Genomic DNA, 55,466 nt, shown 5'->3' on the forward strand with positions numbered 1-55,466 from the left:
CCCCCTCGTGGGGGGGTAGTCGCCCCCCCCACCCCCCCCCCCCCCCCCCCCCCCCCCCCCACCCACCCCCCCCCCCCTCCCCCCTCCCCCCCCCCCCCCCCCCCCCCCCCCCCCCCCCCGCCGTCCGGAGAGCGGGGTGCGGGCCGAAGCCGGTCGTGGCTTCGGGCCCGGCAGCACGGCTCAGTACACGGGCTTGTCCGGTTCGATCTGGTTGACCCAGCCGATCACGCCGCCGCCCACGTGGACGGCGTCCGCGAAGCCGGCGGACTTCAGGACCGCGAGGACTTCCGCACTGCGGACACCCGTCTTGCAATGCAAGACGATCTTCTTGTCCTGCGGAAGGCTCTCCAGGGCGGTGCCCATGAGGAACTCGTTCTTCGGGATCAGGCGCGCGCCCGGGATGGAGACGATCTCGTACTCGTTCGGCTCGCGGACGTCGATGATGTCGATGCTCTCGCCGTCGTCGATCCATTCCTTGAGCTGCTTGGGAGTGATCGTGGCGTCGGCGGCCGCCGCCTGGGCCTCCTCGGACACGACGCCGCAGAAGGCCTCGTAGTCGATGAGTTCGGTGACGGTGGGGTTCTCGCCGCAGACCGCGCAGTCGGGGTCCTTGCGGACCTTGACCTGGCGGTACTGCATCTCCAGGGCGTCGTAGATCATCAGGCGGCCGACCAGCGGCTCACCGATGCCGGCGAGGAGCTTGATGGCCTCGTTGACCTGGATGGAGCCGATGGACGCGCACAGCACGCCGAGCACGCCGCCCTCGGCGCAGGAGGGCACCATGCCGGGCGGCGGGGGCTCCGGGTAGAGGCAGCGGTAGCAGGGACCGTGCTCGGACCAGAAGACGGAGGCCTGGCCGTCGAAGCGGTAGATCGAGCCCCAGACGTACGGCTTGTTCAGCAGTACGCAGGCGTCGTTGACCAGGTAGCGGGTCGCGAAGTTGTCCGTGCCGTCGACGATCAGGTCGTACTGGCTGAAGATGTCCATCACGTTGTCGGCCTCGAGCCGCTCCTCGTGAAGGATCACGTTCGTGTACGGGTTGATGCCCTTGACGGTGTCACGGGCGGACTCGGCCTTGGAACGGCCGATGTCGGACTGGCTGTGGATGATCTGGCGCTGCAGGTTCGACTCGTCGACCTCGTCGAACTCCACGATGCCGAGGGTGCCGACGCCCGCGGCGGCGAGGTACATCAACGCCGGCGAGCCCAGGCCGCCGGCGCCCACACACAGCACCTTGGCGTTCTTCAGCCGCTTCTGCCCGTCCATGCCCACGTCGGGGATGATCAGGTGGCGGGAGTACCTGCGAACCTCGTCTACGGTGAGCTCGGGGGCCGGCTCGACCAGGGGTGGCAGCGACACGGGGACTCCGTTGGTCGGTCAATCAGTACGGTTGTTCTCTCCGTAACACTGCCATGCGCTTTTCCATTCCGAGACACCTGTTCCGATACGCGAGACGATGTCGTCCCAGTAGCCGGGCATGGTCTCCCAGGGGTCGTCGTGGCCGTCGCGGTCCATGCGGTCGGTGAAGTAGATCGTCGCGGCTCCCTGCCAGCGGGCGATGCGCAGTGCCTCCTCCAGGTGCGGTCGGGGCACGCCGTGGACGAAGTGGCAGAAGCGCTCGGGCGGATACTCCGCGGTCCACTCGGCCACCTGGGACCAGCGGTAGTCGCTCCAGGGGCCGCAGAAGGTGACCAGCTGGTCGGCGGTCTCGGCGTAACCGGGGTACGGGTGGGTGCCGTGACCGAGGACGATGTGGGCGCCGTCACGGATCGCCCGCAGGGTGGTGGCGGTGCGGCGGATCTCCGGGAGCGAGGCCCGATCCGCCGGGCACCGGTCCAGCAGGAAGCCGTCGCTGCGGTACCAGTCGAGGTACCGGTGCGCGTCGGAGACCAGCTCGCCGAAGGTGCGGGCGCCGTAGGCGGCGTCGAGCCGGCCGAGGACGCGGACGCCCGCGTTGCGCAGGCGGCCGGCCGCCTCCAGGCAGTGCGGGTCGGGCTGGGCGCCGGGGCCGGCGGCGACGTCGAGGACGACCCAGTGCAGGGGGGTGCCGGGGCGGGTGAGTTCCGCCCATTCCGCCGGGGCGAGCAGCGGGTGGGCCAGGCCGGGGACGCCGAAGCCGGTGCGGACGTCGGTGCTCGCGGTGCCTGCTGCGGTGCTGGTCAGATACGGCATGCCGCCTCCATCCAGATGTCGGCGAGGGACTCTTCGAGGTTGATCCGCGGCCGCCAGCCGAGGCGGTCGCGCGCGGTGCGCACGTCGGCCTGCTGCCAGCTGCCGCAGCCGTCGGGGTACGGAAAGGCGACCGGGGGCGCGTGGTCGCCGTCCGCGCGCACGTGCCCCTCGGTCCGCACGTGCCCCTCGGTCCGCAGGTGGCCGTCGGTCCGCAGGTGGCCGTCGGGGCGCAGGTGGCCGTCGGGGCGCAGCTGGCTCTCGGCGCGGAGGCCCAGGGCCTCGGTGCGGGGGTGGCCGATGGGGGCGCGCAGGGGGTTGCCGTGCGGGCCGTCGAGTTCGTGCAGGGCGCCGCCGTAGCCGGCGACGCGGGCGAGGGTGGCGGCGGCGTCGCGGAGGCGGACGGCGCGTCCGGAGCCGATGTTGATGACGCCCTGGGCCGCGGAGAGGGAGGCGGCGTGCACGGCTCGGGCCACGTCGCGGACGTCCACGAAGTCGCGCTGGACGCCGAGGCCGCCGAGCCGGAGTTCGCCGTCGCCGGACTGCATGGCCCGGCGCATGGCCTCCGCCAGCCGGCCCAGCGGGGAGCCGGCCGGGGTGCCGGGGCCGGCGGGCGAGAACACCCGCAGGACGACGGCGTCCAGGCCGGAGCCGAGGACCAGTTCCGTCGCGGCGAGCTTGCTGACGCCGTAGGGGCCGCCGGGGCGGGGCACGGCGTCCTCCGCGGTGGAGGAGCCGGGCTGGCTGGGGCCGTACTCCGAGCCGCAGCCGATCTGCACGAGCCGGGCGCCGCAGCCGCTGCGGCGCAGGGCTTCGCAGACGGTGGCGACGGCGACGGTGTTGTGGCGGGTCAGTTCCCGGGCGCCGCCGCGGGTGGTGCCGGCGCAGTTGATCACGACGCCGGGGTGGACGGCGTCGAGGAACCGGGTGAGGGCGCCGGGGCTGCCCGTGGCGAGGTCGAAGCGGACGTCGGCGTCGTCGCCGCGGCCGAGGGCGGTGAGCTGGACGGCCGGGTCGGCGAGCAGGCGGTCGGCGACGAAGCGGCCGATGTAACCGTTGGCTCCGATCAGCAGGACTCTCATCGGACGGCTCCCGGGGCCGAGGCGTCGGGTCGGGAGGTGGTCATGTGGGGTTCTCCTTCAAGGGGTGGAACGGGCGCGCCTGCGGCGGCCGGTGAGGGTGGCGGGGCGACCTGGGCTCACGGTGGTCCCGGGCGCGCGGTCCGCCGGTTCGGCGGGGTCATCGCGGCGGCTCCGTCGGCGCGTGGGCCGAGGCGCTCGTGAGGCGGCGCACGGCGTGCAGGAGGAGGGTCAGGACTCCGACGCCGCACGCCGCGGTCGGGACGGTGCCGGGGCCCCAGGCGGTGACGAGGGCCTCGACGGGCACGGCGAGGAAGCCGCAGCCGGGCAGCCGGCCGGCGAACAGGGTGGCCAGGGCGGTGGCCTCGGCCGTCGCCGTGGCGGTGAGCAGGAGGGCCGGGGCGTGGGTGAAGCCGTGGACGGTGAGGAGCCGGGCGAGCAGGAGCAGCGTGCCCAGGGTGAGGACCTGCGGGTAGGCGGCGGGCTCGTCCAGGGCGGCGGCGGTGAGCGAGAGGAGGCCGGTGAGCGCGGCCAGGAACAGCAGCACGGTGCCGAGCAGGAGGGGGCGTACGGAGGCGGAGAAGTCCCGCAGGCCACGGCTGGTCGTCAGCCTGCGGCGGGCGCGGCCGGTGAACAGGCGGGCGCACCAGGCCGCGGGGGCGCAGGCCAGGGCGAGTGCCGCCAGCGACGCGGTGGCCACCGGCCAGGGTCCGTCCGCCGTACCCGTGGGCAGCTCGTCGGGGCCTCCGGCGACGGCCGCGCGGAGCAGCCCGTCGCCGAGGAGCGCGTAGCCGGCGAGCCAGCCGACGACCCAGGCGGGGTGCCCGTCGGGCCGGGCCCGCCCGGTGCTCAGCGGCCCCTGGCGCACGGCCGCCCGCAGGCCGAGGGCCACGGCGAGCGCCCCCACGACGGCCGCGATCAGCCGGGACTGGCCGTCGGTGAGGCGCAGGGCGGCGATCGCCGCGGCGCACAGTGCGCCGGGGAGCAGGGTGAGGACGATCCATGCGGCGTGCGACCGGGGCTCCGACGGTGCGGGGGCCGGGGCCTGGGGTGCCGCGTCACCGTCGCGCGGGACGCGGGCGAACATCTCCTCGGCGAGGGAGAAGACGTCCCGGTGCCGGAAGCGGGCCGCGGTCCGGTCGGTGACACCGTGCGCCTCCAGGCCCGCGGCGATCTCCAGCGGGTCGACGGCCCGTTCGCACAGCTCGCGGTGACGGTGCATCAGGGCCTTGACGGGATCCGCACCGACGCGCCGCCCGGCGGGCGGCCCGGCAGGGTCCGCAGCGGCGCCCCGCCCGGCGGACCGCCCGCCGAGCGGTGAACCCGCACCACTCCCGGCCGACTGCCCGCCGCGCGGCGAGGCCTCGGGGCGCCCGGCAGCCTCCGAGACCGAACCCTTCCCGGCGGACCGCCCGCCAAGCGGTGAACCCGCACCACTCCCGGCCGACTGCCCGCCGCGCGGCGAGGTCCCGGGCCGGGCGGCAGCGTCCGAAGCCGCACGCTTCCCGGCGGAAGGCCCCCCGGGTGGCAAGGCACCGCTGGGCCCGGCGGACCGTCCGCCGGGCGGCGGCGCCGTACCGCTTCCGGTCGGCTGCTCGCCGGCCCCGCGCGCGGCGTCGCTGCGACTTGCCGTGCTCGGCTCGGTGCCGAGGTCCTGCCCCCGTGCCCCCGCCCCGTCCGTCTCCAGCCATGCGCGGGAGCGTTCGTCCCAGGCGCCGGGGCTGGCGGGGGTCTCGGGACGGTCCAGTTCGCCCAGGTCGCTCATCGGGCACCCTCGGTGGCGGCGACGGGCACCGTGGCCCGGACGGGAGCGTCCGTGGCCCAGCCGGGACCGCCGCGGGCGACGGCCCTTGCCGGTGCGGGTTCGGTCCAGCGGCCCAGGACGTGGGCCTCGGCGGGCGCGGCGAACGGCAGGGGTTCGCCGGTGTCGTCGAGGACGACCCGGTGAACGGGGCTGCGGGAGAGGATCTCCAGGTAAATGCCGTGAAATGCCGCGACGTTCTGTTCGACGGTGAACAGCTCCAGGGCCCGGGCGCGCGCGGCGGCACCGAGGCGCGCACGGCGCTCGGGGTCGCGCAGCAGGGCCACGCACGCCTCGGCGAGCGCCCGCGGATTGCGCGGCGGCACGACGAGTCCGGTGCCGCCGATCACCTCCACCACGGCGCCCACGTCCGTGGACACCGTCGGGCGACCGCAGAGCATGGCTTCGACCAGGCCGACCGGGAACCCCTCGACGACGCTGGAGAGGACGACGACGGCGCCCGAGGCGTACGCGTCGGCGGCGGAGGGCAGCTCCGGGCCGCCGATCTCCTCGAAGGAGACCGGATTGCGTCCCACGGCGTGCGGACCGTCGGCCTCGTCGGGGAAAAGCTGTGCGGCCAGGCCCCGGCAGTGGGCGAGGTAGGCCGCGCCCTCGGGGCCGCAGGGCGCGCCGACGATGCGCAGGCGCGTCGCCGGTTCGTCCTTGCGGATCTCGGCGAAGGCGTGCAGCAGCGACACCAGGTCCTTGGCGGGTTCGACGCGGCCGACCCAGACCAGGGTGCCGGGGTCCGCCCCGTCCGGCGCCTCCCCCACCTCGGTGAACGGTGCGGCGTCCATCCCCGGGTAGACGGTGCGCAGCTTGGTGCGGTCGGCCCCGCACCGCTCCTGCCAGCGGCGGGTGTGGGAGTTCCCGGGCGTGATCAGAGTGGCCCGCCGATAGGTCTCGGCGGCGAGCCGCCCGTGGAAGGCGGCGAGCAGGGAGCGCACGGCCGGGGCGGACTCCGCCGCGGTTCCGGGGGCGGTCAGGTAGTGCGTACGGAGCTGGACGCCGTACTCGGTGACCAGCAGGGGTACGCCGTGGAAGTGCCGGGCGAGCAGGCCGGGCAGGGCCGCCTGGCCGCCGGCTGCCGCGTGGCAGAGGTCCACCGCGCCGAGGCCGTCGTCCTCGTACCAGTCGAGGGACAGGGGGCGCAGGGCGCGTGCCAGGTGTGCGGTGACGGCGAGCAGCTCGGGGACGCGCGCCTCGCGCGCGGGGCGCTGGGCGCCGGGCGCGCGACAGGCGCGTTCGAGGGCGCGCACGGCCGCCTCGGAGCGCAGCGCGCGCTCCAGGCCGCCCTCGTCGCGGGCGAGCTCGGCGAGGCCGTGGAGCGCACTGGCGAAACGGTCCGCCTCAGCAGCGGACGGGTCCTCGGACGCACCGGCCGGGTCTCCGGAACGGGTCGTGCAGAGCGCCGTCGCCAGGGCGCCGTAGTGCTCGGCGAAGCGCCGGCGCGCACGCCTGCCGTACACCACCCCGTCGTCCTCCGCCATCCACAGCGGCGCCGTACGCACCCGGCTGACCTGCGGCGGCAGCGGAACCCAGCCTTCGTCCTCCTGGCGCTCGCTGCGGCTGAGCGCGTAGACGTCGAACTCGTGCTGCCCGAGCCCGCGCACGAGCCGGTCGCACCAGAGCCTGGCGTCACCGCTCACATACGGATAGCCACCCTCGGTAAGCAGTCCGATGCGCACGCGTGCACCCCCGATCTCCCGTATGGAGAGCCGCCGTTGGTCCCGGCGGCTCACAGCGGGACGAACGTATGCGGACGACCCGGTGGTGCGATGGACGGTTGTCCATCGCACCACCAAAAGGGGTGAACGGTCGTAACTTTCCCGTGCGGATCGCGTTCGGTCGCGCTAAGGGATCAAGAACTCACCGAGCGTGACGCCACGGCCATCTTCCGCCGAGTGCCGTCCGTCAGCCGGGATACGGCCACGCGTTGGGCCGGCAGTCGATGCCGTCATGGTCGACGAACTTGGTCTGCTGCTGCATGACCGGCGCGAGTTCGCCGTCCTTGTCGCAGGTCACGTGGTTGAAGCCGAGGCGATGACCGATCTCGTGGTTGATCAGCATCTGGCGGTACGCGTGGATGTCGTCGCCGAACGGCTCCGCGCCCTGCGCCCACCGGTAGGCGTTGATCATCACTCGCTCGGTCGCGGCCGAGTCGCAGGACACGTTGTCCACGGTGGTGTCCAGGCCGGACTTGGCGCACCAGACGGCGGTCGTGCCGGGGCTGGCCAGGGTGATCACGAAGTCGGGCTGCCCGGAGTGGATGCGCTCGAAGGTGCGGGCGCCGTTGTGGGCCCAGCTCCGCTGATCGTTCAGCGTCTTGTGCACGGCCTGCGCGAAGAGCTCGGCGTCGAGGCCGAGTTCCCGCTCGACGTCCACCCGGTAGGTGAACTTCTGCCCTCTTCCGGGCCCCTTGGCGATGCCGGGTACGGCCTCGAACTCACCCGGCCCGTCCAGCTTCTCGTCGAGCGGAAAGGTCTTCTCCATCTTCTGCTCGTACGTCAGCGGGGCCGCGGCGCCGGGCGCGGTCGGCGTAGGCCGCTCGTCCCTGCGCGAGGCGGGGTCGCGGCTGTCGCGCGCCTGCTCCGCGGAGGACTGCGACTGTACGTTGTCGCTCTCGCGTCCGTCGGTGACCTGGCCGGCGACGACCACCGCGAGCACGGTGGTGACGGCGGCCGCCGCGATCCCGGTGAACGTACGCCCCTTGCCGCCCCTGACCGGGCCGGGGGCGCCGGTGGGCGGCGCGTCGTCACCGCGGTCGTCGGTGCCGGGCGGGGCGGCGCCGGGCGGGAGGGTGCCGGTCCCGGCGTTCCAGTCGGTGACGGAGGCGTACGGGCCCGCCGCCCGGGTCGGGGCCCCGCCGGGGGCGCGGGAGCCGTGGGGCGGCGTACGCGCCGCGAAGACGTCGTCCTCGGCTTCGATCGCGTCCAGCTCGTCGAAGGCGTCGAGGTACTCCTGCCGCGGCCCGCCGGGTCCCGGGGTCCGACCGGGTCCGCCGCCCGCCGGCCCCGTCGGCGGTGCCTGACGCTGCCGCGGGAACGGGGGCGCGTGCCCCGGCGCCGGGCCACCCCTGAACTCGCCCCAGCCGCCCCCGGCTTCCCACTGCTCGGGGTGACCACCCCGCACCTGCCGCACCCCGTGCGCGGGCGTGCCGTCGGGGAACCGGGGCACACCGTGGGCGGGCGTGCCCTCCGGGAAGCGGGGCACGCCGTGGGCGGGCGTCCCGTCCGGGAAGCGAGGAACCCCGTGTGCGGGCGTGCCGTCGGGCAGCCGCGGGAATCCGTGGGCGGGCGTGCCGTCGTGGTGGCGGGGCACACCGTGCGCCGGCGTGCCGTCGGGGAACCCGGGGTCAGCGTGCCTCGGCGCACCCGCGGACTGCCCGGGCGTGCCCGCGGTGAAGCGCCCTTCGGTGTACCCGGGCGTCCAGGGGCCGCCCGTCCCGGCCGCGGGCTCACCGTCCCGCGCGGGCGCTCCGTACGCCGGTGCCGCGCCCGTGGGCGCGCGCCGCTCGTCCACCGATGGCGCTCCGGGTGTCCGACGGCGGTCCTGCCCCGGTGCCGGGCCGTTGGCGGGCTTGGGGGCCGGTCCGCGGCGGCTGTGGCGTCCCACGTCGCGCCTCAGCCTCCTGTGGTCTCGTTCGCGGCGCTGTCTTCCACGGCCTCGATCCTGCGGTCGTCGTTGCTGCGGTCGTCGTTGCTGTAGGGCGCCAGTCGTCCGTCGCCCCTGCGGTCGCGCTCGTCGTCCCGGCGGTCGTCGTCCCCGTGCTCGGTCTCCGCGAGCAGTTCGCGGAACGCGGTGGCCACGGTCTCCGGATACTCCATCATGGCGACGTGCCCCGCGTCAGGCAGGGTCACCAGCCGCGAGTCGCGGAAGGCACGTGCCGCCCGCTGCGCCATGCGATAGCCGACGAGTTTGTCCCGGCCACCGTAGATGAGCAACGTCGGCGCGAGAACCCGTTCGGCCTGACGCCACAGACCGTGCTGGCCGCCGACGGTGTAGGCGTTGACGATCCCGCGCGCGGAGCGGGCCATCGCGTCCCAGAAGTACGGCAGCCTGAGCCGCCGCTCCATCTCCTCCACCGCGTGCTGGAATCCCTCCGGGGTGACCCGCGCGGGATCGCCGTAGCACAGCGCCATGACGCCGCGGACCCGCTGCTCGGCCGTCCAGTCCCGGGAGATGCGGGTGAACAGCCGGGCCACGCCGGGCAGCGCGAGCAGCCCCGTCGGTACGGCGGAACGCTGGACGCGGATCTCCGGCAGCGCCGGCGACACCAGGGTCAGCGTCCGCACCAGGTCGGGCCGGACCGCGGCGACACGGGTCGTGATCGCGCCGCCGAGGGAGTTGCCGATCAGGTGCACCGGGCCGCGTCCGGCGGCGTCCAGGTGGCGGATCACCGCGCGTGCGTGACCGCTGACCGAGTAGTCGCCGTCGTCCGGTGGCGGGGAGTCGCCGAAACCCGGCAGATCGACGGCCTCGCCGTCGACGACGTCCTCCAGCAGCGGCATCAGCGCCGACCAGTTCTGGGAGGAGCCGCCGAGCCCGTGCACGTACAGCGCGGGCGGAAGTCCTGTACGGGCCGGCGGTCTCGACCGCACCGTCAAGGTGACGCCGGGCAGCCGGACCGACCTGAGCCGCTCACCCTCGGCGACCCTGACGGCTGCCCTGTCCGACAGCACGTTGGCGGGCGGCACGGACGGCAGCTCGGTCGAAGACATGCGGCAATGTTACGAGACGATCACACAGGGGTTCATGTGTTCGCCCTCACAGGCCCGCCGCTCACGCGTCATCCAATACCCACCACCCACCAACCGCCACCCGCCACCCGCCACCCGCGCGGTGCATGTCCGACGTGGTGTGGGTACTGCTGTGGACGCGGACCGCATGGCGTCCGCACCGGGTGTCTCCTAGGCTCGTGCAGAGGGCACCCGCGTGTGGCCCCTGCATTCACCAGGGACGTTCGTAGAAAGGGAGCCCGACATGGCCGTCGATCCGACCGATCCCGAGACCTTCGAGGACGAGACCGCGGAAGCCAGGGAGTTCGACGTCGAGGCCCCGGACGCCGACGCCGCCGAGCAGCACGCGGACGTCGCGCCGGACCGCGACGACCCGCTGACCGGCGTGGACCCGGACCGGGGCAACGAGGCCGACCTGGCGGAACAGGCCCGGATCGTCTCCCTCGACGAGGACGACTACCGCTGACGGGCGGCGCCGGAGGCTCACGGAACACTGCCGCACGCCCCACCGCACGCCCGCCGCACACCCACCGAACAGGGAAGAGAACGATTTCTGCCCGACCTGATCCCTTTTAAAACCACTTGCGTGGCTTTCGTCACCGTCCGGTCCGTGAAATTCTGCGCTCGCACCGCGCACACCACGGTTACCGAAAAGTACGATGGCGACGCGGCGCACACCGCACAAGGACGACTTTGGGAGGCGGCGTGACAGCCATCGAGCAGACAGAGGCGGTACGCCCACGGGGCACCCGCCTGCCCCGTCGTGCCCGACGGAACCAGCTGCTGGGCGCCGCACAGGAAGTGTTCGTGGCGCAGGGCTACCACGCCGCCGCGATGGACGACATCGCCGAGCGCGCGGGCGTGAGCAAGCCGGTCCTCTACCAGCACTTCCCGGGCAAGCTCGACCTGTACCTCGCACTGCTGGACCAGCACTGCGAGGCGCTGATCCAGTCGGTACGGAACGCGCTCGCGTCGACGACCGACAACAAGCAGCGCGTCCGGGCCACCATGGACGCCTACTTCGCGTACGTCGAGGACGACGGCGGCGCCTTCCGCCTGGTCTTCGAGTCGGACCTGACCAACGAGCCCGCCGTGCGCGAGCGCGTCGACAAGGTCACGAACGAGTGCGCCGAGGCGATCTGCGACGTCATCGCCGAGGACACCGGCCTCTCCCGCGCCGAGTCGATGCTGCTGGCCTCGGGCCTGGGCGGGCTGGCCCAGGTGGTGGCCCGGTCGTGGCTGCACAGCGACCGCAGCGTGCCGCGCGACCAGGCGGTGCAGCTGCTGACCTCGCTGGCCTGGCGGGGCATCGCCGGCTTCCCGCTGCACGGCAGCGAGCAGCAGCACGACCAGCAGCACTGATCCGCCGTTCCCGGCGGCGGCGCGTCTGCTCCCGGCGGCTGTCCGTCTGTTCCCGGCGGCTGTTCGCTCCTGGCGTTCTTGCGCGGAGCGTGTACGTCCCCTCACCGGGCTAATGTGTGCAGCGTACGGCGCGGAAGGTCGCGCACTCACTGACCGTCGGAGGGACATAGCCGTGGAGGTCAAGATCGGCGTGCAGCACGCGCCCCGCGAGATCGTTCTGGAGAGCGGTCAGAGCGCCGAGGAGGTCGAGCGCGCGGTGGCCGAGGCGCTGGCCGGCAAGGCTCAGCTGCTGAGCCTGGTGGACGAGCACGGCCGCAAGGTCCTCGTCCCCGCGGACCGCCTCGCGTACGTCGAGATCGGTGAGCCGTCTCCGCGCAAGGTGGGCTTCGGCGCGCTGTAGCGAGCAGCGGACGGCGCGAGGGCCCGGCGGTCGGCGACCGCCGGGCCCTTCGCTCTGCCCGGGGCCGGCCCGCCGCCACGCCGCTGCGCACCGGTCTCACCGACGCCTGCACCTCGCCCACACCGGCGCCTGCACCTCGTCTCGGGTCCACCGATGGCACACACAAGACGCTCACAAGGGGAGGATTGCATTCCGCAGGTCGGGGGTAAGACGGCTACGACCGTTTCGGGCAGGTCGGCCATGTGGGAGGGAACCCCGACATGATCTTGGAAGCGCTCAGCGCCGCGATCCTCGGCCTGGCCCTGTCATGGGCCGCCGCCCTCCGCCTGCCGCACCGCCTCCCGGCCCGCGCCCTCGTCCTGCCGACCGGCGTCGCCGGTGCCCTGTTCGGGGCGTTCGTCACGCACACCGCGCTGGACGCGGGAGGGCTGGTCCCCGTCCTGCTGGGCGCGGTGGTCCTCTCCGCGGCCTCGCTGTCGCTGCTGCTGCGCCCCGCGGGAAGACTCCGCGGCCGCTCGGCAACCGTCTGACCGGCCGATTCCGACACCGCCCGCGCCCCCGGAGGTGACCGGCACGGTGGGACCGGCACGGCGTAGCTCGCCCGGCCGATCGCCCCGGCCCGCCCGGGCCGCGGGGTCACGGCCGCCGGGCGGGGAGCCCGGCTCGGGCCGCCAGGATCGGAACCGTCGGCTCAGGCCGCCAGGCCCAGCGCCGCCATCCGCTTGGTGTGCGCCTCCGTGATGCGGGAGAACATCTTGCCGACCTCCGCGAGGTCGAAGCCGTCGGCGACGCCGCCCACGAGCATCGTCGACAGGGCGTCCCGGTCGGCGACCACGCGCTGGGACTGCGACAGGGCCTCGCCCATCAGCCGCCGTGCCCACAGGGCCAGCCGGCCGCCCACCCTCGGGTCCGCGTCGATCGCCGCGCGCACCTTCTCCACGGCGAACCCGGCGTGCCCGGTGTCGTCCAGCACGGTGAGCACCAGGTCGCGGGTGTCGGAGTCGAGGCGGGCGGCGACCTCGCGGTAGAAGTCGCTGGCGATCGAGTCGCCGACGTAGGCCTTGACGAGGCCCTCCAGCCAGTCCGAGGGCGCCGTCTGCTTGTGGAAGCCCGCGAAGGCCGCCACGAACGGCTCCATGGCCGCCGTCGGCTCCTCACCGATCTCGGCGAGCCGGTCGCGCAGCCGCTCGAAGTGGTGGAACTCGGCGGAGGCCATCTTCGCCAGCTCCGCCTTGTCCGCCAGCGTCGGCGCCAGCTTGGCGTCCTCCGCGAGCCGCTCGAACGCCGCCAGCTCGCCGTACGCCAGCGCACCGAGCAGATCCACGACCGCGGCGCGGTACTGCGGGTCGGCGGAGGCCGTCGCCCAGTCCCGGGCGGCGACTCCGGTGGGCTCGGCGGTGTCGTTGCCAGGCTTGTCAGAGCTCGTCATGAAGCGCACAATAGCCCGCCCGCCACCGGGCGGAAGTCCCTGGTCGGCCTTCGGTCGACCCTCGGTCGGCCCTCGGTCGCCCTCACCCGGCACTCAGTCGGCCCTCACCCGGCCCTCGGGCGGTCCCCGCTCGGTCCTCGGTCGGTCCCCGCTCGATCCTCGCTCGGTCCCTCGGTCGCGACCGGGTCGTCACCGGGTCGCTGACCGGCCGCCCCGCCCGCCTCCCCCGCCGCACCGGCGTGCCGAACCCGGTGACGGACGCTGTGACGACGGCTACATGGCCAAATCGGCCATCGCATGTGCGCGAATCCGGGGTATGGTGGTAATGCGCCTGCCGAGTATGTGACGTACGGGTACGTGACATCTTCGTCGGGCCGCACGCATGAGGATGCCCGGTCGGTGGCCCGATCGGCTCCGACCCGACAGCCCTTCGTTCCGTACGGCACAGTGCGTACGGAAGGCGGAGGGACACCCTCAGCGGTACGAGCGCTAGAGCGTCGGCAGTGGTCCCGTGCCCTACGGCACCGCCCGTAAGGCAGCCGTCGTCCCCGGCACGGTCCAACACGACCCCCCGCGCTCGCCTCGCACCGCGCACACAGAAGAGGCAGCACCCTGACTACGACGTTCCGATCCCTCGGGATCCTCCCCGAGACCGCCGAGGCCCTGGAGGCCGTCGGCATCACCACCCCCTTCCCCATCCAGGAGATGACGCTCCCCGTGGCCCTCTCGGGCACGGACGTCATCGGCCAGGCCAAGACCGGCACCGGCAAGACGCTGGGCTTCGGCCTCCCGCTCCTCGAGCGCGTCACCGTCCCCGCCGACGTGGAGGCGGGCCGCGCCCGGCCCGAAGACCTGACCGACGCCCCGCAGGCGCTCGTCGTCGTCCCCACGCGCGAGCTGTGCACGCAGGTCACCAACGACCTGCTGACCGCCGGCAAGGCCCGCAACGTGCGGGTCCTGGCGATCTACGGCGGCCGGGCCTACGAGCCGCAGGTCGAGGCCCTCAAGAAGGGCGTCGACGTGGTCGTCGGCACCCCGGGCCGCCTGCTCGACCTCGCCGGCCAGAAGAAGCTCGACCTGAAGCACGTCAGGTGCCTCGTCCTGGACGAGGCCGACGAGATGCTCGACCTGGGCTTCCTGCCCGACGTCGAGAAGATCATCGACATGCTGCCGGTGAAGCGCCAGACGATGCTGTTCTCGGCGACCATGCCGGGCGCCGTGATCGGCCTGGCCCGCCGCTACATGTCGCAGCCGACCCACATCCGCGCCACCGCGCCGGACGACGAGGGTGCGACGGTGGCGAACATCAAGCAGTTCGTCTACCGCGCGCACTCCATGGACAAGCCGGAGATGGTCTCCCGCATCCTCCAGGCCGAGGGCCGCGGACTGGCGATGATCTTCTGCCGCACCAAGCGCACCGCCGCCGACATCGCCGAGCAGCTCCAGCGCCGCGGGTTCGCCTCCGGCGCGGTCCACGGCGACCTCGGACAGGGCGCCCGCGAGCAGGCGCTGCGCGCCTTCCGCAACGGCAAGGTGGACGTGCTGGTCTGCACCGACGTCGCCGCCCGCGGCATCGACGTCGAGGGCGTGACGCACGTCATCAACTACCAGACGCCCGAGGACGAGAAGACATACCTGCACCGCGTCGGCCGTACGGGCCGCGCGGGCGCCAAGGGCACCGCGATCACGCTGGTCGACTGGGACGACATCCCGCGCTGGCAGCTGATCAACAAGGCGCTGGAGCTGGGCTTCGGCGACCCGGCGGAGACGTACTCCACCTCCCAGCACCTCTACTCCGAGCTGGGCATCCCGGAGGGCACCAAGGGTGTCCTGCCGCGCGCGGCGCGCACCCGCGCCGGTCTGGCCGCGGAGGAGCTGGAGGACCTGGGCGAGCCGGGCGGCCGGGGCGGTCGCGGACGCGGTGGCCGGGACGGTCGCGGCGGCCGGGACGAGTCCCGTTCCGCCGAGCGCGAGCGTCCGGCGCGTACTCCGCGTCGCCGCCGCCGTACGCGCGGCGGGGCACCGGTGGACGCGGCACAGTCCGGCGACACCACGAACGCCACCACCTCGCCCGGCACGGCCGTGACCGGCGACGCGGAGGCGGACGGCGCACAGGCCGGTTCCCGCACCCTGCGCCGTCGGCGCCGTACCCGCGGCGGGGCGCCGGCCGAGGCCGCGCAGGCGGCGGAGGCCGCCGTGGCCACCGCCGAGGGGTCGGCCCCCGAGGCCTCCGTCGCGACGGAGGCCGTCGCCGCGGGCGCGGAGGCCGCCGAGGCCGCGGCGAAGCCGCGCCGCCGCCGTACGCGGAAGTCGGCGGAGACACCGGCCACCACGGTGGAGCCGACCGAGTCGGCCGCACCGTCCGTGCCGGACGCTCCCGAGGCCACGGTGGCCGTCGACGCACCCGCGGCCCCGGCCGTCGAGGAGGCGCCCGCTGCCAAGCCGCGCCGCCGCACCCGCAAGGCGGCGACGACGGCGGAGACGGCGGTCGACACCGCCGAGGGGACGGTCGAGCCCACGTCGGAGGCCGCGGAGAGCGCGCCCGAGGCCACGGAGCAGAAGCCGCGCCGCGCACGGAAGTCGACGGCCAAGGCGGAGAAGGCGGAGACCGCCGCCGACACCGCCGAGGGCACGGAGGCGAAGCCGAGGACGCGCCGCACCCGCAAGGCCGCGGCGCCGGCGGAGTCCGCCGACTCCTCCGAGACCGCCGTCGACACGGCGGAGGGCGCCGAGGCCAAGCCCAAAGCCCGCCGCACCCGCAAGGCCACCGCCGCCACCGAAACGGCCCCGGCCGCGGAGGCGTCGGAGCCGTCGGCGGAGAAGCCGCGCCGCACGCGGAAGACCGCCGCCACGGCCAAGGCCGCCACCGAGACGGCGGAGGGCGCCGAGGCCAAGCCCAAGGCCCGCCGCACCCGCAAGGCCACCGCCGCCACCGAGACGGCCCCGGCGGACATCCCCGCCCAGGCCGCCGAGGAACCGGCGGCCACCGAGGCCAAGCCGCGGCGCCGCACCCGCAAGGCCACGGCCGCCACGGCCACCGTGGAGCCCACGGAGGCCTGACGCCCGCACCGGTCACCCCCTCGGCCCGGTCCGCCCCGCGCGGACCGGGCCGACGGCATTCCCGGGGACCACCGGCCGCCAAGGCAGAGTGCCGGCGCAGAGCCGGCCCGCCCCCGAAGCAGAACGCCTGCTCAACCTCAAGCCCCACCAAGCAGGACCCCGGCGCAACCCCAAACCCCACCAAGCAGGCCGTCGGCGCAACCCCAAACCCCACCAAGCAGGACCCCGGCGCAACTCCACACCCCACCGCGCAGAAAGCCGACCCAGCCCCAGCCCCAAGCCCCACCGCCCAGACCGCCGACGCAGCCCCGCAGGCCGTGCCGGCGCCATCCCGCGGCCGGCGCACCGTCCACCACGCCCGGTCGGGCCCGATACCCTCGGCGCGTGAGTCAGAACGCCATCTTCACCCCGCCCCCGGACGCGCGTGTCCACCGGCTGCGGACCGCGCGGGGAGGGTTCGCCGTCGTGGACTCCCCCGTCGCCGACGGCGTCGAGCCGAAGGGCGTCGTGCTGATGCTGCCCGGCTTCACGGGCAGCAAGGAGGACTTCACGCTGCTGCACGAGCCGCTCGGGGCGCGCGGCTACCGGACCGTCGCCGTCGACGGACGCGGCCAGTACGAGTCCGACGGGCCCGCGGACGACGAGTCCGCCTACGCCCGGCCGGAACTGGCGCAGGACGTGCTCGCGCAGGTCGCGGCCCTGGAGGCCGGGGCCCCGGTGCATCTTCTCGGGCACTCGCTCGGCGGCCAGATCGCCCGGGCCGCCGTACTCCTGGACCACTCCCCCTTCCGTTCCCTCACACTGATGTCGTCCGGCCCGGCGCAGATCTCGGTCTCGCAGCAGCAGCGCGTGAAGCTGCTGCACGACGCGCTCGCCGTGATGTCCATGGCCGAGGTGTGGGAAGCGATCCAGGCCATGGGCCCGCCCGAGGAGGTCGGCGGCCCCGCCCGCGGCCTCGTCGACGAGGAGCGGTTGCGCGACCGCTGGCTCCGCACCAGGCCGGCACAACTCGTGGCGACCGGGCGTCAACTGTGCACGGAGCCTGACCGGGTCGCCGAACTCGCCGCCCTGCCGCTCCCGTTCCACGTGCTGTCGGGGGAACGCGACGACACCTGGCCGGTGCCGCTCCTCAACGACATGGCCGAACGGCTGGGCGCGCGCCGGACCGTCGTCCCCGGCGCCGAGCACTCCCCCAACACCGACCGTCCCCTGCCCACGGCCGCCGCCCTCGCCGACTTCTGGGACACGGTGCCCCGCTGAACCACCGCAGCCGGCGACCGGCCGTCGGCGCCCCGGCCGGAGGAGACCGGGTGCGGGCCTAGTACAGCGTCTGCACGTGCTCCCAGAACCCGTCGCGCAGGGCCCTTCGCAGGTCCGCCTGGCCGCGGAGGGAGTACTGGAGCATGCCCTCCGCCTCCACCAGCAGGTCCTGGTCGACCGAGCCGGGCAGGTAGGGGTGGCCGGGGAGCAGCTCCGCCAACGACTCGCGTCCCCGGGCGGCCAGCCACTTCGCCGCGATCTGGGCGCCCACGAAGCGGACGTCCTCGCGGGTCGGCCGGGCGGTGCCGGTCGTCTCGTAGGGCGCGGTGGTGCGCCGGGAGACGTACGGCTTGAAGAAGTCCAGCTCGAAGGTGCGCTGGCTGTCGACCTCCCAGAGGAGGGGATCGGCCTGGTTGCGTCCCTCGGGGGCCTCCACGCCCCACAGGTGGACCCGGGCGCCGTAGCCCTGGGCCGCCTCGACCGCCGAGACCAGGTCCTCGTCGCCGCCGAGCAGCGCCGCGTCGCTGATGGCCCGGTGCCGGGCGAGGGACTCCAGGTCGGAGCGGATCAGGGAGTCGACGCCCTTCTGCTGGTTGTTGGCGTTGAGGTTGCCGAGGCGGACCTTGACGTCCGGCAACTCGGCGATGGACTGCTGCTCGGCGGTGTGGATGCGGCGCCGGGCGCCGTCGTACCAGTAGACCCGCAGCAGCCTGCTGTCCGCGAAGATCGAGCGGGCCTTGTCGATGAGGGCGTCGATCAGGCCCTCGGCGTCGAGGTCGAAGGCGCGCCGGTCCTCGGTCCCCGCCACCAGACGGCCCGCCGCCGCGTACAGATATCCGGCGTCGACGAAGATCGCATGGGTCGAGGGCGTCTTCGCCACCTCGGCGAGCATGCGCTCCAGCAGCTCGTTGGTGCGCTCGATGCGGGCGTTCAGGGACCCGAGGTCGTCGTTCATCAGCTCCATTGTCCCGGCGGTCACGCTGTGAACACAACCGGTCCCGGTCGGTCCCGCCCGGGCGAGGAGCGGGCAGCCCCTACCACCGGGTAATTAGACGTTCGAAAAATTTCTTTAGCGTAGGGAATGTTTGTTACATCCGCGTCGTTGACTGGATGTAGCCGCTGAGAGACGCGGGGCATCGGTGCCCCGTGTGATGCTCGCGGCACCCACAGTAGTTCTCCTCAGGAGGATGACCAGACGAAGGGAGAGGCCATGCGATTTGAAGTCATGCGACTCGACGATGTCGACGGCACGCCCGTGGACACGACCGTTGTGGACGCCGCCTCTGTCAACCGCATCGTCCAGCAGGCAGCCGCCATCGGGCAGCGCCTGTGGATCCGCCCGGCCGGCACGTCGGCCTCGTAGCGCGCGGAAGTCTTTGTATACGCCCGGAGCCCCGGTACGCACCGCGTACCGGGGCTCCACTCGTACGCACCCGGCTCGCGGGCACGGGTCACGCCCCCTGGATCACCTGCGTGACGCCGTTGATGATCTGCTGCACGGCGATCGCGGAGAGCATCATGCCCGCCAGCCGGGTCACCAGGACGACGCCGCCGTCCTTGATGACGCGGATGATCAGCAGGGAGTAGCGCATCACGAGCCACAGCACGACGTGGATGGCGAGGATCGCCGACCACACCGACACCTGCATGCCGACGCCGTCCGCCTTCTGCACGGCGAGGATGACCGACACGATCGCCCCGGGCCCGGCCAGCAGCGGCATGCCCAGCGGGACGAGCGCGACGTTGACGTCCTTGGTCTGCTTCGGTTCGTCCGTCTTGCCGGTGAGCAGGTCCAGCGCGATCAGCAGGAGCAGCAGCCCGCCCGCGATCATCAGGGCGGGTACGGAGACATGCAGGTAGTTCAGGATCTGGTGGCCCAGCAGACCGAACACGGTGATGACACCGCCGGCCACGCAGACCGCCTGGAAGGCCATCCGCCGCTGGACCTTGACGGGCCGGCCCGCGGTCAGCGCGAGGAAGATCGGGGTGATCCCGGGGGGATCCATGATGACGAAGAGGGTCAGGAAGAGGGAACCGAAGACGGCGATGTCGAACATGGGTGAGCCACTGGCCTTGCAGGAGAAACGGATGGGAGTGTGCGGGGGGGAAGTGAGTACGGGGAGCGTTCCGGGCGGCGGCTCGGGGCCGCGCGTCGGCACCGGGCACGGCCGGGTGGGAGTCGGCGCACGAGAGCCGTGGCCGGGCCGGCCCTCCGGGACCGAGCCCGGTCCGGAACCAGCACGGCACGGGGAGCCGGAGCTCGCGGGCAGGTGACCGAAGACACGGGCAGGTGACCGGACAGGAGACCGAGCGGAACTCCGGGCGGGCACGCCCACCGGAACACCGCGGCGTACGAAGCCCGGCGACCCAGCGGCCCGGCAGCCCAGCGGCCCAGGCCAGCAGCCCGGCGGACCCAGCAGTCCGGCCCAGCAGTCCGGCGACCCAGCGGCCCGGCAGCGGCAGCCCGGCTCAGCAGCCCCTGTCAGTGCCCTTGGCCCTCGACCGCCGAGCGTGGACGAGTGGACGGCCGGACCTCGGGTCAGGGCCCCAGGTCGGCGCCCGGCCGGACCCGGCGTGCACCCATGACAGCCGGAACGCGGAGGATCAGGCTCCGCCGGCCCCCGGCACCGGGAACGCCCCGAAGGCCCGCCGCGTGATCTCTCCGTAGACCTCGGGGTCCGTGGTGTAGTCGCCGAGCGAGCAGGTCTTCCGGCTGCCGTGGTAGTCGCTGGACCCGGTCACCAGCAGCCCCAGTTCCTTGGCGAGCCCGCGCAGCCGGGCCCGGGTGTCCGCGTCGTGGTCCATGTGGTCGACCTCGATGCCGTCGAGCCCGGCGGCGGCCATCTCGGCGATCGCGGTCTCCGGTACCGTGCGCCCCCGCTTGGCGGCGGCCGGGTGCGCGAAGACGGCGACCCCGCCCGCGCCCTTGATCAGCCGGATCGCCTCGAAGGGGTCGGTCTCGTGCTTCTCCACGTAGGCCCGGCCGCCGTCGGCGAGCCAGTCCTCGGTGAAGGCGTCCCCCACGGTCGGTACGACGCCCAGTTCGACGAGCGCGGAGGCGACGTGCGGCCGCCCCACCGAGCCGTGGCCCGCGATCCGCTCGACCTGCTCCCAGGTGACCGGCACGCCCAGCGCGTTCAGCTTGGCGACCATGCCCTTGGCCCGCGGCACGCGGTCGTCGCGGACCAGCTCGCGCTCGGCGAGCAGCGCGGGCTCCTCGGGGTCGAACAGGTAGGCCAGCATGTGCATGCTGACGCCGTCGTGACGACAGGACAGCTCGGCGCCGGTGACCAGCGTGAGCCCCTCGGGCAGCGCGGCGGTCGCCTCGGCGTACCCACGGGTGGTGTCGTGGTCGGTCAGCGCGACGACGTCGAGGCCGGCCGCGGCGGCGTTCCGCACCAGCTCGGCCGGGGTGTCCGTGCCATCGGACGCGGTGGAGTGGGTGTGCAGATCGATACGCACGACGCTGACTCCAAGCGGTGACATGACGGACGGGGACGCTCCAGCATAACGGGAATTCCCCCCTCCCCCGTCACAGCCACTGCACCCGAGCGCCCCCTACAAGCACCGCGAGCGCAAACGCCCCCGAGGCCCGGCCAAGCCGCGCGGCCACGACAAACGCCCTCGACACCCCCAACCTCAGGGGCGCGGGGAACTGCGCGACCAGCCACCCCCGACCCGCAGCCGCCACCGAACGCACCCCCTCCCCCGCCAGGCGCCCCCAGACACGGCCACCGGCACTACGACCGGACAGGGCCACCGGCAGGTACTACGACCGGACACCGCCACCGGCAGGTACTACGACCGGACACGGCACCGGCCCTACGGCTTGAGCAAGCGCGGCGACAACGCACCGCACGGCACCAGCTCGACCTCGGCTCCGGCGTCGCGCAGGTCGGTCAGCACCAGCTCGTCGTACATCAGCAGCCCCGACTGCTCCGGCCACACGACCGCCCACAGCCACATGCCGAGCGCCTCGCCCGCGAAGACCGCACGGTCGGCGGGGGCGCCGGAGACATGCCAGAGCGGGGTCGGGCGCCCGGCGGCCAGGACCTTGGCCTGGGCCGGCTTCTCGACATCGAGGTACGGGCCGGGGTCCGGGGCGTCGATGCCGGCGTACCGCGCGCCGAGGCCGACGCCGAGTTCCTCGGCGACCAGGATCAGCTCGCCGATGCCGCCGAGCGGGCCGGGCCCGGAGCAGGCCACCGCGGTGGCCCGGCCGCCGGAGCGGTCGTCACCCGCACAGGCCACGCCCGTGAACAGCCAGCCGACCGGCAGCGGCCACGGCATCCACACCGGAACCTGTGTGCGGTGCACCACGACCTCGAGGGCCTCGACGCTGGGCGGGACCACGGGCTGCAACGGATGCACCGTGCCGTGGACGTCGCACTGCCAGGAATCGGCGAAGAGACCGGGAGCCCTGACCCGGCCACCACACTTCGGGCAACTGGGTTCGCCCCTCATAGAGCCCCACGGTCCTACCCCGGCACCGCCACGTCAAGGACGATCACCCATCCGGACGGAACCGCCGCCCCACAGAACTAGATGTAGAGAGCACTAATTAGCCATGCTAATTTAATACGTGTATACACCAACCAAATCTTCCGGAGTACCAATGGACCCCTTCGAAGCGGGCGCGGGCGGCATCCTGCGGCAGCCCAAGGCCGTGTGGGCCACCGCCGGCGCGTCCGTCGTGGCCTTCATGGGCATCGGACTCGTCGACCCGATCCTGCCGTCCATCGCCCAGGGCCTGCACGCCAGTGCCGGCCAGGTCTCCCTGCTCTTCACCTCGTACTTCCTGATCACCGCCGTCGCGATGCTGGTCACCGGATTCGTCTCCAGCCGGATCGGCGGACGCAGGACGCTGCTGCTCGGCCTGGCCTTCGTCGTGGTCTTCGCCGGGCTCGCGGGCACCTCCGACACCGTCGGCCAGCTCGTCGGCTACCGGGCCGGCTGGGGCCTGGGGAACGCGCTGTTCGTCTCGACGGCCCTCGCGGTCATCGTCGGCGCGGCGGCGGGAGGCAGCGCGGCCGCCGTCCTGCTGTACGAGTCCGCCCTGGGCCTCGGCATGGCCTGCGGCCCGCTGCTGGGCGCACTGCTCGGCGACGCCAGCTGGCGCTACCCCTTCTTCGGCACCGCGTTCCTGATGGCGGCCGGCTTCCTGTGCATCGCCGCCTTCCTCAAGGAGCAGCCCAAGCCCGCGCGCCGCACCTCGCTGCTGGACCCGATCAGGGCGCTGGGCCACGGCGGGCTGGCGTCCGCCGCGATCTCGTCGTTCTTCTACAACTACACGTTCTTCACGGTGCTGGCCTTCACGCCGTTCGTGCTGGACATGACGCCGTACAAGTCCGGTGCGGTGTTCTTCGCCTGGGGTGTGCTGCTCGCCGTCTTCTCGGTGATCGTGGCGCCCCGGATGCAGAAGCGGTTCGGCTCGCTGAAGGTGCTCGGCGGCTCGCTGGTGCTGCTCGCGGCCGACGTGCTCGTGCTCGGCTACGGCGACCACACCACGGCGGTCGTCTGCACGGTGCTGTCCGGCGCGTTCATCGGCGTGAACAACACCGTCTACACCGAGCTGGCCCTCGGCGTGTCCGACGCCCCGCGCCCGGTGGCGAGCGCCGGCTACAACTTCGTGCGCTGGTTCGCGGCGGCGGCCGCCCCCTACTTCGCCCCGAAGATCGAGGAGTGGACCGACGTCCACGTCCCGTTCGCCGTGGCCGCCGTCACCGCGGTGCTGGGCGCGGCCGTGGTCGTCGTACGGCGGGGGGCGCTCACCGCGCGGGCCCGGGAGCTGGAGCCGAGGCACGCCACCGAGGACGGCGTCTCCGCCTTCGCCAACTGACCGGTGCGCCCGTGCCGTTGGTGAGATCCGTCACCCGGCGGTCAGTCCAGCGGCACGGACCTGCGGGAGGGGTCCCTGAGGTCGGTGCCATGGGTCAGCCAGCGTTCCTGGAGGGCCTCGGCGCCGTGCACCCGCTTCCAGGCGGCCTCGTTCGGCGTCATCGGCAGCAGCGGCAGGAACCGTACGGGGTCCAGCGGGGCCTGGAGTTCCAGGTCCTCGACCAGCCCGCCCGGCTCGGCGACCAGGACCGAGGTGAACGGGGCGCCGGGCCACAGCGGCTCACCGACGTCCAGGGAGGCGCCGGGGGCCACGACCACGCCCTCGACCTGCGGGGACGCGGCGAGCACGGCGAGCGGGCGGAGCACCTTGTCGGTGTCGGCGCGCCCGGCGCGGACCGACAGGACCAGCTCGGCCCGAGGGCCCTCGACCGGGTCGGCGAGCATCGCCGCGGGGTCGGTCATGGGGTGGGCGGACATGCCGAGCGTGGCGTAGCGCACGATGTCGCCCTCCGGGCCGTCACCGGTGAAGCGCAGCACCTCGATGCGGTCGGTGCCGAGGAAGGTGACCGCCGCGCGCGCGTCCGGTTCGCCCAGCGCGCTGCGCAACCGGGCCTCGACCAGAGGAAGAACATCAGCCATGCGGCGAGCATAGAACTCGTCAGGACCGGGCAAAGCCGCGCCTTGACACGCCGAGCGGCTGATACGCTGGGTCGGCGGTTTCGGGGCAGCACGCAGAAGCGTGAACCTCAGGGCCCCGCCGCACTGAACACTCCCCTACGGGGAACCCCTCTAAACAAGGGGAATCGATCGTCCCTCACGAGGGACCGACCGGAGGAGGTGGGGCTGTCATGGATCGAAGTCGACCGTGCAGTACCACTCGCTCTTCCGGCCGCTGACGCAGCAGCCTCGGCCCGTCGGCCGTCGCCGCCGTCACCTTCGCGTCTTGCCGCATCTTGGCCGCGTCTCGTCGCACGGAAGAGCACGTCGTCGTTCGTTCGACCTGCCTGACGCACCGGGTCCGGCCCGGCCCGCGTCGACAGCTCACTCAAGCGCGAAACCCGCCACCGCGACGGTGCGGTGCTCCCCGCTTTGTGGACGCGCCATCACTCCGTAGTCCGGACGTCCTCATTCCGGGTAGTTCCACCTGTCGTCGGCGTCTTTCGCTGCCCCATGCGAAGGAGCCTGCCATGTCGATGATCCGTGACCTGCGCGCCGCCGTCCGCCCGGCCCGCGTCTCGCTGCGCAAGGACAGCGGCGCCTACGACACCACCCGCGACCCGGAGACCGGCTCGGCCGTCGTGGACTGCGCCGTCTACCGGGACGGCCGCCGCATCGAGTGCGCGACGCCGCTCAGCCCGCACGAGGCGATGCGCCGGGTCCGCCGGGACGGCGGGTTCGTCTGGATCGGTCTGCACGAGCCGACCGAGGACGAGTTCGCCGGTATCGCCCGGGAGTTCGGGCTGCACCCGCTCGCCGTGGAGGACGCGGTGCAGGCGCACCAGCGGCCGAAGCTGGAGCGCTACGACGACTCCCTCTTCACGGTCTTCAAGACCATCCACTACGTCGACCACGACAAGCTCACCGCCAACAGCGAGGTCGTCCAGACCGGTGAGGTGATGTGCTTCACCGGGCGGGACTTCTTCATCACCGTCCGGCACGGCGGGCAGGGTTCGCTGCGGGCGCTGCGGCACCGGCTCCAGGACGACCCCGAGCTGCTGGCCCGGGGACCGTCGGCGGTGCTGCACGCCATCGCCGACCACGTGGTCGACGGCTACATCGCGGTCGCCGACGCGGTGCAGGACGACATCGACGAGGTCGAGACCGAGGTGTTCTCGCCCGGCCGCAAGGGCACGCCGCGCGGCAGCGACGCCGGGCGGATCTACCAACTCAAGCGCGAGGTGCTGGAGTTCAAGCGGGCGGTGTCGCCGCTGCTGCGGCCCATGCAGCTGCTCAGCGAGCGGCCGATGCGGCTGATCGACCCGGACATCCAGAAGTACTTCCGGGACGTCGCCGACCACGTCGCCCGGGTGCAGGAGCAGGTCATCGGCTTCGACGAACTGCTGAACTCCATCCTCCAGGCCAACCTCGCCCAGGCGTCCGTGGCGCAGAACGAGGACATGCGGAAGATCACCTCGTGGGCGGCGATCATCGCCGTGCCGACGATGGTGTGCGGTGTGTACGGCATGAACTTCGACCACATGCCCGAGCTGAAGTGGCGCTACGGCTACCCGCTGGTCCTCGGCATCACGGTGGCCATCTGCTTCGGCATCCACCGCACGCTCAAGCGCAACGGCTGGCTGTGAGCGGGCCTCGTTAGGCTGGGCGCATGACAAGCGAGCTGCTCGACCGGGCCCTCGTCGAGGAGGCCACGAAGAAGTCCGGGCTGATCTGGGTCCAGGCGCCCGGCGCCGCGGCGCGCGCCCTGTGGCACGTCTGGCACGAGGGGGCGGCCTGCGTGGTCGGTGACGGGCCCGGCGAGCAGCCGCTGCCCGGGCTGGCCGACGGGGCCGTGGCCGAGGTGACCGTGCGCAGCAAGGACAAGGGCGGCCGGCTGGTCTCCTGGGCGGCGCGCGTGGTGGAGCTGCCCTCCGGTTCCGAGGAGTGGCAGGCGGCGGTGGCGGAGCTGAAGGGCAAGCGGCTGAACGCGCCCGACGGCGAGGCCATGCCGGAGCGCTGGGCGCGGGAGTGCCGGGTTCTGCGCCTGGAGCCCACGGGGGCGACCGCGGCCCTGCCCGACGGCTCGCTGGCCGAGCCGCCGCTGCCGACGCCGGCGACGACCCGGGGGCCGATGCCGGCGGGGTTGCCGCGGTTGCTGGCTCGGCGCCGCCGGTAGCGCTCCGCTGGGTTGGGCGGTGTGGGGGGTGGGGGTCGGGTCGTCGGTCGGGTGCGGATTTGTTGTGGCCGGTCGCGCCGTTCCCCGCGCCCCCTTCGGGGCGCATGACCGCCGCGGTGTTCAGCATGCTGGGGCGGTCTGGGGTGAGGAGGTCGGGTCGTCGGTCGGGTGCGGGTTCGTTGTGGCCGGTCGCGCCGTTCCCCGCGCCCCCTTCGGGGCGCATGACCGCCGCGGTGTTTCCCGCGTCCCCTTCGGGGGGCTCAGGATGTCGGGAGTTGTTTGCCGTAGTCCAGGGTTTCGTCCTTCGGGGGCTCCTGGAGGGGGAAGTCCTTGCCCCAGTCCGAGAAGTGGATCGTGCCGGCCTTGCCCGCGCGGACCAGGCGGAGCGGGTACGGCGTGCCCTCCAGCGACACGTCCAGGGAGCCGCCGGCGCCCTGGTCGCCGCTGATGCGGATCGTGCGGACGCCGCCCTGTTCGTGGCGGCCGTCGGTCTTCACCGTGCCGTGCAGCGTGAGCAGCCCGTCCAGCAGGACGTCCTTGTCGGCGAACCCGATGAACTTCTTGTACTGGGGGTCGGCCTGCGGCACCGTCACGTACTTGCCGCCGAGCTTCTCCGCCGCCGCCCCGTCGGCGCCCCCGCCGCCCTCGTCGTCGCTGCTCCAGAACTCCGCGTCGGCCTTCAGGAAGAGCTTCTCGCCGATCCGCAGCAACCCGAACGTCCTGCCCTCCGCGGTGACCGACCCGGTCCCGCCATCGGGCTTCAGCCGCATGTCGAGCTTGTACGTGCGCCCGCTGGTCACCACGGTCCCCGACAGCCGGACCGCCGGTGCGGACTCGGCCGCCGTCCGCGTCTTGGCCTGGATCTTCTCGGCGGGCAGCTTGCCGACCCCGTTGGTGCCCGCGTCCGGGTCCTCCCCGCTGCACCCCGTCAGCCCCGTCCCGGCCACGGCCAGGGCGCACACCGCGCCGGCCAGAGCGACCCTGCGGTTTCGGCGCCGGGAAGTCACAGTCACAGGTGGGGCTGCCTTTCTGACAGGTACGACAGGTCTGAAAGGGATCGGCACACAGATCCACAGCGGCGTACCGCAGCGTACCGGGGTCCCCGCCGGCGAACGGAGGCAGTCCGTCCGGACCGGCCGCCAGGGCGGGCGCGTTGCGGACGGGCTAGCCTGAAGCCCGTCCGAGCGGGCAATTCGGAAAAGAGACACGCACGAAACAGCTCTCACGGAACAGCCTCCGACGACCACCGACGATCTCTGACCGGTCTGCACGACCCTGTGACGACCCTCTGACGAAAAGGAGCCGCCGGCATGGCAGCGGGCGCCCCCCGGATCTTCGTCTCGCACCTCTCGGGTGTCGCCGTCTTCGACCCGAACGGCGACCAGGTTGGCCGCGTGCGCGACCTGGTCGTGATGCTGCGCGTCGGGCAGAAACCCCCTCGGCTGCTCGGTCTCGTCGTCGAACTCGCCACCCGCCGCCGCATCTTCCTGCCGATGACCCGGGTCACCGGCATCCAGTCCGGCCAGGTCCTGTCCACCGGCGTGCTCAACGTCCGCCGCTTCGAGCAGCGGCCCACCGAGCGCCTCGTCTTCGGTGAGCTGCTCGACCGCCGGGTCGTCCTCACCGAGACCGGCGAGGAGGTCACCGTCCTCGACCTGTCCGTGCACCAGCTGCCGACCCGGCGGGACTGGGAGATCGACCGCGTCTTCGTGCGGAAGGGCAGGAAGGGCGGCGCCTTCCGGCGCAGCAAGGGCGAGACCCTGACCGTGGAGTGGACGGCGGTCACGGGGTTCTCCCTGGAGGAGCACGGGCAGGGCGCGGAGAACCTGCTCGCCACCTTCGAGCAGCTGCGCCCCGCCGACCTCGCCAACGTCCTGCACCACCTGTCCGCCAAGCGCCGCGCCGAGGTCGCCGCCGCCCTCGACGACGACCGCCTGGCCGACGTGCTGGAGGAGCTGCCGGAGGACGACCAGATCGAGATCCTCGGCAAGCTGGCCGAGGAGCGCGCCGCGGACGTCCTGGAGGCGATGGACCCCGACGACGCCGCCGATCTGCTGGGCGAACTGCCGGAGGCCGACAAGGAGCGGCTGCTGAGCCTGATGAAACCGGCCGACGCGGCCGACATGCGACGGCTGATGTCGTACGAGGAGCACACGGCGGGCGGTCTGATGACGACCGAGCCGATCGTGCTGCGGCCCGACGCCACCGTCGCCGACGCCCTGGCCCGGGTCCGCAACCGGGACCTGTCCCCCGCGCTCGCCGCCCAGGTGTACGTGTGCCGGCCGCCCGACGAGACCCCGACCGGCAAGTACCTCGGCACGGTGCACTTCCAGCGCCTGCTGCGCGACCCCCCGTACACGCTGGTCGGCTCGATCATCGACGACGACCTGCAACCGCTGGAGCCGCAGGCGGCGCTGCCCGTGGTCGCCGGGTTCTTCGCCACGTACGACATGGTGGCGGCGCCCGTCGTGGACGAGTCCGGGTCGCTGCTGGGGGCGGTCACCGTGGACGACGTGCTGGACCACATGCTGCCGCAGGACTGGCGGGAGACGGAGTTCCACCTGGAGGAGGGGGCGGGTGTCCATGACGCCTGAGCGCGAGATCGTCGTCCGGGAGCGCACGCCCGCCGGGGCCACCGCGACCGCCCGGCACCGTCCCCGGCTGGACCAGCCGCGCCCGCCGCGCCGCCGGCTCCTGCCCGAGTGGGACCCGGACGCGTTCGGGCGGCTCTCGGAGCGGATCGCGCGGTTCATCGGCACCGGACGGTTCCTCGTCTGGATGACCGTCGTGATCATCGTGTGGGTGGTGTGGAACGTCGCCGCCCCCGCCGACCTGCGGTTCGACGAGTATCCGTTCATCTTCCTGACCCTGGCGCTGTCCCTCCAGGCCTCCTACGCCGCCCCGCTGATCCTGCTCGCCCAGAACCGGCAGGACGACCGGGACCGCGTCAACCTGGAGCAGGACCGCAAGCAGAACGAGCGGTCGATCGCCGACACCGAGTACCTGACCCGCGAGATCGCCGCCCTGCGCATCGGCCTGGGCGAGGTCGCGACCCGCGACTGGATCCGTTCCGAGCTTCAGGACATGGTCAAGGAGCTGGAGGAGCTCCAGAACGGCCACCGCCCCGAGACCGACTCGGTCCCGGCAGTCGGGACCTTCCGGACGGACCGGTCGCAGGGACGTGACGCAGACGACCGTTGACGGGCTTACCGGCGCGTAGCCGGGGCGCCGTACCATCGTCCTTATGGTTACGGAAGACGCGGTGCGCGAGGCACTGTCGACGGTGAACGACCCCGAGATCAACCGCCCCATCACCGAACTCGGGATGGTCAAGTCGGTCGAGATCGGCGCGGACGGAGCGGTCGCGGTCGCCGTGTACCTGACGGTCTCCGGCTGCCCCATGCGCGACACCATCACGCAGCGTGTCTCCGAGGCCGTCTCGCGGGTCGACGGCGTCACGCGCGTCGATGTCGAGCTGGACGTGATGAGCGACGAGCAGCGCCGTGAGCTGGCCGCCGCCCTGCGCGGCGGGCAGGCGGAGCGGGAGGTGCCCTTCGCCAAGCCCGGCAACCTCACCCGGGTCTACGCGGTCGCCTCCGGAAAGGGCGGCGTCGGCAAGTCGTCCGTCACGGTGAACCTGGCGGCGGCGATGGCGGCGGACGGCCTGAAGGTCGGTGTCGTGGACGCCGACATCTACGGCCACAGCGTGCCGCGCATGCTGGGCGCGGACGGGCGTCCCACCCAGGTCGAGAACATGATCATGCCGCCGTCCGCCAACGGCGTGAAGGTCATCTCGATCGGCATGTTCACGCCGGGCAACGCGCCGGTGGTCTGGCGCGGCCCGATGCTGCACCGCGCGCTCCAGCAGTTCCTGGCGGACGTGTACTGGGGCGACCTCGACGTGCTGCTGCTCGACCTGCCGCCGGGCACCGGCGACATCGCGATCTCGGTCGCGCAGCTGGTCCCGAACGCGGAGATCCTCGTCGTGACCACGCCTCAGCAGGCCGCGGCCGAGGTGGCCGAGCGGGCCGGCGCCATCGCCGTGCAGACCCACCAGAAGATCGTCGGCGTGGTCGAGAACATGTCCGGTCTGCCGTGCCCGCACTGCGGCGAGATGGTCGACGTCTTCGGCACGGGCGGCGGCCAGCTGGTGGCCGACGGCCTGACCCGCACGACCGGCGCCTCCGTCCCCGTCCTCGGCGCCATCCCCATCGACGTCCGCCTCCGTGAGGGCGGCGACGAGGGCAAGCCGGTGGTCCTGACCGACCCGGACTCCCCGGCGGGCCAGGCCCTGCGGGCGATCGCCGGGAAGCTGGGCGGACGCCAGCGCGGCCTGTCCGGGCTGTCGCTGGGGATCACTCCCAAGAACAAGTTCTGAGCACGGGCCTTCGAGGAGGCAAGGGGCGCCGCGCGGTCGGCGGCGCCCCGTCGCTCACGCGTACGCGGCCACGTCCTTCACCACGGCGAAGCCCAGCCCGTACGCGCTCATGCCCCTGCCGTACGCCCCGAGGTGCACGCCCTGCTGCGTGGTCCCGGCGAGGACCCAGCCGAACTCGGACTCCCGGTAGTGGAAGGGCGTCGGCACCCCGTCCACCGGCAGCGACAGCGTCGACCAGTCGGCCCCGTCGAGGTCGTCCGCCAGGACCCACGCCGTCTCCGTCTGCTGCTCCAGCCAGTCGTCCCGCAGCGCGTGGTCCATCTGGCCCGGCCAGGTGAAGGACAGCAGCCCCACACCGGCCAGCCAGGCCGCCGAGGACACCGACGTGGCCTCCAGCAGGCCCGTGCCGTCGGCACTGCGCCGGTCGGGGCTGGCCGCGACGGTCACCACGACCGCGAATTTCTCCCGCGCGTCCTGCTCGTCACCGGAGACGTGCTCGTTGCGGACCGACGGCTCGTCGCCGTGCCCGATCGAGCCGTGCTCCACGGTGCCGTCGGCCGCCGTACCGACCTGCATCAGCCAGCGCGGCCCCGTGAAGGCCTCGTCCAGGCCGTACCAGGGAAAGGGCGCACGCAGGTAGCCGTCGACCGCGCTGCGGGCGGAGGCGAGCTGCTGTCCGCCCTCCGCGGCCGGCGCCTGCGCGACCGCCCCACTCGTCGTCTCCATCTGCCCGGACGCCTCCTCGCTCTCGTCGGGCCGGTACGGCCCGCCCCCCTTCGGGCGACGCTGCTGGTTCACGTACGGCCCGTACAACAACTCGGCAGCATAGCCACACCACGGAGGGCAACCGGGAAACCGCCCGGCGCGTGGGTCGCGCGGGCGGCGTGTTCAGGCCGTGTGCGACCGGGATACGGCCGTCCGGGCTCGCCCTCAGGTGGCGTCCGCGTCGAAGGGCGGACGGTCGTCGGCGAGGGGGGTGCGGGGCTTCTTGGCCATGTCGACGCGACCGGCGGCCGTGCCGGACGCCGAGGAGCCGGCGGCGGACGCGGAAGAGCCGGCGGCGGACGCGCCGGAGGTCGAGGAGGGCTCGGTGTCACGGGCGTGCACCGCGTCGGCGACCTCCGACATCTCCTTCTTCAGGTCGAAGCCATTGCGGATCTCCTTGAGCCCCAGGTCGTCGTTGTCCAGCTGCTTGCGGATGAACGTCTTGGGGTTGAGGTCCTCGAACTCGAAGTCCTTGAACTCCGGTCCCAGCTCCTGCCGGATGTCCTGCTTGGCGCTCTCGGAGAAGTCCCGGATCTTCCGGATGACGCGGGAGACGTCCTGGATGACCTTGGGGAGCTTGTCCGGGCCGAAGACGAGCACGGCGAGAACGACGAGCGTCACCAGCTCGAGCGCGCCTATGTCATTGAACACCTGAAGCTCCTTGGGATGTCCGGGCCGCATCCACGGTACCCGCCGATCCCGCCGGACCGGTACAGTCCCGTGGCCACCGCGTGTGTGTACGCGGCCGCTTTCCGGATTGTTTGCCGTTCAGTCGCCGTGCGAGGAGCCGAGCACCAGGGACACCTTCCGTTCCTCGCCGCCGCGTTCCAGGGTCAGCTCCAGGCGGTCGCCGGGGCGGTGCGCCCGGGTCTTGACGATCAGTTCCTCACCCGAGTGGACGCGCCGGCCGTCGACCTCGGTGATGACGTCGCCCGCCTCGATGCCCGCCTTGTCGCCGGGGCCGCCCCTGACGACCGGGGGCCCGCCGTCGCTGCCCTCGGTGCCGACGCGGGCGCCGTCGCCGGTGTAGCTCATGTCGAGCGTGATGCCGATCACGGGGTGGGTCGCCCGGCCGGTGTTGATCAGCTCCTCGGCGACGCGCTTGCCCTGGTTGATGGGGATGGCGAAACCGAGCCCTATCGAACCGGCCTGGCCGCCGTCCGCGTCCCCGCCGCCGCCCGCGGAGCGGATGGCCGAGTTGATGCCCACGACACGACCCCGGGAGTCCAGCAGGGGGCCGCCGGAGTTGCCGGGGTTGATCGGCGCGTCGGTCTGGAGCGCGTCGACGTACGACACGTCGCTGCCGTCGCCCTCCTCGCCGCCCGCCGTGATGGGCCGCTCCTTGGCGCTGATGATGCCGGAGGTGACCGTGCCCGCCAGGTCGAAGGGGGCGCCGATGGCCACGACCGGGTCGCCGACCTGGACGTTGTCCGAGTTGCCGAGCGGGATCGGGGTGAGGCCGCGGACGCCGCTCACCTTCACGACGGCGAGGTCGTAGCCGCTGTCGCGGCCGACGAGGGTGGCCTCGGCCGTGTCGCCGCTGTGGAAGGTCACGGAGATCTTCCCGCCGGCACCGGCCGGTTCGACGACGTGGTTGTTGGTGAGGATGTGGCCGCGGTCGTCGAGGACGAAGCCGGTGCCGGTGCCTCCGGAGCCGCCGCCGCTCACATGCAGGGTGACCACGCTGGGCAGGGCCTCGGCCGCGATCCCGGCGACGCTGCCCGGGTCCCGCTCGGCCGGCTCACGCCCGGCCTGCGGCAGCTCCACGGTGCCCAGGCCGCCGTTGCGCTCCAGGTACGCCCCCACGATGCCGCCGCCGGCGCCGGAGACGACGGCGAGCAGGACGGCGCCGACCACGAGCGCCCTGCGCGTCCGCCGGCGGCGCTGGTCCCGGGTCGGGACGGCCGCGCCGTTCTGCTGGAGCGCCCCGACGGTCCCCGCACCGGCGGCGGGCTGCGCCCAGGGGTCGTAGCGCCGCCAGGGGTCGGCCGCGTCACCGGCCGCCGGCATGTCGCCGGCACCGCCCGACGCGGGCGCCGGCACCGCTTCTGACGGGAGCGGTCCGGGTACGGCGGCTTCGGACACGGCGGTCCCAGGCACGGCGGTTGCGGGCGCGGGCGCCGACGCGGTCGGCCCTTGTCCGGGTCCGGGTACGGCCGTCCCGGGCGCCGACGTGGCCGGCTCCCGCCCGAGGGCCGTCGTCTGCGCCGCGGCGGGGGCGTGAGCCGCCGCTGTGCCGTGCGCCGGAGCCGCCGTACCGGGCGCCTGTGCCGCCGTCGGGTGCTGCACCGGCGGAGCGGGCGCCCACGGACCCGGCTCGCCGTACGGCGGCGTGCTGTACGGGTCGGGCTCGTGCAGCGGCCGAGGGCGGACGTCATCCGATACCGGTACCGGCGTCAGCGACCGGGGCCGCCCGGCGTCGTCCGGCGTCAGGGGGCGGTCCAGTTCGTAGTCGCCGTCGGCGCCCGCTCCGGAGTCGGCCGGCGCATGGCCGTCGGCGGTGCCGGGGCCGGAATCGGCCTTGGCGTCACCACCGGAACCGGCATCGGTGTCGGCGTCGCCGGTGTCCCCCTCGGCGGGCGGGTGGGCGGCACGCGGGCGGGGCAGTTCATAGTCGCCGTCGGCGCCCGCGCCGTCGGCGTCCTGCGGGCGCGGACGGCTCCACCACTTCGCCTTCGTGGGCTTCCCCTCGTTCATGCTCTCCCCACAGCTGGCCGCGGCACGGCTCGTCGGCGGTGACCGCAGATCGTCGACTGCGCGCCCGGCTGCCTCTGCACTGCCCTGGGCGCCCACCCGAGGATTCAATCAGGTCCGCGCGTTCCTGCGCAGAGCACCGGTCACGGCACCGGGCGGGAAGACGGCGGAGTCGGCGCCACCGGCGACGGGGCCGGGGAGGTGGTCGGCGCCGGCGCGGCGATCAGGCCCGGGGGCCGGACGTCGAGCGGGCGTATCAGTGGGGACAGCGCGGCGGCACCGGCCATCACCGGCGCGGCCGGCGGATGGGCCGCCGGATGCCGTCCCGTCGGCGGCGGCAGCCCCGGCAGCAGCGGCGCGGACACGGAGGTGGGCGCCACGGAGACGTCGCCCATCATGCGCTGGCCCTGGCTCTGGCCGAGCAGCGGCGTGGGCGAGCGGCGGCGCTGCGACTCGGGCACGGCGGCCGCTCCCGCGCCCTGGGTGCGCAGCGGCGTGACGTTGCTGCCCGAGCCGGAGCCGCGGGTCTCCGACGTGGTGTCCGGCATGCCGACGGTGACGCCGCCCAGCGCGATCGCGGCCAGCGACACCGCCCCGGCCGCCGCGAAGGCGAACCGCAGGCCGCGGGAGGCCGACCGCTCGGCGTCCGGCCGGCCGACGTCGTGGATCCGGAAGCCCCGCTGCTGCGCGGAGGGCGTCAGCACCGGGGAATGCGGACGGGAGGGGACGTAACCGAGGTCGAAGCGCTCGCCGCGCTTCATGTCGAAGGCGCCGGTGTCCCCGAAGCGCCCTCCGGGGCCGGGCAGCCCGGGCAGCGGGCCGGAGCCCGCCCCGGGCCCGGGCCCGCCGCCGTCCAGGTCGCCGCCCGCGGGCAGCCCCTGGAGCCGGGCCAGGAAACTCTCGGACGGAGGCGGCGGGGCCGTCTCCGCGAAGACGTTCTTCAACCGGCGCTGCGCGTCGACCTCCGCCTTGCACTTCTGGCAGGTGGCCACGTGCGCCAGCACGCGCTCACGCGTGTCATGACCGAGCTCTCCGTCCACCAGTGCGGAGAGTCGGTCTCCCAGATGCTGCTCTGCGAGGTGTCCCTCGGATTTCGGACGTGACCCACTCACGCGCTCGCGCCCCCTCCTCCCAGTGCGGGAACACCGGCCACGAAGGAGCGGCGCTCGGCGCGGGCCTCGGGCGAGCGGTGTGCCAGGGCCTTGCGCAGCTGCGAGCGACCCCGGTGGATCCGGGAACGGACGGTGCCGAGCTTGACGCCGAGGGTCGCGGCGATCTCCTCGTACGACAGCCCCTCGATGTCGCACAGGACGACGGCGGCGCGGAACTCGGGGGCGAGGGTGTCCAGTGCCTGCTGGACGTCCGCGTCGAAGTGCGCGTCGTTGAAGACCTGCTGCGGGGTGGGCTCCTTGCTGGGCAGCCGCTCGGCCGCGTCCTCGCCGAGCGCGTCGAAGCGGATGCGCTGCTTGCGGCGGACCATGTCCAGGAAGAGATTGGTGGTGATGCGGTGCAGCCAGCCCTCGAAGGTGCCCGGCGTGTAGGTGGACAGGGAGCGGAAGACGCGGACGAAGACCTCCTGGGTGAGGTCCTCGGCGTCGTGCTGGTTGCCCGTGAGGCGGTAGGCCAGGCGGTAGACCCGGCCGCTGTGCGTGCTGACGATCTCCTCCCAGGTGGGCGGAGTCCACGCCTGCCCGTCCGCGTCGGTGGCAAAGGTCGCGGTCCGGTCGGGGCCGGCGGCGTGGTGGTCAGCAGCGGTGTCGTTCACGGATTTCGGCCTGCCCGCCGATCCGAGGAAGCGCCGCAGCACTCCTCCGCGATCCACAGGCGCAGCCGCACCTCCCCTTTTGGCTCCGGTGGTGTCCAGTGGAGCCCCTACCATAGCCACCTCGCCCGTTAGCTCCGGATAAGCGGTTTTACGAGAATTTGACGCGGGCTGCCACAGCTCGTACGGCTGCGTCAGCACTTGCTCGCCGTCCCGGCCCATCCACTGCCCCCCGTCGCGGCTCGGGGCCCCCGCCCGTCGGTTGTTCCTGCCCCTTTAAACGACCGGTCCCATCTGCGGGTTCCCGACGGCAACGGATACAGTCACGCCGAGGCAACCACGGGGACAGGAGAGGGCCATTACCGGCAACCGGCAGACGAGCTGGGCGTTCGCCGACGCCTATGTCGCCGAGGACGACGCGCTGCGCTGGGCCCGCGACCGGGCCCATGAGGCGGGCCTGCGCTCGGTGACGCCCGGCACCGGCTCCGCGCTGGGTCTGCTCGCCGCCGCCGTGGACGCCAAGGCGGTCGCGGAGATCGGTACGGGCTGCGGCGTCTCCGGGATCCATCTGCTGCGCGGCATGCGCCCGGACGGCGTGCTGACCACGGTCGACCCGGAGCCGGAGCACCAGCAGTTCGCCCGCCAGGCCTTCCGCGCCGCGGGCTTCGCCAGCAACCGTGCCCGCTTCATCCCCGGCCGCGCCCTGGACGTCCTGCCCCGGCTCGCGGACGCCGGCTACGACCTCGTCTTCTGCGACGGGGACCGGCTGGAGTACGTGGACTACCTCGCTGAATCGTTGCGCCTGCTGCGGCCGGGGGGTCTCGTCGTCTTCGAGGGCGTCTTCGCCCACGGCCGCACGATCGACTCCGGGCCGCAGCCGACGGAGGTGCTGCGGCTGCGGGAGCTGCTGCGGACGGTGCGGGAGAGCCAGGAGCTGGTGCCGTCGCTGCTGCCGGCGGGCGACGGGTTGCTGTGCGCGGTGAAGAGGTAGACCCGGTGAAGGGGCAGACGCGGTGAAGAGGTGGACGAGGGGCCCGGCGGGGCACCCGGGCATCGGGAGTGCGGCAACGCATTCGCCCCGGTGCCGCGCGCGGCACCGGGGCGAATGAAACGGTATGGTCGCTTCCGCGTCAGCCGACGACCTTCTTGAGGGCGTCGCCGAGCGCGTCGGCCTCGTCAGGGGTCAGCTCGACGACGAGTCGACCGCCGCCTTCGAGCGGAACGCGCATGACGATGCCCCGCCCCTCCTTGGTCACCTCGAGCGGGCCGTCGCCCGTCCGCGGCTTCATGGCCGCCATGCTCGTTCCCCTTCCTGATACCAGCTCATCGCCTAAGCCGACGGCCCACCAAGGGCACGCGCGCCCGCACGGGAACACGCGACACCGGCATCGAACACATTGCTTCCAGGCCATTATCCCGCATCGCAGGACCCTGTGACCAACATCAGTCGGCATCGCTTGGGCAACGCACGCGTCCAAAACCACTCAATTCGGCGACGGGACTGCAATACTGCGCGCCCTTGCCCACTTCCGCCGAACGGTCCCCGGACCGGAACTCTTTGACGCAGCTCACATTCCCGGGGCGGGCCGACACCGGCGATCTCCGTCATGCTGTCGTGCAGACACCCGGACGTACCGCCCGGTACGTGCTGGACAACCGCGACGCGGAGGGGAAACGCCATGGCCGACACCGTGCTCTACGAGGTGAGCGACGGGCTCGCGACGATCACGCTGAACCGCCCCGAGGCGATGAACGCGCTGAACATCGAGACCAAGGTCGCCCTCCGGGAGGCGGTGCGCTCCGCCGCGGACGACGCCGCGGTGCGCGCGGTGCTGCTGACCGCCGCCGGGGACCGGGCGTTCTGCGTGGGCCAGGACCTCAAGGAGCACATCGGGCTGCTGGCCACCGACCGCGAGGCGGGCTCGGGACAGACGATGAGCACGGTGCGGGAGCACTACAACCCGATCGTGCGGGCGCTGGCGGGGGCGGCCAAGCCGGTGGTCGCCGCCGTGAACGGGGTGGCGGCCGGAGCGGGCTTCGGCTTCGCGCTGGCGGCGGACTACCGGATCGTCGCGGACACCGCGGCCTTCAACACCTCGTTCGCGGGCGTCGCGCTCACCGCCGACTCCGGCATCTCCTGGACGCTGCCGCGGGTCGTCGGCCCCGGTCGCGCCACCGACCTGCTGCTCTTCCCGCGCAGCATCACGGCGCAGGAGGCCCACGAGCTGGGCATCGCCAACCGGGTCGTCCCGGCGGGTGAGCTGCGCGCCGAGGCCGAGAAGGCGGCGCGGGCGCTGGCCGAGGGGCCGACCGTCGCCTACGCGGCACTGAAGGAGTCCGTCGCCTACGGGCTGACGCACTCGCTGGACGAGGCCCTGGAGAAGGAGGACGAGCTTCAGTCGCGGGCCGGTTCGTCCGAGGACCACGCGATCGCCGTGCAGGCCTTCGTGAACAAGGAGAAGCCGAAGTACCTGGGCCGCTGAGTCCGGGCGGAGGCCGCGGCGGAGGCCGCGGCGGGGGCCGCGGGTCCGCGGTGGTCGTTCCCACCGCGCCCCGCGCCCGTCACCGGGCGCCGTTCCCCGCGTCCCTCACCGGGCGCTCCTCGCCACGCACGTCGCCAGGTGATCGTCGACCAGCCCGCAGGCCTGCATCAGCGCGTACGCCGTGGTGGGGCCCACGAAACGCAGGCCGCGCTTCTTCAGGGCCTTGGACAGGGCCGTCGACTCGGGGGTGACGGCCGGGACGTCGGCGAGCGTCCTGGGGACCGGGCGGGAGGCCGGGTCCGGGGCGTACGACCAGATCAGCGCGTCCAGTTCGCCCGGGGCCCACTCGGCCAGCACGCGCGCGTTGGCGAGCGTGGCGTCGATCTTGGCGCGGTTGCGGATGATGCCCGAGTCCACGAGCAGGCGCTCGCGGTCCTCCTCGGTGAAGGCCGCCACCTCGGCGATCTCGAAACCGGCGAAGGCGGCGCGGAAGCCGGGGCGGCGGCGCAGGATGGTGAGCCAGGACAGCCCTGACTGGAAGGCCTCCAGGCTGAGCCGCTCGTACAGGGCGTCGTCGCCGTGGACCGGGCGGCCCCATTCCTCGTCGTGGTACGCCACGTAGTCCGCGGTGGACAGGGCCCAGGGGCAGCGGGGGGCGCCGTCCGGGCCCGCGACGGCCGTACCGGCGCTCACTGCCGCTCCTCGCGGTCGGACTTCTCGACGGAGACGGTGCGGTCGGCGGGGCCGGCGTGATGGGCGGCGGCGCGGGCGCCGGCCAGCGCGGACTCCAGGTCGGCGATACGGGCGTCCCGCTCGGCCAGCTCGGCGCCGAGACGGGCGAGGGCGTCGTCGACGTCCGCCATGCGGTAGCCGCGGGCGACGAGCGGGAAGCGGACGCTCTCGACGTCCGCGCGGCTCAGCGGGCGGTCCGCGGGCAGGGGGTCCGTCAGCCGCTCGGGGGCCGCCTCGGGCAGCGGGCCGCTGTCACCGCCCGCCACGACGGCGAGGGTCACCGCGGCGACCACGACGGCGAGCGCGACGACCAGGAACAGGAACATAACCATCGCGGAGCCCCCACGGTCGGACGACGAGTCTGATGTGTCGGCTCCGATCGTGCCATGCGAGTCTGACAGTCGGTGCCGCAGGCACCGGGAGCGCCGGCCGCGGGCACGCGAGGCGGCACGCCGTCGAACAGGGAAACGAGAAGGGGTCACAGGGGATGCTCAGGCTGGGCAGGCGCGAATTCGAGGCGCACGAGCCGGTGATCATGGCGATCGTGAACCGGACCCCGGACTCCTTCTACGACCAGGGGGCCACCTTCCGCGACGAGCCGGCACTCGCGCGGGTGGAGCAGGCGATCGCCGAGGGGGCCGCGATCATCGACATCGGCGGGGTGAAGGCCGGACCCGGCGAAGAGGTGACCGCGCGGGAGGAGGCGCGGCGCACGGTCGGCTTCGTCGCCGAGGTGCGGCGGCGGTTCCCGGACGTCGTGATCAGCGTGGACACCTGGCGGCACGAGGTCGGCGAGGCCGTGTGCGAGGCGGGGGCGGACCTGCTGAACGACGCGTGGGGCGGCGTCGACCCCAGGCTCGCGGAGGTCGCCGGGCGCTACGGCGTGGGGCTGGTGTGCACGCACGCCGGGGGCGTGGAGCCGCGGACGCGGCCGCACCGGGTGACGTACGACGACGTCATGGCGGACATCCTGAAGGTGACGCTGGGACTGGCCGAGCGGGCGGTGGCGCTGGGGGTGCCGCGGGAGTCGGTGCTGATCGATCCCGGGCACGACTTCGGCAAGAACACCCGGCACAGCCTGGAGGCGACCCGGCGGCTCGGGGAGATGACGGACACGGGGTGGCCGGTGCTGGTCTCGCTGTCCAACAAGGACTTCGTCGGGGAGACGCTGGACAAGCCGGTGAAGGAGCGGCTGCTGGGGACGCTGGCGACCACGGCGGTGTCGGCGTGGCTGGGGGCGCAGGTGTACCGGGTGCACGAGGTGGCGGAGACGCGGCAGGTGCTGGACATGGTGGCGGCCATCGCCGGGCGGCGGGAGCCGGTGGTGGCGCGGCGGGGGCTGGCGTAGGTTCTCTCGCCCCCGCCGCCCCTACCCGTCCCATCCTTCTGGGGGCTGCCGCCCCCAGACCCCCGTTTTCGGCCTGACGGCCTCGTCCTCGAACGCCGGACGGGCTTGTTCTGCTAACGGCCCGCTTCCTTCGAGACCAGGGCGACCGCCTCGTCCACGTCGTCCGTCACGTGGAACAGCAGGAGGTCCTTCTCGGCGGCCTTGCCCTGGCGGACCACCGTGTCGCGCAGCCAGTCGACCAGGCCGCCCCAGTACTCGGTGCCGAACAGCACGATGGGGAAGCGGGTCACCTTGCCGGTCTGCACCAGGGTGAGCGCCTCGAAGAGTTCGTCGAGGGTGCCGAGGCCGCCGGGCAGGACCACGAAGCCCTGGGCGTACTTGACGAACATCATCTTCCGGACGAAGAAGTAGCGGAAGTTGAGGCCGATGTCGACGTAGGGGTTGAGCCCCTGCTCGAACGGCAGCTCGATGCCCAGGCCGACGGAGATGCCGCTCGCCTCGCAGGCGCCCTTGTTGGCCGCCTCCATGGCGCCCGGCCCGCCGCCCGTGATCACCGCGAAGCCGGCCTCCACCAGGCCCCTGCCCAGCCGCACGCCCGCCTCGTACTCCGCGGAGCCGGCGGGGGTCCGGGCCGAGCCGAAGACGCTGATGGCGGGCGGCAGTTCGGCAAGGGTGCCGAAGCCCTCGATGAACTCCGACTGGATGCGCAGCACCCGCCAGGGGTCGGTGTGCACCCAGTCGGTCGGGGCCCGCTCGTCCAGCAGCCGCTGGTCCGTCGTGCTGGCCTGCACCTGGCTCCGTCTGCGGAGGACCGGGCCCAGGCGCTTCTCCTCCGGTGGCTGCTGCTTGCCCTCGGGGTTGCCGGTGGCCATGTGCGCTCCCTCCGTCTGCGGTCGTTCCACCTCAGCGTAGATCTCCGCGGGTTACGTGCGAGGTACCTGAGCATGTCCGCCATGAAGCGCCGTAAACACGGCCGTGTCACGCGGTCAGCCAGGACCTCAGCCGCTCCTCACCTGCGAGGACCTTGGCCACCTCCACGCGCTCGTCCCGCTTGTGGGCCAAGTGCGGGTTGCCGGGGCCGTAGTTGACCGCCGGGATGCCGAGCGCCGAGAAACGGGAGACGTCCGTCCAGCCGTACTTGGGCTGCGGGGTGCCGCCGACCGCCTCGATGAAGGCCGCCGCGGCCGGGTGGGACAGCCCGGGCAGCGCGCCGCCGCTGTGGTCGTCGACCTCGAACTCCGTCACCCCGCAGTCCGCGAACACCTCGCGGACGTGGGCGATCGCCTCCTCCTCGGTGCGGTCGGGCGCGTAGCGGAAGTTCACGGTCACGACGCACTCGTCGGGGATCACGTTCCCGGCGACACCGCCGGAGATGCCCACGGCGTTCAGGCCCTCGCGGTACTCCAGGCCGTCGATCACCGGGTACCGGGGCTCGTAGGCCGCCAGCCGGGCCAGGATCGGGGCCGCCGCGTGGATCGCGTTGGAGCCCATCCAGCCGCGCGCCGAGTGCGCCCGCTCCCCCGAGGTCTTCAGCCGCACCCGCAGGGTGCCCTGGCAGCCGCCCTCCACCTGCCCGTCGGACGGTTCGAGGAGGACCGCGAAGTCGCCCTCCAGCCACTGCGGGTGCGCCTCGGCGACGTGCTTGAGGCCGTTCAGCTCCGCCGCGACCTCCTCGTTGTCGTAGAAGACGAAGGTCAGGTCGCGGTTGGGCGCGGGGACGGTCGCCGCGATGCGCAGCTGCACGGCGACGCCCGCCTTCATGTCGCAGGTGCCGCAGCCCCACAGCACACCGTCGTCGTCCAGCCGCGAGGGGACGTTGTCCGCGATCGGGACGGTGTCGATGTGACCGGCGAGGATGACGCGCTGCGACCGGCCCAGGTTCGTCCGGGCCACGACGTTGTTGCCGTACCGGTCGACCGTCAGGTGCGGCAGGGCGCGCAGGGCGTCCTCGATCGCGTCGGCGAGCGGCTCCTCCGTACCGCTCTCGGAGGGGAAGTCGACGAGCCGGGCGGTGAGCTCCGCGGCGTCCAGCGTGAGGTCAAGCGGGGTGTCGGCCATGCCGTCGACCCTAACCCGCCGCCCGTCGCACTCACTGTCCACACCCGGCACTGCGCCCTCGGTACTCTCCAGTACCTTGTACGCGTGCTACAGCCGTCCCCACACCGGAAACGCCGGGGCCGCCTCCTCCGATTCGGGGCGGCCTTCGTGGTCCTGCTCGCGGTCGCCGGTTACCTCGTGGTGCAGTACGTCACCGGGGGCACGGGCGGGCCTGGCTGCAAGGTCGTCTCGGCCGAGGACGACGGCGCCACGTACGAGTTCGAGCCGGAGCAGGCGGTGAACGCGGCGACGATCACGGCCGTGGGCACCGCGCGCAACCTGCCCGAGCGGGCCGTGACGATCGCGCTCGCGACGGCGCTCCAGGAGTCCGCCCTGCGCAACATCGACTACGGCGACCGCGACTCCCTCGGCCTGTTCCAGCAGCGCCCCTCGCAGGGCTGGGGCACACCGGAGGAGATCATGGACCCGGCGTACGCGGCCGGGAAGTTCTACGACCACCTCGTCGAGGTCCCCGGCTACACCCGGCTGCCGCTGACGGTCGCCGCGCAGCGCGTGCAGCGCAGCGGCTTCCCGCAGGCGTACGCCAAGCACGAGCCGGACGCCACGCTGCTCGCCGCCGCCCTGACCGGGCGCTCCGCGGCCACGCTGACCTGTGAGGGGCGGCCCGCCGCCACCCCGGCCAAGGGGCCGGACGCGGTGCGTGCGGCGCTGGTGCGGGACTTCGGGCGCGATGTGCTCCAGCCGGCCGGCGCGGAGGCGGGCGCCGCGGCGTCGGCGGCGCCCTCGGCCACCGGGGGCGGCTCCGAGGAGCGCACGGTCACCCTGCCGGTGACCGAGGACTCCGGGCCGGCCGCCGGGCGGGTGGCCGGGCAGCGCGGCTGGCAGCTGGCGCACTGGGCCGTGGCCAACGCCTCGGCGCTGCACATCGAGCGGGTGTCGTACGCCGGGCGGGAGTGGACCGCCGGGAACACCGACAGCCGGTGGCGGCCGGCGGAGGGCTCGGGCGGAGCGGAGGGTTCCGCCGGTGCCCGGGGAGCGGAACGGGACGCCGGGCCGGTCCGGATCGTCACGGCACCGTAGTCCCGCCGTTCACCCGTGCGGGTTATGTGCGGGGCGCGTCGGCGACGAAGCCCGCGGGTTTTCGCGAAGGCATTCCCGAATCCGTCGGAACCCTTGGGAACACAGGGCCGTAAGGATTCAGCAGACTTTCCGACCGGTTCCCGTTTGCCCGTTTTTCTGCGCAACTGATAATGCGACGCATTGCCAACTCTTTACGTTGCGCCGCCGCAACCTTCGTGGAGTTCGAGCGGTAGTCACTGCGTCCGCGTCCGGACGATCAGGTGCCGGACGCGGTCGAAGACCTCAAGGTTCACTCCCCGTCGAAGGAGCATCATGTCCCTCCCCCTGACCCGCCGGATCGCCCGTGCCGCGCTGCTCGTCGCTGCGGGAGCGGCCGCCGGGGTCGGTGCGGCCGGCTCCGCCAGCGCGGCGCCCGAGCTGCCGTCCACCCCGAACCTCGGTGGGCTGACCGCCCTGGACGGGGCGAACGTCGGCAACACCGTGGACGCCGCGGCGCAGAACGTCACCGAGACCGCGGGTGACACCGGCAGCAAGGCCGTGAAGAAGGCGGTGCCGGCCGCGGGCAAGACCGGTGGCTCGGTCGTGAAGAAGGCGACGCCGGCGGCGCAGAAGGCCGCCGGGGACGCGGCGGGGTCCGCCGGGGACATCCTCGGTGACACCGCGCAGACGGCCACCAAGGGCGGGCTGCCGACGGACGCCGTGGGCAAGGGGCTGCCGGGGGCCGGGCAGCTGCCCGTGCAGGGGCTGCCGCTCGGCTGACGGCCGGCCTGCCGCCGGCTTGGCCGTCGACGGGGCTCGGGGTTACTCCCCGGGCCCCGTTTTCGCGGTCAGGCGGGTCGTGGCTGCCTGGACTCGTTCGTCCGTCGCTGTGAAGGCGACGCGGACGAAGTTCTCGCCCGCCGGGCCGTAGAAGTCGCCGGGGGCCACCAGGATGCCCAGGTCGGCCAGGTGGGACACCGTGTCCCAGCAGGACTCGTCGCGGGTGGCCCAGAGGTAGAGGCTGGCCTCGCTGTGCTCGATGCGGAAGCCGTGGGCGAGCAGGGCCTCGCGCAGGGCCGTGCGGCGGGCGGCGTAGCGCTCGCGCTGGACGCGCACGTGCTCGTCGTCGCCGAGGGCCGCCACCACGGCGGCCTGCGTCGGTGCCGAGGTCATCATGCCGCCGTGCTTGCGGATCTGGAGCAGGGGCCCGAGCACGGCCGGGTCGCCGGCCAGGAAGGCCGCGCGGTAGCCGGCGAGGTTGGAGCGCTTGGACAGGGAGTGGACGGCGAGGAGGCCGTCGTGGGAGCCGCCGTTGACGTCCGGGTGGAGGACCGAGACCGGGTCGGCCTCCCAGCCCAGCTCCAGGTAGCACTCGTCGGAGACGACCAGGACGCCGTGCTCGCGGGCCCAGGCGACGATCCGGGTCAGGTCGGGCTTGGACAGCACCCGGCCCGTCGGGTTCGACGGGGAGTTGAGCCAGAGCAGCTTCAGGCCCGTGGGGTCCAGGTCGGTCGGGTCGTCGTAGGCCTCGAAGTCCGCGCGGGCCAGGCGGGCGCCGACCTCGTACGTCGGGTAGGCCAGCCGCGGGAAGGCCACCTTGTCGCCGGGGCCGAGGCCCAGCTGGGTCGGCAGCCAGGCGACCAGTTCCTTGGAGCCGACGATCGGCAGCACGTGGTGGTGGGTGACGCCCCGGGCGCCGAGGCGGCGCTCCAGCCAGCCCGTGATCGCGTCGCGCAGCGCCGGGGTGCCCCAGACCGTCGGATAGCCCGGCGAGTCCGCCGCGTCGACCAGCGCCTTCTGGATCAGCTCGGGGACCGGGTCGACGGGCGTGCCGACCGACAGGTCGACGATGCCGTCCGGGTGCGCGGCGGCGGTCTTCTTGTAGGGCTCCAGCTTGTCCCAGGGGAAGGCGGGCAGCCGGTCGGAGACTGCGGACACGGGTTCTCGCTCACTTTCGGTACGGCAAACGCCTCGGTCCCGTACGGCTTCAGGGCGTACGGGACCGAGGCGGCGCGGTGTGCGGGCCGCTGACGGGGTCAGTCGCCCTGCGGCGGCAGCGCGGCGATGAAGGGGTGATCGCGCTCGATCAGCCCCAGCTTGCTGGCGCCGCCCGGGGAGCCGAGCTCGTCGAAGAACTCGACGTTCGCCTTGTAGTAGTCCTTCCACTCCTCCGGAGTGTCGTCCTCGTAGAAGATCGCCTCGACCGGGCAGACCGGCTCACAGGCACCGCAGTCGACGCATTCGTCCGGGTGGATGTACAAGGACCGCTGGCCCTCGTAGATGCAGTCGACCGGGCACTCCTCGATGCACGCCTTGTCCTTGACGTCGACACAAGGCTGCGCGATGACGTAGGTCACGCTGTCGTTCCTCCTCGATACGGGCGCTGGCGGGCCTCCTCAGGCTCCGCCGCCTGGCGCGCGGGAGCGCGGCGTCGTCGATGCCCGCCCCTAGTATCTCCGTTCTTGGGCATGATCCGAACAGGAGGGGTGTACCGACCCGTGGAAATCTCTGCCGCCGGGCGTCTCGAGGTCCGTATCACCGCTGCTGACGTGGGCAAACGGGTGTCGGTACGGCGCTTGAGCGAACCTGACATCTCCGTGGAGAAGTTCACCGACACGGTGGGTGTTCTCACATCATGGGACAACGGTGTGCTGGTGATCACACGGAAGAGTGGCGAGACGGTCCGGATCCCGGAGTCCTCGCTGGTCGCGGGCAAGGTGGTCCCGGCCGCCCCGGCGCGTCGGAAGGGTCCCGCCGCCTCGTACGAGGAGCTGGCCCGGGTCGCCTCGCGGGCGTGGCGGCCGGTGGAGAGCGAGCGGCTCGGCGAGTGGGAGCTGCGCGCGGCGTCCGGGTTCACCCGGCGCGCCAACTCCGTGCTGCCGCTCGGCGATCCGGGACTGCCGCTGGAGGAGGCGCTGGGCGTCGTACGCCGCTGGTACGGCGCGCGCGGACTGCCCGCCTACGTGCAGACCGCGACCGGTGCCGAGGGCACGCAGGAGCTGCTGTGCGCGGAGCTGGAGCGGCGGGGCTGGGCCCGGGAGGTGACCGCCGAGGTGTGGACCGGCGCCCTCGCGCCGGTCGCCGACCGGGCCGAGGGGGGCGGGGTCGTGCTGTCCCGTACGGCCGACGAGGCGTGGCTGGCCCGCTACCAGCGCAAGGGCGTGAGCGAGGTGGCGCTGCGCGTGCTGGGCTCGGGGCCGTCGGTGTGGTTCGCGACGGTGCCCGGGGCGGGCGGCGTGCCGGCCGCGATCGGGCGGTGCGTCGTGGACGGGCGGTGGGCGTCCTTCGCCGCCGTGGAGGTCGGCCCGGAGCAGCGGCGCCGGGGGCTGGCCACCGCCGTCATGGCGGCGCTGGCGCGGCGGGCGCTGGACGAGGGCGCCTCGGCGGCGTGTCTCCAGGTGGAGGCGGACAACGCGGCGGCGCGGGCGCTGTACGCCGCTCTCGGCTTCGCCGCGCACCACGCCTACCACCACTACCGGGAGCCCGGCGGCACCGGCCCGGAACCACACTGACCCCACCGGTCCCACCGATCCCGTGAGAGGGCACGAGCCTGCCATGCGTTCCCCCCAACCTCCGTCACCCGAGCGCTCCGCCGAACTGCGGCGCCGGTTCGCCGAGGAGGCGCGGTCCGAGCTGCCCGACCTGTCCACGCTGTGCCTGCTGGTGGGCGCCGAGGCGGACGGCGCGCTGGACGAGGCGGGCATCGACGCCGCCCAGATGGAACTGGACCGGCTCGCCGGCCGGCTGCCGTACCGGCCGGGCGGGCCGCGTGACTGGGCCGGCGCGCTGCGGGACCTGCTCGGGGAGCGGTACGGCTTCGAGGGCTCGGCGGCGGACTACCGGCGCCTGGAATCGTCGCTGCTGCACCAGGTGCTGCGCCGCCGGCGCGGGCTGCCGATCCTGCTGTCGGTGGTCTGGATGGAGGTGGCGCGGCGCGCCGGGGCCCCGGTGTACGGCGTCGCCCTGCCCGGGCACTTCGTGGTCGGCTTCGGACCGCAGGCGGAGCAGGTGCTGGCCGATCCGTTCGACGGGGGGCGGGTGCTCACCGGGAACGACGCGGAACTGCTGGTGGCCGGGGCGACGGGGGCGCGGCTGGAGCCGGGGATGCTGACGCCCGCCGATCCGCTGGACGTGGTGCTGCGGATCCTGAACAACATCCGTGCCTGGGCCGCGGCCCGGCCGGAGCGGTCGGACGTGGCGCTGTGGGCCGTGGACCTGTCGCTGCTGCTGCCGTCGCATCCGGCGCGGCTGCGCTACGAGCGGGCGCGGCTGCTGGTGCAGCGCGGCGAGTTCGCCTCGGGCGCGGCGGAGCTGGAGGCGTACGCGGAGGTGGTCGCGGCCGTGGACGAGCCGGCGTCCGAGCGGGTGCGGGGCGAGGCGCGGGCCGCGCGGGCCATGCTGAACTGACCCCCGCGACCCGGGTGACAGGGACATCAGGGGCGGCAGGGACAGAAGGGCACGCAGGGACAGAAGGGCAGCGCGAGGCAGCGGACGGGCGGAGGGCGGCGGAGGGCGCCCGGAGCGGTCCGGTGCCCCCCCGCCGGTGCCCTCGCGTCAGCTCGGGTCGGTGTCGATCTCGCCGACGCGGTCGGTCTCGCTCGTCAGGGCCGGGCGCAGCGCCGTGATCACGTCCTGCACGGTGACCGGGGTCTTCTGGCCGGTGCCCCGGGTGATGAGCACGCCGTCGAAGGTGTCGCCGTACAGCTCCTGGAGCGCGGCCTTGTCGTAGTACTCGACGAGCTTGCCGTTCTGCGCCTTGACGCCGAGGAACTTCCACAGCGACTTCTCCGGGCTGAAGGAGATCTGGTGCGCGGCGTCGGTCTGGACGGTGACCAGCCCGGACATCGCCGGCCGGGCGAACTCCTTCATCATCCGGTCGACCTCGGCCTTGGAGACCGTCGGCTGCTGGGTGGTGGTCGGGACGTTCACGGGCGTGGCGTCGCCGGTCTCCACCTGGGTGCGGAACGCCTTCATCACCGCGTCGGCCGACTTGGCGGTGTCGATGCCCTTGCCCGGCTTGCCGTACACCGGGACGGCCTTGCCGGACTGGAACTTGATCGTGCCCTCGGTCATCGACCCGGCGTCGCCGGCCGCGCCCTCCAGGGCGGCGTGCAGCTTCTCCTTGTCGACGGGCATCTCCGGTTCCACGATCCGCTCGTTGCCGAAGAGCGAGCCGATCACGGAGACGGGGTTGTAGTCGCTCTTGGCCGCCGCGTCGACGGTGGCCTGTGCGTCGAAGCGCAGCCCGGCCTGGTCCGGCCGCAGCGAGACGGTCTCGCCGTCCACCGCGAGCTTCAGCGGCTTGTTCACCCGGTCCTCGAAGGCGGCGTCCAGCTTCTCGACGGCGTCGTCGCGGGTGCCGCCACCGATGTCGACGCCGAGGACGCTGGTGCCCTTGGGGACGTCGGAGTGGTTCATCAGCAGCCCCGCGCCGTAGGCGACGGCGGCGATGCCGACCAGGCCGCCGGCGAGCAGCACGAGCTTGTTGCGGCCCTTCTTCTTGGGCGGCCTGGAGGAACTCGCCGTCGACGGCGGGGCCGGTTCGGGCGCCTTCGGGGGCGTGTGCGCCGCCGGGCCGCCCGGGGCGCCGGGGCCGAACGGGGCGCCGCCGTGGTCCGCCGGTACGGCGGAGATGCCGCTGGTGAGGGTGTCCCCGGAGACGTTGCCCGCCGGGTTGCCGTAGCCGGGGGTGCCGGGCTCCGGGGCGAGCTTCTGCGGGGTCAGGATCGCGGTGTCGTCGCTCAGCCGGGCGCCGGGCGCGGAGGCGCCCGCGCCGGGGCCGCCGGGACCGCCGGGGCCGCGCATGTTCGCGGGGGCGCCGGGCTGGCGCATGCTCGTGGGAGCGCCGGGGCCGGACGGCGCACCCGGAGCACCGGGACCGCCGGGCACCCCGGGCACTCCGGGCACTCCGGGCGCCCCGGGGCCGCCAAGGCCTCCGGGACCGCCCGGACCGCCGGAAGGACCGCCCGGGCCGCCGCCCGGCGAGGACGGCAGCAGGCCGTCCCCCGTGGCCGGGCCGCCCGTCGGGCCCGCGGGGCCGCCCCGGCCGTTCTCCGAGAAGTACGGCAGGTCGTCGCGGCCGGGTCCGGTGCCGCCCTCGGGGGACTCGCGCCGGCCGGTGCCGAGCGGTCCGGCCGCCAGGGCCTCGGTGACGTCGAAGGAGCCGGTGCCGCCGCCGTGTCCGGGCGCCACCGGGCCGCCGGTCGCTCCGGGCAGGCCGCTCTGGGAGCCGCCGGGCCGGGAGCCGCCCGGGGCGTTCATGGAGCCGACGACGCCACCCGGACGCGGACCACCGGGGACACCGCCGACGCCCCCCGCGCCCGCACCGGACGCACCGACACCAGGCGCACCGGCGCCCGGGATTCCGGAGCCCGCGCCCGAACCGGCGGACGGGCCGGTGCCGTTGGCCGAGCCACCGGTCTGACCGCTCTTGGCGCTCGGGGACTTGCGGGGCGCGAACCAGTCGCTGGTCTTCTCCTCGGCGGGCTGCGCGGACTCGGCCGGCGCCTCGCCGGAGCCGACGGGTGCGGCGGCGCCGGGCTCGGGCGTCTCGGCGGTGTCCGTGCCGGCCGCGCCGTCCTCGGCATCCGCGACGGGCTTGCGCACCACGACCGGCGGGATGGGCCGGGACCCGGGGATGTTGATGCGGATCCGGGTCGTCAGCGTCGTCTCGGTCTTGCGCTCCTCCGGCCGGCCGGCCGAACGGCCCGCGTCCGCACCGGCATCGGAAGCCGTGGGCGTCCCGTAGGGCGGGGTGCCCGACGGGTACGCGGCACCGCCGCGCCCGTTGGGTCCGGAGGACGGACGATCAGTTTCACGACTCAAGGCAGGTTCTCCCGGTTGGCTCCACCGCCCGTCACGACCTCAAGCGGGCAGCTCGGCGGCGCGCACCACCATACTGGCCGCTTGTCACGCTTATCCGGGGGCCGCTGCGGAATCCCACACCGGACTCGCACGCGCGTGCAAGGGCGAAGTGGTACGTCACTTCCCAAGTCGGACGGTGTCCCCAACGGGTTGGCGCACCGGAGCGAAGGTGGCGCACATCACAGCGAGACCGATGCCGCCGAACAGGAAGAGGTAGGAGCCGGCTCCCGTGGCGAAGACGAAGTCGCCCTCCGGGCGGCTGGTGAGGAGCAGGAAGACCGTGACCGCCCAGCCGGCGGCGCTCGCGGCGGCGGCGCCCCGGGTGCCGACGGCCCGGGCCGCGCCCAGGCACAGCCCGGCCTCCGCGGCGAGCGCGAGCAGCAGCCCGCCCGGGAACCAGGCCGGCTGGACCAGCGCACCGGCCACACCGACGACGGCACCGGCCACGAACAGGGCGAGGTAGAGCAGGGCACGGCCGGGCGAGGGCATGCGCAGCGGCTGGGCGAGCGGCGAGGGGCGGTCGGTCATGCCACGGCCTCCGGGATTCCGGCGAACAGGTCGGTCTCGTGCGCGCCCGCCGGGGCGGGTCCGCGGGAGGCGGCAGCCACCAGCTCGTAGTACTCGGTGGTGAACAGCGGCTGCGCCAGCTCGTTGGAGAGCACGAAGTACGGCTCGGCGACCGTGATCTGTGTGGCGTGCGCCCGCATGGCGGCGGCCTTGGCGGCGGCGTACGGGGTGCCGTCGGCGACGATCCGCGCGGTGATCCGCTCGTCGTCCACCACGCCAGGTACGTCGTCGATGCCGGCCGCCTCGGTGAAGGGGAGGCCGGGCAGGTCGTCGTGGAGCCGGGCGAAGGCCTGCTCGGCGGCGGAGCGCGGCACGCGGTTCCAGTAGACCCTGGCGACCGGGCAGCCGGCCTCGGCGGCCAGCTCGACGGCGCGCATGGCGACGCGGTGGGCCTGGATGTGGTCGGGGTGGCCGTAGCCGCCGTTCGGGTCGTAGGTGACCAGGACCTGGGGGCGCACCTCGCGGATGACCTCCAGCAGCAGGGCCGCCGCCCGGTCGACGTCCGCCTGCCAGAAGCAGCCGGGGTCGGCGTTGTCGGGCAGGCCCATCATCCCGGAGTCGGCGAACCGGCCCGGTCCGCCCAGCAGCCGGACGTCCTCGACGCCCAGCGCCCGCATGGCGGCGGCCAGTTCGTCCATCCGGTGCCTGCCCAGCGCGGGGCCGGTGAGGTGGCGCAGCTCGGGCGGGATGACCTCGCCCCGCTCGCCGAGGGTGCAGGTCACCAGCGTGACGTGGGCGCCCTCGGCCGCGTACTTGGCCATGGTGGCGCCGTTGTTGATCGACTCGTCGTCCGGGTGCGCGTGCACCAGCAGCAGACGCCGGAAGGGCAGTTCCGTCATGGGGCCAACCCTACGAGGGACCGGGTGCCCGTTCGCACACCCCGGCCGGTCGGCGACACCGTAACGTACCGCGTAATCAAGCAGCTACGCACAGTAGGGAACGGCACCACGGAGGGGCGCGCATGTCGGTGGACGGTGAGGCGGTACGGGTCAAGGTCGGGGCGGAGCAGCCGGACGAGCCGGGCTGGGAGGTCGATCCGAACGACGACTGGGCGCTGGCGGTGGTGGCCACCGTGGGGCGGCAGTTGCGGCTCCGCCGGGAGGCGGCGGGGCTGCGCGTCGGCGAGTTCGCGGTGGCGGTCGGGTACGGCGAGGACCTCGTCTACAAGATCGAGGGCGGCAAGCGCATCCCCCGGCCGGAGTTCCTGGACGCGGCGGACGAGGTGCTGGGCGCCGGGGGGCTCGTCGCGGCGATGAAGGAGGACGTGAGGAAGGTCCGGTATCCGAAGAAGGTGCGGGACCTGGCGCAGATGGAGGCTCGGGCGGTGGAGCTTCAGCTCTACGATCCGCTCCACGTCCACGGTCTGTTGCAGACTCCGGAGTGCACACGCGCCCTGCTGTCCATGCGGCGACCCGCCTACTCGACGGAGGAAGTGGAGCGGTTCGTCGCAGCTCGTGTGGCGCGCAAGGCGATCTTCGAACGGGACCCGGCTCCCGACATCAGCTTCGTCCTGGAGGAGTGGACACTGCGGCGGCCCCTGGGCGGGAAGGCCGTCCTGCGGGGCCAGCTCGAGCATCTGCTCGAGGCGGCCCGACTGCGCAACGTCGAGCTTCAGGTCATGCCGTTGGAGCGCTACGAGCATGCCGGGCTGGACGGCGGAATCGAAGTACTCAAGTTCGAGGACGGATCGGCGATCGGACGTTCGCCCGCCGTGGCCAACGGGCGACCCGTTTCCGACCTTCGGCAGCTCCGTATCCTGGAACTCCGGTATGGCATCATCCGGGCGCAGGCCCTCACACCTCGTGAGTCGGCCGCGTTCATCGAGCAACTGCTGGGGGAGACATGAGCCGCAAGACCTCGTCCGGAGCAGCCTCCGACCTGGCCTGGTTCAAGAGCAGCTACAGCAGCGGTAGCGAAGGCGACTCCTGCGTCGAGGTGGCCGCCGACCCCGGGACCGTCCACGTCCGTGACTCCAAGCACGTCGACGGTCCCCGTCTGGCCTTCGCCCCCGGCGCGTGGGCCGACTTCGTGCCCTACGCGGCCGGGGACTGATCCGGCGACCGTCCGCCCGGGGTCAGAAGTTGATGCTGCCGATCATCCCGGCGATGTTCGACGTGACCTCGTTGATCGTCGGGGCGACGGTCGAGGAGGCGAGATAGAAGCCGAGCAGCATGCAGACGATGGCGTGGCCGGCCTTCAGTCCTGACTTCTTGATCAGCAGGAAGACGATGATCGCCAGCAGCACCACCGCCGAAATCGAGAGTGCCACGGCGGCTCACCTCCAAAGAGCCCAGGGACATGGGGTCGTACGGACGGTCCGGATGGATAAATCCACACAGGGGGCAGCTGGTTGATACCCACTATGCGCTAGCGATCATAACTATCCGTACGCGCGCATCGCTCGGCGCACAGCCGCACAAGGGGGCGCATGGCCAATATGGTCAGGGCATGACGACCGAGCATGACTCCTTCCCCAAACGGCACGCCCGCACCCAGCGGTTCACGCTCGGCGCGCCGCGTTCGTTCACCGTGGCGCCCGACGGTTCCCGTGTCGCCTTCCTGCGCTCCGCCTCCGGTACGGACCGGGCGAGTTCGCTGTGGGTGCTCGACACCGCGGACGGCCAGGAGCGCGTGGCGGCCGACCCGCGCGCCCTGCTGGGCGGGTCGGCCGAACAGCTGCCGCCCGAGGAGCGGGCGCGGCGCGAGCGCAGCCGGGAAGGCGGGGCCGGCGTCGTCGGCTACGCCACCGACTCGGCTGTGGAGCTGGCCTCTTTCGCCCTGTCAGGGCGGCTTTTCACGGCCGAGCTGCGGGTGGGCACGGCCCGCGAACTGCCCGTGCGGGGACCGGTGGTCGACCCGCGCCCCTCGCCCGACGGACGGCACGTGGCGTACGTCGCGCAGGGCGCCCTGCGGGTCGTCGGCGCCGAGGGCGACGGCGACCGCGCGCTGGCCGAGCCGGACGCCGAGCGCGTCACCTACGGGCTGGCCGAGTTCATCGCCGCCGAGGAGATGGGGCGCAGCCGGGGCTTCTGGTGGGCTCCGGAGTCGGACCGGCTGCTGGTGGCGCGGGTGGACGACACGCCGGTGAGCCGGTGGTGGATCGCCGATCCGGCCCGGCCGGAGCGTGAGCCACACCACGTCGCGTACCCGGCCGCGGGGACCGCCAACGCGGACGTGCGGTTGTTCGTGGTCGGGCTGGACGGGGGGCGCACGGAGGTGCTCTGGGACCGGGAGCGCTATCCGTATCTGGCGCGAGTGCACTGGTCAGCGGCGGGTGCCCCGCTGCTGCTCGTACAGGCGCGCGATCAGCGCAGCCAGCTGTACCTGGCCGTGGACCCGGAGTCGGGGGCGACCCGGATGGTGCACGCCGACGAAGATCCAACATGGCTGGAACTTTTCCCCGGGGTGCCGTGCTGGAGCCCGTCCGGACAGCTGGTGCGGATCACCGACGAGGGTGGTGCCCGGCGGCTGGCCGTCGGCGAACGGCCTTTGACGGGACCGCAGTTGCACCTGCGGGCGGTGCTGGACGTCTCCGACGACGACGTGCTGGTGAGCGCGTCCGCCGGCGAGGAGGCGGCCGGCGCCGAGACCGGCGAGGTGCACGTCTACCGGGTGAACGAACTGGGCGTGGAGCGGCTGTCCCAGGAGCCCGGGGTGCACTCGGCGGTGCGCGCCGGGGACGTGACCGTCCTGGTGTCCGCGACGCTGGAGCGGCCCGGGACGCGGGCGCAGGTGCTGCGGGGCGGAAAACCGACGGCGACCGTCCCCTCGTACGCCGAAGATCCCGGTTTGTCTCCCCGGGTCACCCTCACCCAGGGGGGCGCACGGCGTGTCCCGTGCGCCGTGCTTATGCCAACGGACTACCCCGGTGACACCCCCCTGCCGGTCCTGCTGGACCCCTACGGTGGACCGCACGGCCAGCGGGTGGTGGCCGCGCACAACGCGTACCTCACCCCGCAGTGGTTCGCCGACCAGGGCTTCGCGGTGGTCGTCGCCGACGGCCGCGGCACTCCCGGGCGCTCCCCCGCCTGGGAGAAGGCCGTGCGGGACGACATCGCCGCGGTGGTCGTCCAGGACCAGGTCGACGCGCTCCAGGCGCTCGCCGCCGACTTCCCGCTGGACCTGGACCGGGTGGCGATCCGGGGCTGGTCCTTCGGCGGCTATCTGGCGGCGCTGGCGGTGCTGCGCCGGCCCGACGTCTTCCACGCGGCGGTGGTCGGCGCACCCGTCACCGACCTGCGGCTGTACGACACCCACTACCAGGAGCGCTACGTCGGCCACCCGGACGAGCAGCCGGAGGTCTACCGCCGCAACTCGGTGATCGACGACGCGGGCCTGGTCGACGCCGCCGAACCGCACCGCCCGATGATGATCATCCATGGGCTGGCGGACGACAACGTGGTGGTCGCCCACTCGCTGCGGCTGTCGTCGGCGCTGCTGGCCGCGGGCCGCCCGCACGAGGTGCTGCCCCTGTCCGGCGTCACCCACATGACCCCGCAGGAGTCGGTCGCCGAGAACCTGCTGCGGCTCCAGCTGGACTTCCTCAAGCGCTCACTGCGGCTGACATAGCCTCACAAACGGGGCCAACCCCGTTAACACGCAGGCAACTTGAGCGAAGCGGCACCGATATACGGACACGGCAGACTGAACTACGTACGGCCGTGCGGGTGCCGTAGACGGGCCGGGGTGCGCCATGTCGCCCCGGCCCGTCGTCGTGCGCTCAGGAGGGCGCCTCGTGCTCGGGCACCACGTGCTTCTCCTCGGCGAAATGGCACGCCGAGTCGTG

54 protein-coding genes (1 of these 54 running past the window's edge) are annotated in these 55,466 nt (G+C 73.3%); 23 read left to right on the plus strand and 31 right to left on the minus strand.

All coding sequences use genetic code 11. From position 1 onward, the window contains the following. Positions 1-180 precede the first annotated feature (180 nt). The 7 genes from moeZ to ACZ45Q_RS01090 all read right to left on the minus strand — a co-directional run bounded on the left by moeZ (position 181) and on the right by ACZ45Q_RS01090 (position 9,770). Entirely contained in the window at positions 181-1,359 is a 1,179-nt protein-coding gene (gene moeZ, locus ACZ45Q_RS01060; protein WP_468253672.1) for an adenylyltransferase/sulfurtransferase MoeZ, read from the minus strand. Between the two features lie 18 nt (positions 1,360-1,377). Next, positions 1,378-2,172 (minus strand): spherulation-specific family 4 protein, encoded by a 795-nt coding sequence (locus ACZ45Q_RS01065; protein WP_468253673.1) that lies wholly within the window; start codon positions 2,170-2,172, stop codon positions 1,378-1,380. Beyond that, positions 2,160-3,251 carry an NAD-dependent epimerase/dehydratase family protein gene (locus ACZ45Q_RS01070; protein WP_468253674.1) on the minus strand — a complete coding sequence of 364 codons (1,092 nt, stop codon included), beginning with the start codon at positions 3,249-3,251 and terminating at the stop codon, positions 2,160-2,162. The genes ACZ45Q_RS01065 and ACZ45Q_RS01070 overlap by 13 nt, the downstream gene beginning before the upstream one ends. Before the next feature lie 157 nt (positions 3,252-3,408). After that, positions 3,409-4,779, minus strand: a complete 1,371-nt coding sequence (locus ACZ45Q_RS01075; RefSeq protein ID WP_468254275.1) for a hypothetical protein — start codon at positions 4,777-4,779, stop codon at positions 3,409-3,411. 230 nt (positions 4,780-5,009) lie between these two features. Continuing rightward, positions 5,010-6,737: a DUF3492 domain-containing protein gene (locus ACZ45Q_RS01080; protein WP_468253675.1), complete on the minus strand. Its 1,728-nt coding sequence runs from the start codon at positions 6,735-6,737 to the stop codon at positions 5,010-5,012. Positions 6,738-6,963: 226 nt separating this feature from the next. Further along, entirely contained in the window at positions 6,964-8,370 is a 1,407-nt protein-coding gene (locus ACZ45Q_RS01085; RefSeq protein ID WP_468254278.1) for a DUF3152 domain-containing protein, read from the minus strand. A gap of 302 nt (positions 8,371-8,672) precedes the next feature. After that, a complete protein-coding gene (locus ACZ45Q_RS01090; protein ID WP_468253676.1) occupies positions 8,673-9,770 on the minus strand; it encodes an alpha/beta fold hydrolase in 1,098 nt (365 codons plus the stop codon). 262 nt (positions 9,771-10,032) lie between these two features. Here ACZ45Q_RS01090 and ACZ45Q_RS01095 point away from each other — a divergent pair, with 262 nt between their 5' ends. The 4 genes from ACZ45Q_RS01095 to ACZ45Q_RS01110 all read left to right on the plus strand — a co-directional run bounded on the left by ACZ45Q_RS01095 (position 10,033) and on the right by ACZ45Q_RS01110 (position 12,080). Beyond that, positions 10,033-10,254: a hypothetical protein gene (locus ACZ45Q_RS01095; protein ID WP_468253677.1), complete on the plus strand. Its 222-nt coding sequence runs from the start codon at positions 10,033-10,035 to the stop codon at positions 10,252-10,254. A gap of 239 nt (positions 10,255-10,493) precedes the next feature. After that, entirely contained in the window at positions 10,494-11,150 is a 657-nt protein-coding gene (locus ACZ45Q_RS01100; RefSeq protein WP_468253678.1) for a TetR/AcrR family transcriptional regulator, read from the plus strand. A 172-nt stretch (positions 11,151-11,322) separates the two neighbouring features. After that, positions 11,323-11,550, plus strand: a complete 228-nt coding sequence (locus ACZ45Q_RS01105; protein WP_416525087.1) for a DUF3107 domain-containing protein — start codon at positions 11,323-11,325, stop codon at positions 11,548-11,550. Between the two features lie 260 nt (positions 11,551-11,810). Then, positions 11,811-12,080 carry a hypothetical protein gene (locus tag ACZ45Q_RS01110; RefSeq protein ID WP_468253679.1) on the plus strand — a complete coding sequence of 90 codons (270 nt, stop codon included), beginning with the start codon at positions 11,811-11,813 and terminating at the stop codon, positions 12,078-12,080. A gap of 161 nt (positions 12,081-12,241) precedes the next feature. Here ACZ45Q_RS01110 and ACZ45Q_RS01115 read toward each other — a convergent pair whose 3' ends face one another. Further along, entirely contained in the window at positions 12,242-12,979 is a 738-nt protein-coding gene (locus ACZ45Q_RS01115; RefSeq protein WP_468253680.1) for a ferritin-like domain-containing protein, read from the minus strand. Positions 12,980-13,684: 705 nt separating this feature from the next. On the opposite strand from ACZ45Q_RS01115, the gene ACZ45Q_RS01120 reads away from it, so the two are divergent. Next, the gene (locus ACZ45Q_RS01120; protein WP_468253681.1) at positions 13,685-16,039 is read left to right on the plus strand and encodes a DEAD/DEAH box helicase; all 2,355 of its coding nucleotides are present in this window, start codon (positions 13,685-13,687) and stop codon (positions 16,037-16,039) included. Between the two features lie 384 nt (positions 16,040-16,423). Further along, positions 16,424-17,299, plus strand: coding sequence for an alpha/beta fold hydrolase (locus tag ACZ45Q_RS01125; protein ID WP_468253682.1), 876 nt, complete (start codon positions 16,424-16,426; stop codon positions 17,297-17,299). A gap of 58 nt (positions 17,300-17,357) precedes the next feature. Here ACZ45Q_RS01125 and ACZ45Q_RS01130 read toward each other — a convergent pair whose 3' ends face one another. Continuing rightward, on the minus strand, positions 17,358-18,263 hold the full coding sequence (locus ACZ45Q_RS01130; protein ID WP_468254281.1) for an NYN domain-containing protein: 906 nt from the start codon (positions 18,261-18,263) through the stop codon (positions 17,358-17,360). A 246-nt stretch (positions 18,264-18,509) separates the two neighbouring features. On the opposite strand from ACZ45Q_RS01130, the gene ACZ45Q_RS01135 reads away from it, so the two are divergent. Next, positions 18,510-18,662, plus strand: a complete 153-nt coding sequence (locus ACZ45Q_RS01135; protein WP_358783652.1) for a hypothetical protein — start codon at positions 18,510-18,512, stop codon at positions 18,660-18,662. Between the two features lie 88 nt (positions 18,663-18,750). Here the strand turns inward: ACZ45Q_RS01135 and ACZ45Q_RS01140 are convergent, their stop codons facing one another. From ACZ45Q_RS01140 to ACZ45Q_RS01150, 3 genes are all read right to left on the minus strand, one after another. Continuing rightward, positions 18,751-19,356 (minus strand): MarC family protein, encoded by a 606-nt coding sequence (locus ACZ45Q_RS01140; RefSeq protein ID WP_468253683.1) that lies wholly within the window; start codon positions 19,354-19,356, stop codon positions 18,751-18,753. Between the two features lie 547 nt (positions 19,357-19,903). Next, positions 19,904-20,761, minus strand: coding sequence for a PHP domain-containing protein (locus tag ACZ45Q_RS01145; RefSeq protein WP_468253684.1), 858 nt, complete (start codon positions 20,759-20,761; stop codon positions 19,904-19,906). A gap of 360 nt (positions 20,762-21,121) precedes the next feature. Further along, positions 21,122-21,763, minus strand: a complete 642-nt coding sequence (locus ACZ45Q_RS01150) for a DUF6758 family protein (RefSeq protein ID WP_468253685.1) — start codon at positions 21,761-21,763, stop codon at positions 21,122-21,124. 151 nt (positions 21,764-21,914) lie between these two features. Here ACZ45Q_RS01150 and ACZ45Q_RS01155 point away from each other — a divergent pair, with 151 nt between their 5' ends. Beyond that, the gene (locus ACZ45Q_RS01155; protein WP_468253686.1) at positions 21,915-23,138 is read left to right on the plus strand and encodes an MFS transporter; all 1,224 of its coding nucleotides are present in this window, start codon (positions 21,915-21,917) and stop codon (positions 23,136-23,138) included. A gap of 41 nt (positions 23,139-23,179) precedes the next feature. Here the strand turns inward: ACZ45Q_RS01155 and ACZ45Q_RS01160 are convergent, their stop codons facing one another. Further along, the gene (locus ACZ45Q_RS01160; RefSeq protein WP_468253687.1) at positions 23,180-23,776 is read right to left on the minus strand and encodes a suppressor of fused domain protein; all 597 of its coding nucleotides are present in this window, start codon (positions 23,774-23,776) and stop codon (positions 23,180-23,182) included. 548 nt (positions 23,777-24,324) lie between these two features. On the opposite strand from ACZ45Q_RS01160, the gene ACZ45Q_RS01165 reads away from it, so the two are divergent. Further along, positions 24,325-25,440 (plus strand): magnesium and cobalt transport protein CorA, encoded by a 1,116-nt coding sequence (locus ACZ45Q_RS01165; RefSeq protein ID WP_468253688.1) that lies wholly within the window; start codon positions 24,325-24,327, stop codon positions 25,438-25,440. Between the two features lie 23 nt (positions 25,441-25,463). After that, on the plus strand, positions 25,464-25,970 hold the full coding sequence (locus ACZ45Q_RS01170; RefSeq protein ID WP_468253689.1) for a hypothetical protein: 507 nt from the start codon (positions 25,464-25,466) through the stop codon (positions 25,968-25,970). 260 nt (positions 25,971-26,230) lie between these two features. Here the strand turns inward: ACZ45Q_RS01170 and ACZ45Q_RS01175 are convergent, their stop codons facing one another. Next, complete coding sequence (locus tag ACZ45Q_RS01175) at positions 26,231-26,983, minus strand: hypothetical protein (protein WP_468253690.1); 753 nt, start codon at positions 26,981-26,983, stop codon at positions 26,231-26,233. Positions 26,984-27,280: 297 nt separating this feature from the next. Here ACZ45Q_RS01175 and ACZ45Q_RS01180 point away from each other — a divergent pair, with 297 nt between their 5' ends. Genes ACZ45Q_RS01180 through ACZ45Q_RS01190 form a run of 3 tightly spaced genes read left to right on the plus strand, consistent with a single transcriptional unit; the run spans position 27,281 to position 30,348 of the window. Beyond that, positions 27,281-28,564, plus strand: a complete 1,284-nt coding sequence (locus ACZ45Q_RS01180) for a magnesium transporter MgtE N-terminal domain-containing protein (protein WP_468253691.1) — start codon at positions 27,281-27,283, stop codon at positions 28,562-28,564. Further along, positions 28,554-29,171 (plus strand): DUF1003 domain-containing protein, encoded by a 618-nt coding sequence (locus tag ACZ45Q_RS01185; protein ID WP_468253692.1) that lies wholly within the window; start codon positions 28,554-28,556, stop codon positions 29,169-29,171. The genes ACZ45Q_RS01180 and ACZ45Q_RS01185 overlap by 11 nt, the downstream gene beginning before the upstream one ends. A 43-nt stretch (positions 29,172-29,214) precedes the next feature. Beyond that, a complete protein-coding gene (locus ACZ45Q_RS01190; RefSeq protein ID WP_468253693.1) occupies positions 29,215-30,348 on the plus strand; it encodes an Mrp/NBP35 family ATP-binding protein in 1,134 nt (377 codons plus the stop codon). Positions 30,349-30,402: 54 nt separating this feature from the next. Here the strand turns inward: ACZ45Q_RS01190 and ACZ45Q_RS01195 are convergent, their stop codons facing one another. The 5 genes from ACZ45Q_RS01195 to sigE all read right to left on the minus strand — a co-directional run bounded on the left by ACZ45Q_RS01195 (position 30,403) and on the right by sigE (position 35,614). Then, positions 30,403-31,074 carry a hypothetical protein gene (locus ACZ45Q_RS01195; protein ID WP_468254283.1) on the minus strand — a complete coding sequence of 224 codons (672 nt, stop codon included), beginning with the start codon at positions 31,072-31,074 and terminating at the stop codon, positions 30,403-30,405. 204 nt (positions 31,075-31,278) lie between these two features. Then, positions 31,279-31,764, minus strand: coding sequence for a sec-independent translocase (locus ACZ45Q_RS01200; protein ID WP_468253694.1), 486 nt, complete (start codon positions 31,762-31,764; stop codon positions 31,279-31,281). A gap of 117 nt (positions 31,765-31,881) precedes the next feature. Further along, the gene (locus ACZ45Q_RS01205) at positions 31,882-33,810 is read right to left on the minus strand and encodes a S1C family serine protease (RefSeq protein ID WP_468253695.1); all 1,929 of its coding nucleotides are present in this window, start codon (positions 33,808-33,810) and stop codon (positions 31,882-31,884) included. A gap of 140 nt (positions 33,811-33,950) precedes the next feature. Then, the gene (locus ACZ45Q_RS01210; protein WP_468253696.1) at positions 33,951-34,919 is read right to left on the minus strand and encodes an anti-sigma factor family protein; all 969 of its coding nucleotides are present in this window, start codon (positions 34,917-34,919) and stop codon (positions 33,951-33,953) included. Next, the gene (sigE, locus tag ACZ45Q_RS01215) at positions 34,916-35,614 is read right to left on the minus strand and encodes an RNA polymerase sigma factor SigE (protein WP_468254285.1); all 699 of its coding nucleotides are present in this window, start codon (positions 35,612-35,614) and stop codon (positions 34,916-34,918) included. The genes ACZ45Q_RS01210 and sigE overlap by 4 nt, the downstream gene beginning before the upstream one ends. A gap of 247 nt (positions 35,615-35,861) precedes the next feature. Between sigE and ACZ45Q_RS01220 the strand changes: the two genes are divergently transcribed. Continuing rightward, entirely contained in the window at positions 35,862-36,560 is a 699-nt protein-coding gene (locus ACZ45Q_RS01220; protein WP_468254288.1) for an O-methyltransferase, read from the plus strand. Between the two features lie 139 nt (positions 36,561-36,699). Here ACZ45Q_RS01220 and ACZ45Q_RS01225 read toward each other — a convergent pair whose 3' ends face one another. Continuing rightward, a complete protein-coding gene (locus ACZ45Q_RS01225) occupies positions 36,700-36,867 on the minus strand; it encodes a DUF3117 domain-containing protein (protein WP_003966491.1) in 168 nt (55 codons plus the stop codon). 381 nt (positions 36,868-37,248) lie between these two features. Here ACZ45Q_RS01225 and chcB point away from each other — a divergent pair, with 381 nt between their 5' ends. Beyond that, on the plus strand, positions 37,249-38,052 hold the full coding sequence (gene chcB / locus ACZ45Q_RS01230; RefSeq protein ID WP_468253697.1) for a 2-cyclohexenylcarbonyl CoA isomerase: 804 nt from the start codon (positions 37,249-37,251) through the stop codon (positions 38,050-38,052). Between the two features lie 105 nt (positions 38,053-38,157). On the opposite strand, the gene ACZ45Q_RS01235 is transcribed toward chcB, so the two are convergent. After that, positions 38,158-38,745, minus strand: a complete 588-nt coding sequence (locus ACZ45Q_RS01235; RefSeq protein WP_468253698.1) for a DNA-3-methyladenine glycosylase I — start codon at positions 38,743-38,745, stop codon at positions 38,158-38,160. Then, positions 38,742-39,116 carry a DivIVA domain-containing protein gene (locus ACZ45Q_RS01240; protein ID WP_468253699.1) on the minus strand — a complete coding sequence of 125 codons (375 nt, stop codon included), beginning with the start codon at positions 39,114-39,116 and terminating at the stop codon, positions 38,742-38,744. The genes ACZ45Q_RS01235 and ACZ45Q_RS01240 overlap by 4 nt, the downstream gene beginning before the upstream one ends. A gap of 155 nt (positions 39,117-39,271) precedes the next feature. Here ACZ45Q_RS01240 and folP point away from each other — a divergent pair, with 155 nt between their 5' ends. Beyond that, positions 39,272-40,132, plus strand: a complete 861-nt coding sequence (gene folP, locus ACZ45Q_RS01245) for a dihydropteroate synthase (RefSeq protein WP_468253700.1) — start codon at positions 39,272-39,274, stop codon at positions 40,130-40,132. A gap of 113 nt (positions 40,133-40,245) precedes the next feature. Here the strand turns inward: folP and ACZ45Q_RS01250 are convergent, their stop codons facing one another. Together ACZ45Q_RS01250 and dapE are read right to left on the minus strand one after the other, a co-directional pair. Beyond that, positions 40,246-41,004: an LOG family protein gene (locus ACZ45Q_RS01250; protein WP_468253701.1), complete on the minus strand. Its 759-nt coding sequence runs from the start codon at positions 41,002-41,004 to the stop codon at positions 40,246-40,248. A 106-nt stretch (positions 41,005-41,110) separates the two neighbouring features. Then, positions 41,111-42,190, minus strand: coding sequence for a succinyl-diaminopimelate desuccinylase (gene dapE, locus ACZ45Q_RS01255; RefSeq protein WP_468253702.1), 1,080 nt, complete (start codon positions 42,188-42,190; stop codon positions 41,111-41,113). An 84-nt stretch (positions 42,191-42,274) separates the two neighbouring features. Here dapE and ACZ45Q_RS01260 point away from each other — a divergent pair, with 84 nt between their 5' ends. Next, the gene (locus ACZ45Q_RS01260) at positions 42,275-43,270 is read left to right on the plus strand and encodes a VldE C-terminal domain-containing protein (RefSeq protein ID WP_468253703.1); all 996 of its coding nucleotides are present in this window, start codon (positions 42,275-42,277) and stop codon (positions 43,268-43,270) included. 312 nt (positions 43,271-43,582) lie between these two features. Further along, positions 43,583-44,029, plus strand: coding sequence for an ATP-binding protein (locus ACZ45Q_RS01265; RefSeq protein ID WP_468253704.1), 447 nt, complete (start codon positions 43,583-43,585; stop codon positions 44,027-44,029). A 42-nt stretch (positions 44,030-44,071) separates the two neighbouring features. Here ACZ45Q_RS01265 and ACZ45Q_RS01270 read toward each other — a convergent pair whose 3' ends face one another. Together ACZ45Q_RS01270 and fdxA are read right to left on the minus strand one after the other, a co-directional pair. Then, complete coding sequence (locus ACZ45Q_RS01270) at positions 44,072-45,187, minus strand: bifunctional succinyldiaminopimelate transaminase/glutamate-prephenate aminotransferase (protein ID WP_468253705.1); 1,116 nt, start codon at positions 45,185-45,187, stop codon at positions 44,072-44,074. A 98-nt stretch (positions 45,188-45,285) separates the two neighbouring features. Then, a complete protein-coding gene (fdxA, locus tag ACZ45Q_RS01275) occupies positions 45,286-45,606 on the minus strand; it encodes a ferredoxin (RefSeq protein ID WP_416525114.1) in 321 nt (106 codons plus the stop codon). Positions 45,607-45,747: 141 nt separating this feature from the next. Here fdxA and ACZ45Q_RS01280 point away from each other — a divergent pair, with 141 nt between their 5' ends. After that, positions 45,748-46,761 carry a GNAT family N-acetyltransferase gene (locus ACZ45Q_RS01280; protein WP_468253706.1) on the plus strand — a complete coding sequence of 338 codons (1,014 nt, stop codon included), beginning with the start codon at positions 45,748-45,750 and terminating at the stop codon, positions 46,759-46,761. Positions 46,762-46,804: 43 nt separating this feature from the next. After that, positions 46,805-47,656: a transglutaminase family protein gene (locus ACZ45Q_RS01285; protein WP_468253707.1), complete on the plus strand. Its 852-nt coding sequence runs from the start codon at positions 46,805-46,807 to the stop codon at positions 47,654-47,656. Positions 47,657-47,803: 147 nt separating this feature from the next. Here the strand turns inward: ACZ45Q_RS01285 and ACZ45Q_RS01290 are convergent, their stop codons facing one another. The 3 genes from ACZ45Q_RS01290 to mshB form a co-directional block, all read right to left on the minus strand. Continuing rightward, the gene (locus tag ACZ45Q_RS01290; protein WP_468253708.1) at positions 47,804-50,074 is read right to left on the minus strand and encodes a hypothetical protein; all 2,271 of its coding nucleotides are present in this window, start codon (positions 50,072-50,074) and stop codon (positions 47,804-47,806) included. Between the two features lie 156 nt (positions 50,075-50,230). Then, the gene (locus tag ACZ45Q_RS01295) at positions 50,231-50,641 is read right to left on the minus strand and encodes a DUF6113 family protein (protein WP_468253709.1); all 411 of its coding nucleotides are present in this window, start codon (positions 50,639-50,641) and stop codon (positions 50,231-50,233) included. Next, positions 50,638-51,519 carry an N-acetyl-1-D-myo-inositol-2-amino-2-deoxy-alpha-D-glucopyranoside deacetylase gene (mshB, locus tag ACZ45Q_RS01300; RefSeq protein WP_468253710.1) on the minus strand — a complete coding sequence of 294 codons (882 nt, stop codon included), beginning with the start codon at positions 51,517-51,519 and terminating at the stop codon, positions 50,638-50,640. Before mshB ends, ACZ45Q_RS01295 begins: the two co-directional genes overlap by 4 nt. 122 nt (positions 51,520-51,641) lie before the next feature. Between mshB and ACZ45Q_RS01305 the strand changes: the two genes are divergently transcribed. Beyond that, the gene (locus ACZ45Q_RS01305; protein WP_468253711.1) at positions 51,642-52,526 is read left to right on the plus strand and encodes a helix-turn-helix domain-containing protein; all 885 of its coding nucleotides are present in this window, start codon (positions 51,642-51,644) and stop codon (positions 52,524-52,526) included. Beyond that, positions 52,523-52,732, plus strand: coding sequence for a DUF397 domain-containing protein (locus ACZ45Q_RS01310; RefSeq protein WP_468253712.1), 210 nt, complete (start codon positions 52,523-52,525; stop codon positions 52,730-52,732). The genes ACZ45Q_RS01305 and ACZ45Q_RS01310 overlap by 4 nt, the downstream gene beginning before the upstream one ends. Before the next feature lie 22 nt (positions 52,733-52,754). Here the strand turns inward: ACZ45Q_RS01310 and ACZ45Q_RS01315 are convergent, their stop codons facing one another. Further along, a complete protein-coding gene (locus ACZ45Q_RS01315) occupies positions 52,755-52,949 on the minus strand; it encodes a hypothetical protein (protein ID WP_468253713.1) in 195 nt (64 codons plus the stop codon). Positions 52,950-53,128: 179 nt separating this feature from the next. On the opposite strand from ACZ45Q_RS01315, the gene ACZ45Q_RS01320 reads away from it, so the two are divergent. After that, positions 53,129-55,249, plus strand: a complete 2,121-nt coding sequence (locus tag ACZ45Q_RS01320) for a S9 family peptidase (RefSeq protein ID WP_468253714.1) — start codon at positions 53,129-53,131, stop codon at positions 55,247-55,249. A 151-nt stretch (positions 55,250-55,400) separates the two neighbouring features. Here the strand turns inward: ACZ45Q_RS01320 and ACZ45Q_RS01325 are convergent, their stop codons facing one another. Then, positions 55,401-55,466, minus strand: the 3' end of a protein-coding gene (locus ACZ45Q_RS01325) for an ABC transporter ATP-binding protein (protein ID WP_468253715.1). It continues 975 nt past the right edge of the window; only the last 66 of its 1,041 coding nucleotides appear in the window; its start codon lies beyond the right edge, outside the window; it ends in the stop codon at positions 55,401-55,403.

It is taken from the genome of Streptomyces sp. NPDC031049, assembly GCF_055571015.1.

Bases quoted from the DNA above. Each gene is read 5' to 3' on its own strand.
- dapE (WP_468253702.1), bottom strand. From the start codon at position 42,190: ATGGCCGACACCCCGCTTGACCTCACGCTGGACGCCGCGGAGCTCACC.
- ACZ45Q_RS01320 (WP_468253714.1), top strand. From the start codon at position 53,129: ATGACGACCGAGCATGACTCCTTCCCCAAACGGCACGCCCGCACCCAG.
- ACZ45Q_RS01185 (WP_468253692.1), top strand. From the start codon at position 28,554: ATGACGCCTGAGCGCGAGATCGTCGTCCGGGAGCGCACGCCCGCCGGG.
- folP (WP_468253700.1), top strand. From the start codon at position 39,272: ATGCTCAGGCTGGGCAGGCGCGAATTCGAGGCGCACGAGCCGGTGATC.
- ACZ45Q_RS01115 (WP_468253680.1), bottom strand. From the start codon at position 12,979: ATGACGAGCTCTGACAAGCCTGGCAACGACACCGCCGAGCCCACCGGA.
- ACZ45Q_RS01225 (WP_003966491.1), bottom strand. From the start codon at position 36,867: ATGGCGGCCATGAAGCCGCGGACGGGCGACGGCCCGCTCGAGGTGACC.
- mshB (WP_468253710.1), bottom strand. From the start codon at position 51,519: ATGACGGAACTGCCCTTCCGGCGTCTGCTGCTGGTGCACGCGCACCCG.
- ACZ45Q_RS01285 (WP_468253707.1), top strand. From the start codon at position 46,805: ATGCGTTCCCCCCAACCTCCGTCACCCGAGCGCTCCGCCGAACTGCGG.
- ACZ45Q_RS01095 (WP_468253677.1), top strand. From the start codon at position 10,033: ATGGCCGTCGATCCGACCGATCCCGAGACCTTCGAGGACGAGACCGCG.
- ACZ45Q_RS01065 (WP_468253673.1), bottom strand. From the start codon at position 2,172: ATGCCGTATCTGACCAGCACCGCAGCAGGCACCGCGAGCACCGACGTC.
- ACZ45Q_RS01135 (WP_358783652.1), top strand. From the start codon at position 18,510: ATGCGATTTGAAGTCATGCGACTCGACGATGTCGACGGCACGCCCGTG.
- ACZ45Q_RS01195 (WP_468254283.1), bottom strand. From the start codon at position 31,074: ATGGAGACGACGAGTGGGGCGGTCGCGCAGGCGCCGGCCGCGGAGGGC.
- ACZ45Q_RS01265 (WP_468253704.1), top strand. From the start codon at position 43,583: ATGTCCCTCCCCCTGACCCGCCGGATCGCCCGTGCCGCGCTGCTCGTC.
- ACZ45Q_RS01160 (WP_468253687.1), bottom strand. From the start codon at position 23,776: ATGGCTGATGTTCTTCCTCTGGTCGAGGCCCGGTTGCGCAGCGCGCTG.
- ACZ45Q_RS01250 (WP_468253701.1), bottom strand. From the start codon at position 41,004: ATGGCCACCGGCAACCCCGAGGGCAAGCAGCAGCCACCGGAGGAGAAG.
- ACZ45Q_RS01070 (WP_468253674.1), bottom strand. From the start codon at position 3,251: ATGAGAGTCCTGCTGATCGGAGCCAACGGTTACATCGGCCGCTTCGTC.
- ACZ45Q_RS01295 (WP_468253709.1), bottom strand. From the start codon at position 50,641: ATGACCGACCGCCCCTCGCCGCTCGCCCAGCCGCTGCGCATGCCCTCG.
- ACZ45Q_RS01170 (WP_468253689.1), top strand. From the start codon at position 25,464: ATGACAAGCGAGCTGCTCGACCGGGCCCTCGTCGAGGAGGCCACGAAG.
- ACZ45Q_RS01090 (WP_468253676.1), bottom strand. From the start codon at position 9,770: ATGTCTTCGACCGAGCTGCCGTCCGTGCCGCCCGCCAACGTGCTGTCG.
- ACZ45Q_RS01305 (WP_468253711.1), top strand. From the start codon at position 51,642: ATGTCGGTGGACGGTGAGGCGGTACGGGTCAAGGTCGGGGCGGAGCAG.
- ACZ45Q_RS01310 (WP_468253712.1), top strand. From the start codon at position 52,523: ATGAGCCGCAAGACCTCGTCCGGAGCAGCCTCCGACCTGGCCTGGTTC.
- ACZ45Q_RS01120 (WP_468253681.1), top strand. From the start codon at position 13,685: ATGACGCTCCCCGTGGCCCTCTCGGGCACGGACGTCATCGGCCAGGCC.
- ACZ45Q_RS01165 (WP_468253688.1), top strand. From the start codon at position 24,325: ATGTCGATGATCCGTGACCTGCGCGCCGCCGTCCGCCCGGCCCGCGTC.
- ACZ45Q_RS01130 (WP_468254281.1), bottom strand. From the start codon at position 18,263: ATGGAGCTGATGAACGACGACCTCGGGTCCCTGAACGCCCGCATCGAG.
- ACZ45Q_RS01150 (WP_468253685.1), bottom strand. From the start codon at position 21,763: ATGAGGGGCGAACCCAGTTGCCCGAAGTGTGGTGGCCGGGTCAGGGCT.
- ACZ45Q_RS01205 (WP_468253695.1), bottom strand. From the start codon at position 33,810: ATGAACGAGGGGAAGCCCACGAAGGCGAAGTGGTGGAGCCGTCCGCGC.
- ACZ45Q_RS01140 (WP_468253683.1), bottom strand. From the start codon at position 19,356: ATGTTCGACATCGCCGTCTTCGGTTCCCTCTTCCTGACCCTCTTCGTC.
- chcB (WP_468253697.1), top strand. From the start codon at position 37,249: ATGGCCGACACCGTGCTCTACGAGGTGAGCGACGGGCTCGCGACGATC.
- ACZ45Q_RS01155 (WP_468253686.1), top strand. From the start codon at position 21,915: ATGGACCCCTTCGAAGCGGGCGCGGGCGGCATCCTGCGGCAGCCCAAG.
- ACZ45Q_RS01180 (WP_468253691.1), top strand. From the start codon at position 27,281: ATGGCAGCGGGCGCCCCCCGGATCTTCGTCTCGCACCTCTCGGGTGTC.
- ACZ45Q_RS01190 (WP_468253693.1), top strand. From the start codon at position 29,215: ATGGTTACGGAAGACGCGGTGCGCGAGGCACTGTCGACGGTGAACGAC.
- ACZ45Q_RS01110 (WP_468253679.1), top strand. From the start codon at position 11,811: ATGATCTTGGAAGCGCTCAGCGCCGCGATCCTCGGCCTGGCCCTGTCA.
- ACZ45Q_RS01240 (WP_468253699.1), bottom strand. From the start codon at position 39,116: ATGGTTATGTTCCTGTTCCTGGTCGTCGCGCTCGCCGTCGTGGTCGCC.